Source organism: Streptomyces sp. NPDC002403 (assembly GCF_053593015.1).
Map to the genome: position 1 here is coordinate 1 of NZ_JBSFBQ010000021.1, position 57,391 is coordinate 57,391.

Sequence of the window (57,391 nt, forward strand, 5' to 3'; positions counted from 1 at the left end):
AACCCCCACCACCCCAACCTCCCCACCTACCCCTTCCAACACCAACGCCACTGGCTCAACCCCACCCACAAACCCACCACCGGCACACACCCCCTCGTCACCACCACCGTCCATCTCTCGACCGGCCACACCGTCCACACGGGGAAGCTCGGTGCACGCGAGCACCCGTGGCTCGCCGATCACACGGTCGACGGCACGCCGCTCGTTCCGGCAACGGCCCTGCTCGACCTCGCCATGCGTGCCTGCCGGACCGTGGAGGAACTGACCCACGAAGCACCGCTCGTCGTCGACGACACGGCCGAGGCCGAGGTCGAAGTGACGGTCGACGGCGACAATGTCGCCATCCACGCCCGGCACGGCGAGGACTGGACCCGGCACGCCACCGGCAGGCTCTCCGACCGGGCCGTCGAGGTCACGCCGCAGATCTGGCCGCCCGACGCACCCGAGCTCGACGTCCAGGACGCCTACCCGAAGCTGGCCGAACGCGGCCTCGACTACGGCCCGTCCTTCCAGGGGCTGCGCCGCGCGTGGCGGCGCGACGGTGACCGGTTCGCCGAGGTCGAGCTGCCGGTACCGAACGACGGATACGACATCCACCCGGCTCTGTTCGACGCCGCACTGCACGTACTCGCCCTCACCGACGACGCGACCACCGGCCAGGTCGTCGTGCCGTTCGCGTGGCGGGGCGTCCGGCTGTTCCGGCCGGCCGGTACGACGCTGCGGGTGCACATCGACCCGGCCAACCGGATCACCATCTCCAACTCTGACGGCGAACCGGTGCTGGTGGTCGAGGAGTTGGTGACCAGGCCGGCCGTGTTCGCCACCGACCACCTCCGCTCGCTGCATCGGCTCGACTGGGCCGAGCTCCCGGTCCGCCGGGTCGGCGGCTCGCCGGAGGACGTGCTCACCGTGTCCGGCAACACCCGGGAGACGACCGCCGGGGTACTGGCGACGGTTCAGGAGTGGATTGCCGCCGACCACGACCGGACGCTCACCGTGGTCACGAGCCGGGCGGTGGCCGCCCTGCCCGGCGAGGACGTCCCCAACCTGTGGCAGGCACCGGTCTGGGGGCTGGTCCGCACCGCGCGCACCGAGCACCCCGGCCGGTTCGTACTCGTGGACACCGACGGGACGCCCGCGTCGGAGGAGATCCTGACCGCCGCGATCGCCACCGGCGAGGCGGAGGTCGCGCTGCGAGAGGGACGTGTCCTGCGCCCCAGGGTCGTCCGTACGGCACCCGAGCGGGGAGAGGTCGACTTCGGTTCCGGACCGGTGCTCGTCACCGGCGCCGGCGGGGTGCTCGGGCAGCGACTGGCCCGGCACATGGTGGCCGACCACGGCGTGCGTGACCTGCTTCTCGTCGGGCGACGGGAAATGCCCCACGCGCTGCTCACCGAGCTGACCGCGTCCGGTGCGCGGGTCAGGACGGCGGCGTGCGACATCGCCGACCGCGCTGCCGTCGCCGCGCTGCTCGACGAGCACCGGCCGACCGCGGTCGTCCACGCGGCGGCCGTACTGGACGATGCCACGGTGACCGAGCTGAGCCCGGAGCGGCTCGACGCGGTGTGGCGGCCCAAGGTGGACGGAGCGATGCACCTGCACGAGCTCGCGGGCGACCTGTCCGCCTTCATCCTCTTCTCGTCCGTCGCCGGCACGATCGGCAACGCCGGCCAGGCCAACTACGCCGCGGCCAACACCTTCCTCGACGCCCTCGCCGGCCACCGCCGGGCCACCGGCCGCCCGGCCACTGCGCTGGTGTGGGGGCTGTGGTCCGGTGACGGTCTCGGCGCGACCCTCTCCGAAACGGACCGCGCCAGGATGGCCCGCCTCGGCATCGTGCCGATGTCCGCCGAGACCGGTCTCACCCTGTTCGACGCGGCGGTCGGATCCGGCGCCGCCGTCCTGGTCCCGGCCACGCTGAACGCCGGCGCCGAGGCGCCCCCGCCCGTGCTCGGCGAGGTCGTACGGACCAGGGCACGGCAGTCGAGGCCCCTGTCGTGGACGCACACCCTCACCGGCCGGGATCCCGAGGAGCGACAGGCGCTCTCGCTGGCCCTGGTGCGCAGGACCATCACCGAGGTGCTCGGCATCCACGGCACCATCGATGCGGAACGCGGGCTGATGGACCTCGGTTTCGACTCGCTCACCGCGCTGGAGCTGCGGGAGCGGCTCGTCTCGGCCACCGGGATGCAACTGGCGTCGACGCTGGTGTTCGACCATCCCACCCCCGCCGCGCTGGCCCGCCATCTCAGCAGTGAGCCGGAACGCCCCGACCCTCTCGCGGCACACAACGGTGTGTTCCGCGCGCTGGAACAGCTCGTCGTCGACGCGGCGGGTGAGACACGTACGGCCGTGGCCAAACGCCTCCGCGGTGTCCTGGACGCACTCCGCGAGCCGGACACCACCGACCTCGCGACCGCGGCCGACGAGGAGATCTTCGAGCTCCTCGACAGGGAGCTGCGACCGTAGCGCTCCTTAAGCGACCGCTAAGCACCGCTGACCACCATGACGGGGAACCCGCCTGAGGAAGGACGCACATGGAGACCCACGACATCCGCGTTGTCGCGGTCGGGACGGCTCTGCCCGGCCCTCCGGTCGACAACGCGACGCTGGTGCGACGGTTCGGCATGCCGGCGGTGTGGGAGCAGTGGATCGACGCCTTCGTCGGCACCGACACCCGGCACTTCGCCAGGAACCTGGAGACCGGTGAGGTGCGGTACTCGCTGACCGACCTGTGCGAGACGGCGGGGCGGCGGGCGCTGACCGCCGCGGGTCTCACCGGCGCGGACATCGACCTGGTCGTGCTCGGCACCGCCACCCCCGACCTGCTCATGCCGTCCACCGCCTGTCTGGTCGCCGACCGGCTCGGCATCGACGGGGTCCCGGCGTACCAGATGCAGTCCGGCTGCACGGGAGCGCTGCAGGCACTCGACGTCGCCGCGCAGGCACTCGCCGCCGGCCGGTATCGCACCGCGCTCGTCCTCGGCGCCGATACCAGCGCCCACCACCTCGACCTCGATCTGAATCTCGCCGACGCCCCGCCCGAGGTGCAGGTGAACGCCATGCTGTTCGGCGACGGCGCGGGCGCCGCCGTGCTCGACACACGGCCGGGCGAAGGCACACCCGTGCTGCGGCACGTGTCGTGCAAGCTCGTCGGACTCGGACGCGAACCCGGTCAGGTCATTCCCTGGTACGGCCCGGCGGAACGGATTCCCGACGAGCTCCCGGTCAGCGAGGACTTCAAAGGCGTCGAGGAGTCGGCCGGGCCGATGGCCGAGCGGGCGCTCGCCGATCTGCTCGACCAACTGGAGTGGAAGCGGACCGAGATCGACTACCTCCTGCCCCCGCAGCTGTCCGGCCGGATGACCAAACGGGTGGTCGACGCCCTGGACATGGACGGGGCCGAGGTCGTCAGCCGGGTCACCGAGATCGGCAACACCGCCAACGCCCTTCCGTTCTTCCAACTCGAACGGCTGCTGCCGCTGCTCGAACCAGGTGACCGCGCGGTCGGGCTCAGCGTCGAGGCAAGCAAGTGGATCGAAGCATCTTACGCAGTCGAGATGCCGGGCAGTGACCTGCAGGACGACCTGGAAGGCATCTGAAATGCAACCCGTCACGCAGCTGGCGCAGATCTGGCTGAAGGTGTTCGGCACCGAGCCGGGACCGGACGACAACCTGGCCGACCTCGGCATGCGGTCGGTCAAACTCGTCGAGCTGATCCTGCATGTGCAGGAGGAGTTGGGGGTGGCCCTTCCGCTGGAGACCTTCCTGGGGCCGACGACACTGCGCGAGGTCGCCGCGGAGATCGCCGCACAGGAAGGGACGCGTACATGACGGAGACAGTCACGGCACCGGCCGGGCCGTATCTGTCCGCTCTGGACGATGACGACCTGTTCCTGATGCTGACCATCCGGCACTTCGAGTGGAAGCTGCTCGACCTGTTCGCCCAGGGCAGCCTGAACGGCACCACCCACACGTGCCTCGGCCAGGAGTACGTCCCCGTGGCGATGCGAGGGCTGTTCGACGAGCGCGACCACGTGTTCAGCAACCACCGCGGCCACGGCCACTACCTGGCACGGCACGAGGACCCGCGCGGCCTGCTCGCCGAGATCATGGGCCGTGAGGGCGCGGTGTGCTCGGGTGTCGGCGGCAGCCAGCACATCCTGCGTGACCGGTACCTCTCCACCGGCGTGCAGGGACAGAGCCTGCCCGTCGCCGCCGGCGTCGCGCTGAGGCTCAAGCGCACCGAGCCGGGCGCGCTGGCGTGCGCGTACATCGGTGACGGGACCTGGGGCGAGGGCGCCGTCTACGAGGCGCTGAACATGGCGCGGCTGTGGGAGCTGCCCCTGTTGGTCGTGGTCGAGCACAACGGGATCGCGCAGTCGACCCCGACATCCGTGCAACTGGCCGGCAGTATCGGTGCGCGAGCCGCGGCGTTCGGCGCCGACCACGTGCGCAGCGAGTCCACCGACGTCAATGTGCTCCGCGAGGAGCTGACTGCGGCCGTCGACCGGGTGCGGCAGCGAAACCGGCCGCTGGTGGTGGAGTTGATCACCCACCGCGTCGGGCCGCACAGCAAGGGCGACGACGCGCGGCCGGACGCGGAACGCCGCGCCGCCGTGGACAACGACTGGTACCAGCGCTACCCGGTGGGCCATGCCGAGCAGTTCCAGCGGCTCGACGACGCCGCCCGCGAGCTGGTCGACGCCGTGGCGGACGAGGTCACCGCGCTGCCGCCGAGCAGGTGGATACCGTGAGAGTCGCCGAGAACCTCAATCACGCCCTGCACGACCTGTTCACAGCGAACCAGGACCTCATGCTGCTCGGCGAGGACGTAGTCGACCCGTACGGTGGCGCGTTCAAGGTCACCAAGGGACTGTCCACCAAGTGGCCCGACCGCGTGCTGGCCACGCCGCTGAGCGAGGGCGGCATCGTCGGCGTCGGTGCCGGGCTGGCCCTCGCCGGCGCACCCGCGATCGTGGAGATCATGTTCGGCGACTTCGTCGCGCTCGCGTTCGACCAGATCGCCAACTTCGCCAGCAAGTCGGTGTCCATGTACGGGAGCAGGCGCCCGATGCCACTGACCGTGCGCTGCCCGACCGGCGGCGGCCGGGGGTACGGTCCGACGCACAGCCAGAGCTTGCAGAAGCACTTCATCGGCCTGCCCGGGCTCACGCTGTACGAGCTGACGCCGCTGCACGACAACCGCCGTCTGTTCGAGCGCGTCATCGACGCGGCGGAGCCCGCGATCGTGTTCGAGGACAAGGTGCTCTACACCCAGCGCATGTTCACCGACTCCACAGTGGACGACCTGTTCTCCTACGACCTGCTCACCCCGGATGTGGCCAGGGTGTTCGTCGAGGACCAGGACACCTACGACTGCGTGGTGATCGCGCCGGGCGGTGTGATGCACCGCGCGCTGTCCGCGGCCAGGTCGTTGCTGCTCGACGAGGAGATCACGTGCATGATCCTGGTGCCGGCCAAGCTGCACCCGTTCGACGTCGAACCCCTGCTGCCGGTGCTGCGCGGCACCCGTGCGGTCGTGGTCGCTGAGGAGAGCACGGCCGACGGCACGTGGGGTGCCGAGGTCGCGCACCGGCTGCACCGTCGGCTGTGGAAGAGCCTGAGCGGCCCCGTCGGCCTCGCGCACTCCGCCGACAGCATCATCCCCACCGCGCCGCACCTGGAGGCCGAGGTCCTCCTTCAGGACACGGGGATCCGCCGCGCCGTCCTGGAGGCCGTCCGTGGCTGAGATCCGCGTACCCAAGCTGAACAACAACGACGACTCCTACGTCCTGCTCGAATGGCTCGTCGGCGACGAGCAGCCGATCGGCGCGGACGACGACGTGGCCACCATCGAGACGTCCAAGGCCGCCGAGGACCTGGTCAGTGTCGCGGGTGGCGTGCTGCACCACCTCGTTCCCGCGGGCGCCGAATGCCGGCCCGGTGACCTGATCGGCAGGGTGGTCCCGGCCGGGACGCCACGCGCCGAGCGTGCCGCGCCGACGGAGGCGGCGGAGGCGAGCCCGAACGGAGGCCCGGTGATCACCGCCCCGGCCCGGCAATTGCTGGCGGAGCTGGGCATCGACCCCGAACTGACCCGCACGCTCGGAGTGAAGGTCGTCCGGCGCAGCGACGTCGAGCGGCTGACCGCGCAGTCCGCACCGGACCGGAACACCCTGGTACTGCCGGCGGGACAGCAGGCCGTCGCACGGACGGTGACCCGCTCGCACCAGACCATTCCCTCCGCGTACACGGTGATCCGGGTCGAGGTCGGTGGTGTGGTCGACAAGGCGCGGGCGTTGACCGGCGAGTGGCGCAAGCTCGTCGGGGTGCCCGAGTTCCTCATCATGGCCGTCGCCGGCCTGCGCGAGCGCTTCCCGCTGTGCTTCGCCTCTCTCGTCGACGAGCGCACGGTGTCGGTCGCCGACGGTGCGCACGTCGGGGTGACCATCGACATCGGCAAGGGCCTGTACGTGCCCGTCGTGCGCGACGCACACACCATGGGGCTCAAGGAGATCGCCGCCTCGGTCGGCGACTTCAGGAACAAGGCGTTGCGTGGTTCGTTCCGCGAGCAGGACCTCACCGGCGGGACGATCGCGGTGACGCTGCACAACGACGAGGACGTCACCGTCGCCGTACCGATCGTGTTCCCGGGCCAGGTCTGCGCGCTGGCGCTCGGCGGCATCCGGCCCGAACTCGTACCCGGCGCGGACAGCGGTGCCGACACCGGTGGCGCGCGGATCGCGCTGGTCGCACACGTCGGGCTGGCCTACGACCACCGGGTGCTGAACGGGCGCGACGCGGTGCTGTTCCTCCGCGCGGTCAAGGAATCTCTGGAGAAGATGGGAAGTGAGGCATGACCGAGACAAGGACGACCGGCCCGGTGACGATCGCCGGTGCGGGACCGGTCGGCCTGATGCTCGCCTGCGAGTTGGCCCTCGCGGGAGTGCCGACCACGGTGCTCGAACGCAGGGTCGAACGCGGCCGCTCATCGGGCGGCATGGTGCTGCACCCCCGGTCGCTCGAGGCGCTGCGGGCACGCGGGCTGGCCGACCGGTTCGTCGACGACAGCACACCGCTCTGGCCGAGAACCCACTTCGGGCTGTTCTACCTGGACCTGACCGAGCTGCCGGAGGACCATTACTTCATAGTGCCCCAGGCGGTCACCGAGGCACGCCTCGCCGATCGCGCGGCAGAACTCGGCGTCGAGGTCCGCAGGGGTGCCGAGGTCGTCGGCGTCGAGCAGGACGACGACGGCGTCACCGTGCGCCTGGCGGACGGCACGGACATCAGGTCTGCCTACCTCGTCGCCTGCGACGGCCCGGCCGGCCGGGTGGCCGACGCCGCCGGGTTCGAGTTCGAGGTGCTCGCGCCGTCGTACTACGGCGTGCTCGCGGACGTACCGGTGTTCGAGGGCAAGAACGACCAGTTCGACGTCGGTCTCTTCCAGCAGGGCCAGTTCGGCGTGCTGCCGCTCAAGCCGGGCGAGATCAGGGTGATGACCGTCGAGTTCACCGGTGAACCGCAGGGCGAGGACGTGCCGGTGACCGTCGAAGAGGTACGCGCCAGCGTCGAACGGATCACCGGGAAGGCACCGGACCTCCAGGATCCCGTGTGGATGACCCGCTACGGCTACCCCACCCGGCTGGCGCGGCACTACCGGCACCGCAGGGTGCTCGTCGCGGGCGACGCGGCGCACGCACACCCGCCGTCGGCGGGGGACGGGCTCAACACCGGCATCCAGGACGCGGTGAACCTCGGCTGGAAGCTGGCCGCGGTGGTCGCCGGCCGCGCCCCGGAGTCCCTGCTGGACACCTACCACGAGGAGCGGCACCCGGTCGGCCGACTGGCCTGCCGCCGGGCCCAGGCGCAGGTCGCCCTGATGCACCCGCTCGACCAGGTCGAGCCGCTGCGTGAGGTGATGTCCGACGTGCTGCGGCTCCCGGACGTCACACGCCACCTGGTCCGGATGCTGACGGACATCCGGTACCCGATCCCGGGGGACCACCCGTTGACCGGCACCCGGATTCCCGAGGTGACGGTCGAGACCGCGGACGGGCCGAGGCCGGTCTCCGGACTGATGCACTCCGGTCGCGGCGTGGTGCTGAACATGACCGGCGCACCGGTGACCGTGCCGACCGACCGGGTCGACGTGGTGGACGCCGCACCGAACGAGGAACTCGCCGCCCCCACGGTGCTCATCCGGCCGGACGGCCATGTCGCCTGGGCCGGCGCACCCGAAGGATTGCGGCTCGCCGTCAAGACCTGGTTCGGCTGACATACAAGGATATGGGCGCTTCCGTCACGGGAGCGCCCATATCATCATGTCCGGCCAGGACTTGTCCGGGCGATCACGGCGGAAGCCGGCCGGGGCAGTCGGGCATCATGCCCCGGGGCACGGGAGGCGCCCCGGTCACCCTGTTCGTCACCCGCTTTGCTCTGCCGTACTGCCTTGCGGCTAGTTTGTGTGCAGGACAGATACGCAGGCCCGTGGCGGCAGAGGTGCACGGGGGACGGGAGGTCGGGAAGAGTGTCGCTGCGCGGAGGTGACCCAGCCGAGATCGGCGGATATCCGCTCGAGGCGCGGCTCGGCTCGGGTGGCATGGGCACGGTCTTTCTGGCCCGTACGAGCTCCGGGCGGCCCGTCGCGATCAAACTGATCCACCAGCAGTTCGCGGGGGACGACGAGTTCCGCATCCGTTTCCGGCAGGAGGTGGCGGCGGCGAGACGGGTGAGCGGAGCGTTCACCGCCGCCGTGGTCGACGCCGCCCCCGAGGCCGAGCAGCCGTGGATGGCGACGACCTACATCGAGGGGCACACGCTCGCCCAGCACATCGCGGCGAAAGGCCCGCTGAACGGAGGGGAGCTGAGGAGGCTCGCCATCGGGCTGGCGGAGGCGCTGCGCGACATCCACCGGGCGGGGGTCGTCCACCGTGACCTGAAGCCCTCGAACGTCGTGCTCTCGCCCGAGGGCCCGCGCGTCATCGACTTCGGTATTTCGCGTGCCGTGGACCAGCAGACGCTGACGATGACAGGGCGGGTCATCGGTACGCCGCCCTTCATGTCGCCGGAGCAGTTGCAGGCGCCGCGTGGTGTGGGGCCGCGGTCCGATGTCTTCTCGCTGGGGACGCTGCTGGTGTACGCGGCGACGGGCCATGGGCCCTTCGACGCGGACAGCCCTTACATGACGGCATATCAGGTGGTGCACGAGGAGCCGTCGCTGGGTGCCGTGCCGGCGGCGCTGCGCGCCGTCGTCGAGTCGTGCCTGGACAAGGAGCCCGAGGGACGGCCCTCGGCGGACGAACTCCTCGTGCTGCTGCGGGACCTGCCGGCCGACCTCGGCGGGACCGACGCGAACGGGTTCGGCGCGGGCCGCACCCGCGACATGATCACCCAGCATCACTTCGCGACGCCGGCCGCTCCGGCGCAGGCTGCCCCGGCCGGTTCCGGCACAGAGGGCACCGGCACCCCCGTGGGCCGCCGTCTGCGTCGCCGGTGGCGGCCCGTGCTCGCGGCCGCGGTCGCGGTCGCGGCGATCGGTGGGGGAGTCGCCGTGCTGGAGGCGGGCGGCTTCGGGGGGAACAGCGGCGGCAAGGGCAACAACGTGACGGCGCCGGGTGCCGCGCTTCCGGACGGCTTCAAGCCGTGGCGCAGGACTGTGCTGGGCGGTCAGGAGGACATCCCCGACGAACTGCGTTGCGTCGCGCGCGGCGACGCGCTGTTCTGCGGGGGCGGCGGTGTGGTCGCGACCCGTATCAGGGCCTCGGACGGCTCGCGGGTGTGGACGGCGAAGAGCCCGGGCGTCCCCGTCCAGGGCATGCACCTGGTGGGCGCAACCGACGACACGGTGCTCGGATACCGCTTCGCCGCCCAGAACTCCCCGCAGGACCCTCCCAGTGAGGTGGTGGCCATCGACGCGAACGACGGCCGGGAGTTGTGGTCCGTGCCGTCCGGCGCCCAGTCGAAGGCCGTCACGGGCCGGACCCAGGACGCCCTGGTGGTCGGCTCCGCCGTGGTCACGGTCGACGCCTCCAACTCCCGCTTCGAGGCCCGGGACGCGCACAGCGGTACGATCGCCTGGACGACCCGGTTCCCCGCCGGCACGCAGTGCGCTCCCGTCCCGGTGGGCCCGCAGCTCTTCGCGATGTGCGCGACGAACGCGGAGGTGGACGCCTCGGAGGTGCGCCACTCCACCCTGTACCCGGTCGACCGCGCCTCGGGGACACTGGGCAGGCCCATCGCGGTCGACGGCCCCGCCGTACCGATGGGCGTCGCCGACGGCAGGCTCGTACTCCTTCAGGGGCACATGGAGGGACCGGCGCTGGCCGGCTACGACGGCGTGGCGCGGGTCCACCCGGCCTCGCGGAAGGTCACGTACTCCCGGCTGGCCAAGACATACCCGGGCACGCCCGGGATGGCGGACGGCACCCTCTACGTGAGCACGCAGACCGGTCTCGTCACGGCGCTCGACCCCGCGACCGGCCGGGAGAAGTGGTCCCGGCAGACCGGCGTGGAGGGCGCGTCGGGTCCCGAGGCGGGAGCCGGCGCGCTGTACTTCAGCTCGGCCACCGGCCGGGTGGTCGCGCTGTCGCCCTACGACGGCAAGCCTCTGTGGACAACAGATCCGCAGGCCGACGGTCTGACGGGCGAGCAGGGCGCCAGCCCGCGCGTGACCGTCGTGGGGGGTGCGCTGATCGTGGCCGCGGCCAAGAACACTCTCTTCGCCTTCGACACGCAGAAGCCGCCGAAGGCGGGCTGATCCTGACGGAACCGCGCGAGGTGCGCGCTCGCACGCGCTCACCCAAGGGCTTGTCGGGGAGAGGGGCGGGACGGAACTCCGACTGCGGAGCGGAACAGCCAGGTCCGCCGACGGGCCCCAGGATCACGTCCGGGTACGGAACGTACGATCGCTGGGCGAGCGGGCCTGGGAGGGCACAGTGGAACATTTCGAAGGCTTCGACGCAGCCGCGTTCTGGGACGACTCGGCGTACGCGCTGAAGGAGTACGTGGAGGAGGGCCCGCCCACGCGGGAACTGATCGCGTCGGTGGAGGAGGAGCTCGGCGGATACCGGCTGCCCGACTCCTACATCGCGCTGATGACCGCGCACAACGGCGGCATTCCGGACCGGGACCACTTCCCCATGGCCGAGCCGACCTCCTGGGCCGACGACCACATCGTGATCAGCGGCATCAGAGGCATCGGCCGGACAAAGCCGCAGTCGCTCGGCGGTGAGTTCGGCAGCCGGTTCTGGATCGACATGTGGGAGTACCCCGACATCGGGGTCTACTTCGCCGACACGCCATCGGCGGGCCACGACATGCTCGCCCTCGACTACCGCGCGTGCGGCAGGGACGGCGAGCCGGCCGTGGTCCACGTCGACCAGGAGGACGACTTCGCGATCACCCCGGTCGCCGTGAACTTCGAGGCTTTCGTCACGGGACTGGTCGACGAGTCCGTCTACGACACCTCGGAGGAGGACCGGCTCGACGCCCTGGCCGCCGTGCGCGACGGCAGCTTCTCCCCGGTGCTGCTGCGTGCTTTCCGCGAGGTCGCCGGCGTGCTGCCCGACGCGGACCGGCGCATGCGGATCCTCGCGGAGGCCGTCGTGCACGACAAGGGGTTCTTCGCCCTGCACGCCGACGCGCGCTCCACGCTGATGTACGACTACCTGTTCTGGCTGTTCACCAGCTTCAACCGGGTCGGATCCTTCGACCGGTACGTACGGACGCCTCCGCAGTACGAGCGCTCCTACGCGCTGCCGGACTACGAGCTCATGATCGTCTTCAGTCTCGTGGCCGAGCCCTACGAATTCAGCACCGGTGGCTACGCCCCCGGATTCGTCGAGGACTGGTGGAAGGCCCGGGTCGGCTCGGGGCGCATCCGCGAGACCGCCGACGGCTATCGCATGACGGATGCCGCGGTCACCGCCCTGCTCGACGAACTCGCCGCCGTGGCCGGCGACCGGTAGCCGACCACGGCGGGCGACGGAATCAGTTCCCTTCGAAGACGGATCGGGTGCTGGTGACGACGGCGCACTTGCCGGCCGCCCAGCGCAGTGCCATCGCGCGTGGTCCTCGGCGGAGAAGTCGGCCACCGCGTCGGCCACCACGAACGCCTGGATGTCCTGCATCCAGGCGTCGCACGCGGTCATGAGGAACTGCTCGACCTGCTCCGCACCCTGGACAAGCACCTCGACAACGACGTGCGCGACCTGCTGGAGGGCCGATGAGCCGGAACACGTGCGGCGGCCGGATCGGTGCTGGTCAACCGCACCATCGACAAGGTCGCGCCGCGGACCCTCGTGGTCACCGGCATCGTGCTGATCCTCGCGGGTACGGTTCCGTTCACCCAGCTCGGCCACGAGGTCCCGGACGTCGTGATCGTCCTGGCCCTCGCGGTCCGTGGCGTCGGGATGGCCATGGTGGGTGCGCCCGTGATGAACATCGTCTACAGCCGCATCGAACCCGAATACCTCCCGCGCGCGTCCGGGGCGCTCAACCTGCTGAACACCGTGGGCGGTTCGGTCGGCACCGCTGCCCTCGCCGTGATCCTGCAGAACCGGCTGTCCGCCCGCGGCCCGGACGTCGCCGGGGCGTTCGGCGACACCTTCTGGTGGGTGCTCGGCTTCTGTCTGCTGGCCGCCGCCGGAGCCACGAGGCTGCCCCGGACCCGGGCCGCGAAGTCATGACGTGAGCGCCGTCCGCCGTCCGCCGACCGGTGGCCATGCCAGAACACGGCTCTGATAGGTTCCGGACCTTGATCCGCCGGGATCGGTCGGTCCCGGCAGTGGTACTGGGGGAGGGGGCTCCGTGGACCGGGTGCCGTCATGGTTGCGCAAGCCGCTGTTCATAGGCGTGCCGCTCGTGCTGGTGGTCACCGGGGCGGTGTTCCTCTCCGGTGCCGACCGGTCGGGGGACGGTGGCCATTCGGCGGCGAACCGGGCGCAGTTGAAGCGTGCCTGCGCGGGACTGCTGCCGTATGAGGAGCTGCGGGGCCTCGTGCCCGACGACGTGGCGGGCGTGGTGAGTCAGTACGGCACCGTGCTCGATCCCGGTGAGGAGAGCCGCTCCCTGGTGAACTGCTCCGTCGCCTGGCCGGGGCACGGGTCGGTGCGGGTCCGGGCCGTCGCGCTCGTCTCCCGGATACCGATGACGGTGCGGGCCGAGGACATCCTGCCCGGCGGTGACGACGAGGGGTACGAGGCGCCCGGAGTCACCGGCCGGGTGGACAAGCGCGGGCGGACATGGGTGGTGGCCGAGTGCCCCGGTGGGCTGAAGGGGCGGTTCCGTGAGGTGTCCGGGATGTATGTGACGGCAGATGTCGATCTGCCCGTGCCCGGCAAGGGCGAGCCGGCCGAGTACCTCGCCGACTTCCGTACCGCCGTCCAGGTCGCCAACGGGATCACCGCCGCTCAGAAGTGCGGTGGCTCGCCGCTGAGGATGCCCACCAGGGTCGTCGATACGTACGAGACCCATGTCACCACGGACGCGGACGGGGGCAACATGAAGGTCGAGAGGATCGACATGCCGGGCCTGGGTGTGAAGAAGTGCCGGGGGCTCGGCGAGCGCGCGGGCTTTCCCGGCAGGTGGACCGTCGCGGGCGATCTGCAGGACTCACGGCTGCTGAACGTCTGTGACGCCACCGTCCTGGACCGCAAGGACGCGATGGACACCGATCCGACACCGCCCGACGGCGCGGTCGTCGATGTCTCGGCGGCGAGTTGGGCCGGGCCGCTCGGTGAGTCCGCCGACGGCCAGTACTACCGCACCGGCGACAGCTTCGGCTTCCGCGAAGGGGAGCGTACGAAGGTCATCCCCGACTCGAAGCCGCACGAACTCGCCCTGTGGGCACGGTCGGAGTGCGCCGCGGGCGCGACGTACCACCGGGTCACCGTCCGCACGGAGACCGGTGACATCAGCTCGCGCACGCTCGGCGAGGCGGAGCGGACCAGGTTCTCCGAGAACGCCCGCAAGCTGATGGACAGCTACCTCGGCGACCCCGATGGCTGGCCCGGACAGCAGCGGTGCCACAGCACCGAGATCCTCGGAGAGGTGGAGGGATGGCGGTGAGGCGGATCGTTCTGCGGGCGGTCGCCGCCGTGGCCGCCGTGGCCGTCGCCGTCGCGGGGTATCTCCTGGTGCACGGCGACTTCCAGCGCTGGAGCGACGATTCGGCGCTCGACGGAGCCTGCGACGGCCTGCTCGACCGGAACGTGGTGCGCGGCGTCCTCGGGCCGGGAGCCGTCGAGGTCGAGGACGGGATACGCGGTCCGGGCCTGGTGGGCTGCGAGGTGCGCGTCCAGGACGGCGGCACCGCCGAGATCCGTGTCCTCGACACCTCCCGCGTCGGACGGAACCAGGACTCCCTTCCCCTGGGTTCGTCGAGTGTGCTCGCGGTTCCGGTCGGCCACGGATGGACAGGACTCTTCGGAGCGGTCCCCGGCCGTTTCGAAGCGAGCGACCTCTTCGAGGCCGACGAGGACCAGAAGGCGGCCACGAGCCTGGTCCTCGCATGCACCGGGGGAAACAGCGCCGACAGCCTGTCCGTCACCGTCCGGACCACCCTCGACAAGTCCCTGGACAACCCGGCCGTACGACCGGAGTTCGCCAGGATCGCCACCTCCACCGCGGCCAGGGTCTCGAAGGCCCGGCACTGCGGGGCCAGGCTCGGAAAGCCCGTCAGCAGCCTCGGCCTGCCGGTGCACGAGGACGAGTACGAGCCGCTCGGCACGGCCGACGGAACCTGCGCCGGCATTCCCGCCGCACGCGGCGTGACGATCGCCACCGAGACCGCCCGCGGGGGAGCGCCCCACGAGACGTGCCGGCTCGGCGACGCCGACCGCGGGACACGCTACGTACTCGAAGCGGACTACGGTCCCTATGCGCAGGAGCGGTTGCGCGGCTACGAGGAGGATCCCTACGACGACGCACCGAACAGCGACACACCCGCGCACCACCGCGACCGCGACGGCCGGATGAGCTGGACGGCGGCCGAGTGCGAGGGCGGCCGGGCCCTGTTCACCCTGCACCCTTCGAACGGGAAGGGAGAGAATCGCAGGCCCCCGAGCAGTGACGCGGACCTCGCGTACGAACGTGCCGCACTGAAGGTTTTCGCCGAGCGCTCGGTGAAGGCCCGTGGTGGCTGCTCCGCTCCGGTCAGCCCGTGAGGCCGTCCCGGGGGCGAGGCCGTCGCCCCGGTCACCGGGCTCAGAGCCCGGTGACCCTGGCGCTCGCCGACAGCTCGTAGACCAGGGTGACGGTGCGGAAACCGCCGGGCGGGAGCGGCACGTCCCATCGGGCGATGCCCTCGGCGTCGACCGCGTCGGGCGCCGGGGAGCACGCGTCCTCGCGCAGGCGTGCCTCCACCGCCGAGACCTCGGAGACAGGCATCCGCTCCCGCAGGACGACGATCCGGTCGCCGTGTTCCCCGGGAGCGGAGAACCGGGACAGGTGCAGCCGGACCGTGCGGGTGATCACGGTCCGCTGGGTGAGGGCGGCGGTGTCGCGGGACTCCACGGCCTGCCGGACCACCCGGTGGTCGTCGCAGCTGCCGAAGGCCAGCTCGGCAGGGGTGCCGGGAGCGGTGAAGTCCAGCGTGCCCCGGCCGCTGAATCCGCTGCCCCGGACCAGGTCCACGGGGCCGGCGAGCAGCGCGTGGCCGGACAGGTTGTCGAACCGCACCACCTGGGTGACCAGCGGCGACAACTCCGGTGAGCAGGCGTACTCACTGAGCGCGGCCGTGGTGAACGCGGAGAGCCGCACCCGGTGGGCGCGGCCGTCACCGGGCACCGAGACCGGCGCGGGCGATCTCAGGACCCGTGCCTCGCCGCCGTCGTCCACCCCCGGCAGGCCGAGCACCGGGGCCGGGCCGAGGGCTCCGATCTCCTCCTCGCGCAGCTCGACGTCGACCGTGCGGCGCTCAGCCGCGGAGCGGTCCTTGAGCGTCAGCCGGTCCTCGCCCAGCCGCGGCGGATCGCTGGCCAGTGCCGAGCGGGCCGTCGACAGGGTCAGCCGTACGTCCGACCAGTCCTCACCGGTGCGCTGCCAGACCATCGCGTCGGTCTCCAGCGTCAGCGAGTCCCCGTCGAGCACGGCCCGGTAGGCGGGCCGCCACAGCGCACACGGGGTGAGGTGGCTCAGGCGCAGCCCGACCGGCCCGGCGGCGGCGGCCTCCACGGTCAGCTCGACATGGCCGGTCAGCTCGGCGGGTTCCTCCTCGGCGAGCTCCAGGGCCCGCTGGGCCGCGCCGAGTTCGGCGGAGAGGTCGGCCAGCCGGGCCTCCACGGTGCGGAGTTGCTCGCCGTGCGTGTCGCGCTCGGCGTCGACCCGGTCCAGTTCCCGGGCCCAGCGGCCCCGTTCGGTCTCACCGGCACCGGCGCCCTCACCGATCTCCCGCAGCAGATCGGTGGCGAGGCGGCCGAGCAGGCCCAGGCGGGCCCCCAGCCGGTCACGCCGTTGCTCCAGGACCGGCTGCTCCTCCTTGAGGGCGTGTACGCGCCGGCGCAGGGCGGAGTCGTCGTCGGCGGTCCGCTGCGGGGCGCGCGGCTTCCAGCTGCGGACCATCCGCACGTCGAGAACGGTCGCGGGGTGATCGGTGGTCAGCTCGGCACGGAGGGTCCGGTCGACGGCCAGCGCGCTGACCGGTCCGAGGCGGAGCCGCTGGACCCCGGCCTTGAGGTCGAGCACGGCGGCGCGCTCGACGTGGGCGCGATCCTCCAGGCATGTGACGGCGGTGACGGGGAGGGCGATCGGCTCGGGGGCCTTGGACATGGCGTGTGTCAGCTCCTGCGGTTGCCGCCGACCAGGGCCTTGCCGGTCGGGATGCGGATCTCGTAGCCGCCGTCGAGGGCGGCAGTGGCTCCTGCGGGCAGGTCCAGTCGCCAGACGCGGGTGCCCGGCGCATGCCGATCGGGCCCGGCGCCCTCCTCCGGCGTCGTCCAGTCGGCCCGTTCCTCGATCCGGACGTCCGGATCGGAGGTGACCGGCACCCGCTCCAGGACCTCCACGACGACGGGCCTCGCGAACCCATTGGCCAGCTCCACATGGACGCGGTGGTCGAGCACCGTGGTGTTGTTGCGCAGGCCCGAGGTCGACTCGTGCAGATTCGTGCGGCGGGTGACCCGGATGCCCTCGGCCGGCCCGAGCCCCACCCGGCGCACACCGCCGGGGGCGAGCGTGGGCAGTGCGGCGGTCAGCAGGTAGTCGTCGTCGACGGTGACCTCCACCGGGCCGGCCAGCAGCGCCTGGCCGGTGGCGTTGGAGAGCACCAGCGTCGCGTACACGGTCTGCTCCACGGACGGCACACAGAGGTACTCGGTACGCAGTCCGACCGGGATCTCGCCGACGGTGACGGTGTGCCAGGTGCCGTCCGACGGAATGTCGGCGCGGGCGGTGGCATCGAAGCGGTGGTCGAAGGAACCCGCCGACTCGCGGGGCCGCACGGCATGTCCGGGCAACGGCAGCGCGGCCACCGCCTCGGCGCGGCGACGGTACTCGGTCGCCACCGGGTCGAAGGCGGAGCCGGGAAACAGCCGCCCCCTGCGACCGCCCTGCTCGTCGGGGCCGCACAGGACGAGGGCGGCATAGTCGAGCTCGGCGCCGCCCGGCTGCGGCGGACCGGTCACCGGTGCCGGAGGAGGAGGAGGAGGAGGAGGAGCGGCCCGGCCGGGAGCCGCGGGCGCCATGGGGGCGGGGGCGCCCGCGAAGGGCATCCCGCCACCGAAGGCCCCCGGCGGCGCACCGTATCCGCCGCCGGGCACCGGCTCGGCGGCCGGCGCGGAACCGTAGCCGCGCGGTGCCGGCGACGAGGGAGGCGGTGGTGGCGGAAGCGGGCCGGACGCGGCGCCGGCTCCGACAGCGAGGGGCGCGGAGGCCGGGGCCGGGGCAGGGCCTGCCGAGTCGTACCCGGAGAACAGACCGACGAGCCCGGCCGGGGGCTCGCGCCAGCCGGAGGGCGCTGGGGCGGGCTGACCGCGTCCGATCCGGATCGAGCGGAGCCTCGGCAGGTCGGTGCGACGCCGGAGATCCGCGGTGGCCAGGGCGATGCGTACGCCGGTCCAGTCCTCGCCGGTCCGCTGGGCGACCGAGGCGCGCAGCACCAGGCGGCCGCTGTCGTCGCCCTGACGGTGGGTGAGGCGGTAGGACGGCACCCAGACGGCGCCGGGCACCCCGTATTCCAGTTCCACCTCCACTTCGGCTTCACCGGCGCCGTCCAGGGACAGGACCGCGCAGACCATGGCCTCCACATGCGCCGAAGGGGCGTCGGTGGAGGCGCGGTCGAGCCGGTCGGCGGCGACGGTGAGCTCGTGCTCGGCGTCGCGCAGCGCCTCCTCCAGCTCGATGAGGCGCTCGTGCAGTCCCGCCAGTCGCTCCTCGACGAAGTCGGCGAGGTCCAGCCATGCGTCGACCGGGGTGCGGCGCTGCGGGTCGTCGCGCCTGCGGGCCGGTGGGACGGGATGGAGAGCCCTGATCTCCTCGATCAGGCTCAGCTGCCGGTCCCGGCGTCCCTGCGCCGCCGCGCACGCGTCGCGCAGCCGTTCGAACTCGTGCCGCAACCCGTCGGGCGTGCCCGCGCCGAGCGGCTCGGCCCCGACCTCCACCCGGGCCTCGCCGACGCGCACCCCGGGCGCGCCCAGGACACGGGCCCGCAGCGAGTCCGGGTCCAGCGAACGCGGCAGTCCCGTCACCCGCACCCGGCCGTCGGGGGACACCCTGCCCCGGGCCAGGCGCCGGCAGAGGGCGCCCTGCGCGTACACCACGACCGAATCGAGGGTCGATCCCCACCTCTGTACCGGCTCAGCCGCCATGTCCTCCGCCCCCGTCGTGTCCATGCTGAGCGAAGCCTACGCCCGGGCGGACCGTGGCAATGCGGTGCCTCGGTACGGCGGTTGTCGCGCCCGGCGGTGTGGTTGGGTACGTCGCATGGGTCTCAGGAGAGTGTTCCCAGGGTGCGTGCGGACGAACTCTCGCGGCGGGAACGCCGCGCGGTTCACCGGTTTCCCTCCGGGATGCGGGGCATGAGCGTCAGCCGCGGCACACCGCCCGATTCCGGCCGTGTCCCGGCACCGCGGGCGGCGCCCCCGATCGACCCCGAGCTGGGCGTCGCGCTGGCCGGCCTGGGCCAGGAGGCGAGGGAGCCGGTCACGCCGGCCGGGCTCGAGGACCGCCGGCGACGGGACGCGGCGGGCCGTCCCAGGCCGACGGCCGAGGACCTTCGCGCGGACGGGCTGTTCGAGGTGGCGGAGCTCCGTGTGCCGGGGCCGTCCGGCGGACCGGACGTCACGCTCGTGAGCGCACGGCCGTCCGGGCTCGTCGGGCCGCTGCCCCTGCTGTACTACATGCACGGCGGCGCGATGATCATGGGCAACGCGTGGTCCGTGCTGCCGCGGATCCTCCGCGAATGGGCCCTCCCGCTGGGAATGGCCGTCATCTCGGTCGAGTACCGGCTGGCGCCGGGGGCGCGCTATCCGGAACCGCTTGAGGACTGCTACGCCGGACTCGTCAGGGCAGCCGGGCACGCGGCCGGACTGGACATCGACGCGGACCGCATCGTCATCGGAGGCAAGAGCGCCGGCGGTGGGCTCGCCGCGGCCCTCGCCCTGCTGGCCCGCGACCGCGGCGGCCCCCGGGCCCTGGGACAGCTCCTGCTGAGCCCGATGCTCGACGACCGCGGCAGCACCTTCTCCAGCCACCAGATGACGGGCCTGGACACCTGGGACCTCACCTCGAACACCACCGCCTGGCAGGCACTGCTGGGTGACCGCCACGGCGCCGCGGACCTTCCGCCCTACGCGGCTCCGGCCCGCGCCACGGACCTTTCCGGACTGCCCCCGGCCTATGTCGAGGTCGGGTCGGCCGAGATGTTCCGGGACGAGGGGGTGGCCTATGCCGATGCCATCTGGCGGGCGGGCGGCCGGGCCGAACTGCATGTGTGGCCCGGCGCCTGCCACGGCTTCGACGGCCTGGCACCCCGGGCGGCCCTCAGCCGGGACGCACGCGAGGCCCGCACCCGCTGGCTCCGGCGCCTCCTCGCACAGTCCGGCACGGAGAGCCGGCCCGGACAGCACGCGTAAGGGACCGCTCCCGCCCCGGCGCGACAATGCCCGATTCGTCCGCCGACCCTACGGTGGAGGGATGGCGGTGATCAACGGTTGGAGGCCCGGAGAGCCGGCCCGGGTCCGCGCGGCGGACGGGGCGGGCGCTGCCGTGCTGTTCGTGCTGTCGGTCGTGGCCGCCTCGATCGAACCGCACAAGCACGAGTTCCTGCTGCGCTGGCCCGCGGTGCTGGTGGCCGCCGTCGGCTGCGGCGCGCTCGTCCGGCGGCGCCATCACCCGTTCGGCGTACTGGCCGTCACCGTCGCCTGCGGGGTGGCCTTCCAACTGCTCGGGGTCCGGGACAGCCCACTGGTGGTGAGCCCGGTCCTGGTCGCCGTCTACAACGTGGCCGTGCGGACCGACCGGCGTACCGCCTGGACCTCGGCGGTCGTCTCGGCCTCCGTCCTGGCGAGCACCGCCGCCATGTTCACCCCGCAGACCTGGCTGGAACCGGACACGGTCGCGATGGTGGCCTGGACGGCGCTGCCGGCCGCGATCGGGGACGGGGTGCGCTCACGCCGTGCCTATGTGGTGGCCGTGGAGGAACGGGCGGAGCACGCGGAGCACACCCGCGAGCAGGAGGCACGCCAGCGAGTGGCGGCCGAACGCGTCCGGATCGCACGCGAACTGCACGACATCGTCGCGCACCACATCGCCCTGATCAACGCGCAGGCGGGCGTCGCCGTCCATCTGGTGGACCAGCGGCCGGAACAGATCCTCACCGCGCTGGAGGACATCCGGGACACCAGCCGCTCCGCACTGGACGAGTTGCGGGTCACCGTGGGCCTGCTCCGCCAGTCCGACGACCCGGTGGCGCCCCGCGACCCGATGCCGGGCCTGGCACAGGTGCCGGCCCTGCTGACGTCGTTCGAACGTGCCGGGCTGGCCGTGAGCCACACCCGGTGCGGCGACACCGAACCGCTGGACCCGGCGGTCGATCTGGCCGCGTACCGCATCGTGCAGGAGTCCCTGACCAACGTGCGCAAGCACGCCGGCGCCGATCACGCCCGGCTGTGCCTGCACTACCACCAGGAGCGGCTCACGATCACCGTCGAGGACGACGGGTCCGCCGGACCCCACCGCTCCGACCCCGGGGCCGGTCACGGGCTGATCGGCATGCGTGAGCGGGCTGCCACGATCGGCGGCAGCCTGTACGCGGGACCACGACCCGAGGGCGGATTCACCGTGACGGCCGAACTTCCGCTGCGCCCCGGCCGCCCCGGCCCGGCACGGGATCGGAGAGACGGACATGACGATTCGTGTACTGCTTGCCGATGATCAGGCCCTGCTGCGGGGCACCTTCAGAATGCTGTTCGACGCCACGGACGACATGGAGACGGTGGCCGAGGCCTCCGACGGCCGCGAGGCCGTCGAGCTGGCCGGCACACAGCACCCGGACGTCGTCCTGATGGACATCCGCATGCCGGAGATGGACGGCCTGGAGGCGACCCGGCTCATCAGCGAGTCCGAGGACCTCGCGGGCGTGAAGGTGCTCATCCTGACCACCTTCGAGGACGACGAGCACGTCGCCGAGGCCCTGCGTGCGGGTGCCAGCGGCTTCCTCGGCAAGGGGGCGAGGCCCGAGGAGCTCCTCGACGCCGTCCGCACGGTCGCGGGCGGCGAGGCGTTGCTGTCCCCGACGGCGACGCGAGCGCTGATCACCCGGTTCCTGGCCCAGCCGGACCCGTGCCCGGTCGCCGTGCACGAGCGGCTGGAGTGCCTGACGCCGCGGGAGCGCGACGTCACGATCCTCGCCGCGCTGGGCCTGTCCAACGAGCAGATCGCCGATCGCCTGTTCGTCAGCCCGCTGACCGCGAAGACCCACGTCAACCGGGCGATGACCAAGCTGGCGGCCCGGGACCGCGCCCAGCTCGTGGTCGTCGCCTATCAGTGCGGGCTGGTCACCGCGACAGGGGAGCCGAGCACCCCCGAGCTGCCCGCGTGACGGTCGGTGCGGGGTTCCGGAGCCGGTCGCGGCAGTAGTCCGGCGTACCGGATACCGCATCCGTGGTAGTCGGGAATCACTGTGCGGGGACGATGTGCCGGGGGGTGTCGACGGGCGATGGTGGGACCACGAACGGAGGTTTCGCCATGACCGAAGCCCACTGCCCGACCCAGACGTCCGGCGAGAAGACTGTTCCCGCACACCTGATCCTGCTGCGCGACGCCCTTGCCCACGGGCAGGGCCGGAACACCCGGGCCTGCCCGGCCGGCCGCAGCCACACGTCCCCCCGCCGAGGGACGGACCGGACCGCCCCGGCGACGCAGATCACCCTGGCCCAGTGGGTCAGCAGGACCACCTCGTGCATCAGGTGAGCCGCGCGACGGGTCGGCGGACCCGGCGGGGCTCTCCACAGGACCGGGCACGACCCGCCCAGGCAGGCCAGGGGCGGGCCGTGCCCGGCTCAGCCGGCGGTGAGGACGCACCAGTCGCGCGAGCCGATGTCGGCGGGCGTGCCGTCGAGGACCCGGGCGGTGCGCGTCGCCGGTTCGAGGGCGACGGTCGCGAGGCTCGCCCAGCGCTGGCCGAGCGGCTTGTCCGGATCGGGCAGGCAGGTCACCGGCGGCTCGCCGTCCCCCGTCACGAGCCGGCCCACGAGCTCGTCGGGCGTGGCCGGCGGCCGCGTGTTCGCGAGACGCGCGCGCACGAAGTCGTAGCGCTCGCCCGAGTCGGGCTGGTAGAGCCAGGTCTTCTCCTCGGCTGCCGGGGTCGGCGTCAGGAAGTGGTTGGTGCGCACCAGCGTGTCGTGTTCGGGCCGGATCGGGAACACCCCGACCGGGCTCAGGTCCAGGAGGACCGCGTCCGTCCCGTCGAACAGGGCGAACGAGCCGGACGACATGAGGGGCGCGCCGCGGACGATCTCCACTGCCTCGGCGACGCTGCCCGCCTCTTCGAGGACGATCGCGGCGAGCACATGCACGGGGATGCCGCCGATGCCGTCGCGGACGTGGCCGAGGATGTTGAAGTGCAGGGCGAGTCCGGCACTGTTGACGCCGATCTTGCCGAGGATGCCGTCCTCGGTGATGCCGACGAAGCCGTGCCGGCCGCCGCGCACCTCCAACGTGTGCCACATGGCGCTGAGTTCGACGTGCCAGTCCCAGGTCTGGACACCGAAGGTGCGTGCTGCCGAACCGTCGGAACCGGCGACGCGGTGCACGATCGTGGTGCATTCGCCGGGCGGCACGGTGGCGCTGCGGGCCAGGATCTCGGTGCGCGCGTTGAGGGCGCCGATGCGCCACGGCTCGGTGCCGGAGCCGTGGGCGATGCCCTCGATCTCGGCGCGTGCTCCCGGGCGGAATCGCCCGAGGACGTCGAGGGCGCGCTCGGCGTCCTCGCGTACCCGGGCCGGGGAGATGGCCCCGAGGGCGAAGAGCCGGTCGTACGCTTCGATCGCGGCGGGGATGCCGTCGCGCAGCTGCTCGCCGCGGGCGATGCCGCGGGCGTGCGGGTCGGCGCCGGCCACCTCGACGTGGCGGCGGTGTTCGGGGCGGGGGATCGACGTCGCGGTCACGAGCGTCCTTTCGCGGTGTTCGGGTGGAGCTGTACGGCACCGCCGACGATCGTCGCGAGGACGGCGTTGCCGGGCTGTGCTTCGGGGGCGAGGTCGAGCGGGTTGGCCGCGAACACGGTGAGGTCGGCGAGGCAGCCGGGCGCGATCCGTCCGAGTTCGTCGGACGCGCCGGCGGCGTACGCGGCCGCGGTGGTCATACCGGCGTACGCCTCACGCGCGGTGACTGCCTGACCGGGCTGCACGGGCGCCGCGTCGGACTCCTCGACCGGGCGGCGCAACTGGCAGTCGGCCAGGCCGATCCGCGGGTCCCCGGGGCCGATGGGCCAGTCGGAACCCAGCGCCACGACGGCGCCGTGGTCCAGGAGATCGCGGGTGCGCCAGCCGTGGGCGACGCGGTCGGGTCCGATGCGTCGCGACCAGTTGTCGGTGCCGTCGGCGCGGGTGTGCCGGGTCGCGTGCACGGGCTGGAGGCTTGCCACGACGTCGAGTTCGGCGAACCTGCCCAGCAGGTCGTCCGGGATGGACTCGATGTGTTCGATGCGGTGCGGGGCGCGGCCGGCCGGGCCGACCTCCTCGATGACGTCGAGGGCGAAGCGGACGGCCTGGTCACCGATGGCGTGGGTGGCGGTCGGGATGCCGCGCTCGGCGAAGAAGCGCATCGCCGCGCGGTACGCGTCGACATCACGCCACAGCGGCTCGCGGTTCTCGCCGTGGATGTCCGGGCGGTCGAACCACGCGGTGCCGTTGTCCGCCGTGCCGTCGAGCATGAACTTCGCGCCCTCGACGTGCCAGCGCCGTCCGCGCCGGCCCTGGAGACCGGCGACGTGCTGCCAGACCTCCGGCGGGGAGTCGGCCGGAACCAGCGGGGAGCAGCGGATCCGCAGGGGCAGGTCCCCGTGCTCCTCGATGTGCCGGTACACCTCCTCGGACGGGTCGGAGAAGTCGAGCGCGTGCAGACCGGTGAGCCCGCTGCCGGCGAGCCGGTGGAGCTGGTGGCGTACGTACTCGGCGGCCTTCTCCACGGGCACTTCGGGATAGCGGTCGAAGACCAGGTCCATCGCCTGGAGTTCGACGACGAAGCCGGTCGGGCGGCCGTCCGGGCCGACCTCGATCGACGAGGCGTCGGTGAACGTCTCGTCGCCGGTCAGGCCGACGAGTTCCACGACACGGGGGCTCACGACGAGCGCGTGCGCGTCGCGGGTCATCAGCGAGATCGGCCGGCCCGGGAAGTGCTCCGCGAACACCAGACCGGCCGGGTCGCCGTCGAACACGTTCACATCGAGGTCGTAGCCGGTGATCCATTCGTCCGTCGCCCGCCCGTCCGCCGCCTCGGACAGGCGGACGAACACCTGCTCCAGGGTCGCCGCTCCGGACAGGTCCACGCCGCTGCCGATGGAGATCGACCCCCACACGGGGTGGGCGTGGACATCGGTGAGGCCGGGCAGGACCGCGGCGCCCGGGAACTCGTGGACGGCCGTGCCGGGCCCCCGCAGCGCTTCGAGGTCCGAGGCGTCGCCGACGGCCAGCACCCGGCCGTCCGCGATCGCGACCGCGTTCGCGGACGGCGCGACGGGCTCTCCGGCGAGATGTTCGATGTGACGGGCGAGCACTATGACGTCGGCGTGCACAGGGTTTCCTTCGGGTGGTGCGGGGTTCGGTCTCTTGCTGCGTTCGACGCGCCGGTGTCAGGCGCGCGGGATGCTGCGCAGGGCGCGGGCCATCGCCCAGTACACGGAGGCGGCGGTGATCATGCCGGACGGAATCGCCAGGTCGATGTCGCCGAGCGCCCCGGCGATCGGGCCGGTCCAGAAGCTGGTGTTCACCCACAGCGCGGAGGTGAGGCCGCCGGCGACGACGGCGGCGAAGCCGGCCCAGTGGATGCCGCGGTGGTACCAGAACGGGCCGCCGCGCCGCTGTTCGAGAAGGTCGGGCCCGTTGTAGCGGTTGCGCCGCAGGACCAGGTCGGTCACGGCCACCGCCATGGCCGGTCCGGTCACGACGACCACGAGCTGGAGCATGGTGTTGACGCTGGTCAGGAAGTCGAAGACGAGGATCGCGTACAGCGTCATGATCGTGCCGAGCACCCCGATGATCAGCACCGCCGGGATGCGCGCCAGCCGGACGCCGACCGACTGGATGGACAGGCTGGCGCTGTAGGCCGTCATGCCGTTGTTCGTCATGGTGTTGACGACGACCGCGATGACGAAGACGGGGATGAACCAGCCCGGCAGGATGCTCTCCAGCGCGGCTTCCGGGTCGCTCATGTCGAGGCTGGTGGCCGCGAGCGCGCCGACCATGGTGAACACGGTGCTCGGCAGGTACGCCCCGAGCGCGGTCCATCCCGCGATGGCGACCGGGCTGCTCTCGCGGGGCAGATAGCGGGCGAGGTCCGGGCTGTTGCTGTACGAGAGTGGGGTGGAGGCGATGATGGTGAACCCCGTGCCGAGTGCCACGGCGAGCGCGGCTCCCTTGAGCGGCTCGGCGGGAGCGTAGGACCAGTCGGTCTCGGCGAGCACGTACCCCGTGACGACGACGAACACCACGGTCAGGAGAACGCTCAGAGCGGTGTAGAGGCGGACGATCGTCGCGTAGCCGAAGATCGCGATCAGCAGCGTCCCGCCGGCGATGAGGCAGATGACGGTCGCGTCCACGGCCGAGTTGTCCGGCAGGCCGAACCGGCCCGCCAGGCCGATGCCGGCGACCGAGGCGGCCGACCAGTTCAGGGCCAGGTAGGCAGCGGCTATGAGCCAGCCGGTCAGGACGAGCACGATCTTGTTGCCCACGATGCCGTACATCGCGCGCGAGATGACCGACCCGCTGGTGCCGGCTGCCGGGCCGCTCGCCGCGACGATGCCCGTACAGATCCACAGCAGGTTTCCGGTGAGGATCACGCCGAGTGCCTGCGGGAGCGTGAGGCCCATGAGGATCAGCGTGGCGCCGACGACGAAGCTCAGATAGCTCACGTTCGGGGCCGCCCAGACCGCGAACAGCTGGCGCGGCCGGCCGCCGCGCTCGTCCGCGGGGACCAGGTCGATCCCCCTCGTCTCCACATGTCCGGCGCGCTCTGAGCCGTGTTCGTCGAGGGGGCTCGCGGAGGAGCTGGGGTTCGTCGTCGTCATCGGGGCCTCTCGGGTCCGCCGGCCGTTGGGCCCCTATTGGGCAAATGGCCAACTGCTTGTTGGGCACACATCCAATAGCGTGTCCCCCATGACGTCAAGAGCTCAGCCGATACGAACCCGCAAGCTGCCCGGCGAGCGCCGCGCGGAAATCGTGCGGACCGCGGCGCGCATCGCGCTGGAGGAGGGCCTGGAGCGCATCACGCTCCGGCGCGTCGCCGACGGGCTGGGTGTCCGTCCCGGGCTCATCGGCCACTACTTCCCGGCCGCGGACGACCTCGTGAGCGAGGCGTTCTCCCACGCCGCGACGGAGGAACGCCAATCACTGCTGCCGTGCGAGGAGCGCGGGCTCCCGGCGGACGCGCGGCTCGCGCGATTCCTCGTGCGCCTCACCGACGGCGAGTACCGCGACCTCAGCCGGCTGTGGCTCAACGCGCGGCACGTCAGCAGATTCAAGCCGGGGCTGCGCTCGGCGGTGCGCGCACAGGAGTCCGAGACGCGTACCGCCCTCACGGACCTCATCGAGGAGGGGCGCCTCGCCGGGGTCTTCACGACCGGCGACGCGCCCGGAGCGGCCCTGCACATCCTGGTCACCGTCGACGGTCTCGGGGTGTACGCCAACGACGACGCACAGGTGGAGCATCCGGCGCTCGACGACATGGCCGTCGCAACGGCCGAACGGCTGCTCGGCCTCGCCGGGGGCGGCCTCCGGCGTGCGAGCGGCTGGGCGGACCGATGATCCGCCCCGGAACGGAACCAGGTGATGAACACCGTATGCGCCCCGTTCGCGCAGCAGGCTCTCCATGGTGACCGGGGACGGCCGGCGGCGTTCGGCAACCCGCCTGGGGCGCGCTCTCTCCCCGCGTGGCGCGCAACTACGGCCTCGGCGTCGTCTTCGTCACGCCGCCGGCCCTGCTGATGGCCGATCTGGCCGCGCCCTCGCCCGCAGGGGCCTTCGTCCTGGACCGGGCGCTGGGCAGTGTCATCGGGATCGTCATCGCCCTGGGCTGTGCGCTCGTGGTGGTCCACGGCCATGCGGCGGTCCGGGCGGAACGCGCGCCGGCCACGTGCACGGTGGCCGCCGAGCAGGCGCAGCGGGCACTGGACGACCGCCTGGAGCAGACGTTTCCCCTCGTCCGGACGCAGCTGGCCGCGGCCGTGGTGGAGTTGCGCGAGGCCGATGACGCCGCGGCGGGCGAACTCTGGCCGGCGGAGATCGATCCCACCGAACCCGCCGCCGCCGAGCAGCGGGCCCACCTGCTCCTGGAGCGGTTCGCCCGGTGGCGGTGACCGGGCCGCGGGGCGCGGCGCCGCCGGTACGCGCCCCGCTCAGGCCGCGGGGCCGATGGTGACCTTGAGGTGCTTCATGATCGGCTGGTCGCTCTGGGTGCTGTAGTCGTCCAGCGCGCACAGCACGTTCATCTCCGGCATGTAGCCGGCCGCACAGCCGCGGGGGATGTCGTAGGGGATCGCCAGATAGCCGTTGAGGGAGCGCCGGCTGCCGTCCTTGGCGGTGCTGACGATGTCCACGGGGCCGAGGTCGGCGATCCCGCGCTCACGCATGTCGGCCCGGTTCATGAAGACCAGCGTGCGCAGGTTCTTGACGCCGCGGTAGCGGTCGTCGTCCGAGTAGATGGTGGTGTTCCACTGGTCGTGGGAGCGCATGGTGCCCAGCGCCAGCGTGCCGGGGGCCGGGACGACGTCGGGCAGGGCGGCGGTGGAGAACTCGGCGCGCCCGGAAGGGGTGAGGAAGACCAGTTCACGCGCGGGCTGCTTGATGCGGAAGCCCAGCGGCAGCCGCACCCGGCGGTTGAAGTCCTCGAAACCGTCGAGGACCCGGGCCATGGTGTCGCGGATCCGGTCGTAGTCCTCGACGTACCACTGCCAGGGTGTGCCGCTGCCGGGCAGGGCGGCACGGGCCATGCCCGCGACGATGGCCGGCTCGGACAGCAGGTGCGGCGAGGCGGGGCGCTTCATGCCTACGGACAGGTGGACCATGCTCATCGAGTCCTCGACGGACGTGCTCTGCACGCCCTTGCGCTGATGGTCCTTCTCGGTACGACCGAGGCACGGCAGGATGAGGGCCCGGCGGCCGTGGACGAGGTGGCTGCGATTGAGCTTGGTGCTCACCTGGACCGTGAGTTCACAGGTGCGCAGCGCCGCGTACGTGGCCGGGGTGTCGGGCGCCGCGAGGGCGAAGTTGCCGCCCATGCAGACGAACACCTTCACGTCACCGCGCCGCATCGCCCTGATCGTGTTGACGGTGTCCAGGCCGTGCGCACGGGGCGGCTCGATCCCGCAGACCTCGGCCAGGCGGTCCAGGAACACCCCGCCGGGCCGGTGGTCGATGCCGCAGGTGCGGTTGCCCTGGACGTTGCTGTGTCCCCGCACAGGGGAGGGGCCCGCCCCTTCCCGGCCCAGATTGCCGCGGAGCAGCAGCAGGTTGACGATCTCCCGGACGGTGTCCACGCCGTGCTCGTGCTGGGTGAGCCCCAGGCACCAGCTGACGATGGAGCGGTCGGCCTCGCCGTACACCCGTGCCGCCTTGAGGACATCGGCGCGGCCGAGCCCGGACTGGGTCTCGATCTCCTCCCACGACGTGGCCTCGCACAGTGCGCGGTACTCCTCGAAGCCCGCGGTATGACGGTCGATGAACTCCTGGTCCAGCGCCCTGGGGTCGGATCCGGACTGCTCCAGGATCGCCTTGGCCATGCCGCGCAGCAGCGCCATGTCGCCGCCGATGCGCGGCTGCAGGTTGAGGGTGCTGGTCCGGGTCGTCCTGAAGAGCGCCATGTCCGTGAAGTCGTGGGGGACGATGGTGCGGGTGGCCGCCGCCTCGACGAGCGGGTTGATGTGCACGATCTGTGCGCCGCGACGGTGGGCCTCGGCGAGGGCGGTGAGCATCCGGGGCGCGTTGGAAGCGGCGTTGACCCCCAGGATGAACAGCGCGTCGGCCGACTCCCAGTCCTTGAGGTCGACGGTCCCCTTGCTGGTGCCCAGGGACGCCTGAAGGGCGCGGCCACTGGCCTCGTGACACATGTTGGAGCAGTCCGGCAGATTGTTGGTGCCCAGCTCGCGGGCCATCAACTGGTAGAGGAAGGTCGCCTCGTTGCCGAGCCGGCCCGAGGTGTAGAACGATGCCTGGTCCGGGTCGTCGAGCTCGCGCAGAGCACGGCCGACCACCTCGAACGCGTCCTTCCAGCTGATCGGGACGTAGTGGTCCGACTCGGGGTCGTAGACCATCGGTTCGGTCAGCCGGCCCTGGTTCTCCAGGTCGTAGTCGCTCCACCCGGACAGCTCGGTCACCGAGTGGGCGGCGAAGAACTCGCGCCCGACCCGCTTGCGGGTCATCTCCCAGGTGACGTGCTTGATCCCGTTCTCGCAGATGTCCAGATGCAGGCCCTTGGTGTCGTCCGGCCACGCGCATCCGGGGCAGTCGAACCCGCCGTTCTCGTGGTTCATCCGCATGATCGCCCGTGGACCGTCGACCGGAGCACCCTCGCGCACCAGGAACCGGCTCACGCTTCTGGCCGCGCCCCAGCCCGCGGCGGGGTGGTGGTAGGGGTGGAAGTCCGGATCGCCCTCGGGGGCGGGACCGACCGAGTGTTCCAGGTGCTGCTGCTCGTCGTGGTCGGTGCTCAAGGCATTCAACCCTTCCGCCGTTCGGGCGCGAGGTGGGGGCGATCCCGAGGGGGACGTGATTCCGAGGTGGAAACGATCCCTCCGGGCACGCTAACCGCGCCCGCTCCGGGCTGCACCCCGGTGCGGGCCCGGCTAGCGTGGACGTACCCGTCCCGGCCGGGCACGGTGATCAACCGAGCCGTCGAGGCGGTCACCCGTGATGTCCAGCAAGCACTGGCCGACGCTCTCCGCGGTGCCCCGGCTCGTCGCCGCGGTGGTCGCCGGCGCGCTGATCGGCGTGGTCACCGCCGTACCGGCCAACGGGCCGCTGGGTGTCCTCGCCGGAATCGCCGCGGCGGAGACGCTCTTCGTGGTGACGGGGTGGATCGTGCTGTGGCCCATGGACGCGGCCACCACCCATCTCAACGTCCGGCGCGAGGAGTTCCGGCCCGTCGTCGAGGAGCTCGTCGTCGTCGCGGCCTCCCTGTGCGGACTGGGCGGCATCGTGGTGCTGCTCCTGGTCGGCCATTCGGACCTGAGCCACGCGGCCGCCGCGACGGCTCTGTGCGGTGTGTTCATGGCCTGGGCGTCGCTCCATCTGATGTACGCCACCCGCTACGCGTACCTCTACTACGAGGCGTCCGGGGGCGGGATCGACTTCAACTCCCACGACCCGCCGAGGTACGTCGACTTCCTCTACTTCAGCTACAACCTGGGGATGACCTACCAGGTCTCCGACACCGGAGTCTCCAGCTCCGCCATCCGTGCGGTCGTCCTGCGGCACTGCCTGCTGTCCTATGTGTTCGGCGCCAGCATCCTGGCCACCACGATCAACCTCGTCGCCGGAATCGTCACGAGCTGAACCGGGACTCACCCGATGCGGCCATGTCCCTTCCCGTCCGAGGGCGGATGCCGGACAGCGCTTAGACTCCGCGAATGGCGAAGTACTTCGATGTGCACCCCGAGAATCCTCAGCGGCGCACCATCAGCAGCGTGGCCGACAGCATCCGTTCCGGGGCGCTCGTCGCGTACCCGACGGACTCCTGCTACGCGCTGGGGTGCCGGCTGGGCAGCCGCGACGGCATCGGCCGGATCCGGTCGATCCGCAACCTCGACGACCGTCACCACTTCACACTCGTCTGCGAGAACTTCGCCCAGCTCGGGCAGTTCGTGCATGTCGACAACGACGTATTCCGGGCGATCAAGGCGGCGACGCCCGGCAGTTACACCTTCATCCTGCCCGCCACGAAGGAGGTGCCGCGCCAGCTGCTGCACCCGAAGAAGAAAACGGTCGGAGTCCGCATCCCCGACCACGTGGTCACCCAGGCGCTCCTCGCCGAACTCGGCGAACCGCTGCTCTCCAGCACCCTGCTCCTGCCCGACGAGGACGAGCCGATGACCCAGGGCTGGGAGATCAAGGAACGGCTCGACCACGTGGTGGACGCCGTCGTCGACTCGGGCGACTGCGGCACCGAGCCGACCACGGTCATCGACTTCTCCGGCGGTGAACCCGAGATCGTCCGCCGGGGAGCCGGGGACGTCACACGGTTCGAGTAGCGGCCTCGGCCGGTGCCGGCGTGTTCGCGCGGAGGCAGGCGGCGTACGTGGCGTTCCCCGGGTACTGCGGCCTGTGCCCGGCGGTGACCTGGGCCGGCTGTCCGCGCCGCTCGGCGCACCGGCTGCCGGGCGTGCGACCTCACCGCATCCCTCCTGTGCGCGGGCGGGCGCATACTGGGAGGAGCCGCACGATTGGAGGACGCCATGATCGTCCTCGGAGTCATTCTGCTGGTCATCGGCCTGGTGGCCGGAATCTCGATCCTGTGGACCATAGGCGTCGTGCTCGTCGTGATCGGTGCCGTGCTGTGGATCCTGGGCGCTCTCGGGCACGCGGTGGGCGGCCGGCGCCACTACTGGTAGCGCTGTCGCACCCGATGTCCGGGGCACGGATCACAGCCCCGGGTAGCCCTCCGGTCGGGTCCGCAGCCGGGCCGGGCGGAACGGGACCGCGTACCGCTTCTCCAGGACGGCGCTCGCACACCGACCGGGCGCCGTGGGCCCGGACGGGCACCCGGTCCCGACCCCCTCAACCGCACCGCTCTTTTCGGTATACCATTTCTCGCCGGGGTACCGGACGAGGAGGGGTGCGTTGTCGCGGGAAAGGCGGACGGAGGCGTCGTCGGGGTCCGTACGGCGGGAGTCGCGAGCGGCGGCGGGTGCCCGGCAGGCGCTGGCCTCGCTGCGGAGCAGCCCGGGTTTCCGTCTTCTGTGGATCTCCAACCTGTTCTTCTACGGTGGTGCGTGGACGCAGACGCTGGTCCTTGGCTGGCTCGTGTTCGACACGACCCGGTCCGAGTTCCTGCTCGCGGTATTCACCGCCGTACGGCTCGCCCCCATGCTCCTGGGCCCCTTCGCCGGGGTGCTCTCCGACCGGTACGACCGGGTGCGGCTGCTCATGTCCGCCTGCGTGTGGGCCCTGGGCGCCGTCGTCGTCGTGGCGGTCATGGCGTCGTCGGGCCCCGTGTCGTACGGGGCGCTGGTCGCCGGGGGACTGGCGATCGGTCTGGCGCAGTCCCCGTCGCAGCCGGCACGCGGCTCGCTGGTGCTCGATCTGGTCGGGCGGGAGAACCTCAGCAACGCCAATGCGCTGAACGCGCTGGCGATGAACATGACGCAGGTCATCGGTCCTGCGGTCGGCGGGGCGATGATCAGCGCCTTCGGGGCGCCCGCGGCCCTCTGGATCTCGACGACCTGGTACGCGGTGTCGTTCGTGGCGCTCCGGCCCCTGCGCGGCGTCGTACGAACCGCACCGGGCCGGCCGGAGCCGGTGCTGCGGATGCTCACGAGCGGATTCCGTACGGTACTGACCAGCCGGCTCACCTCGGCCGTGCTGCTCGTGACCCTCGCGGCGAACGTCCTGCTGTGGCCCGTCTACCAGGCATTCATGCCAGTGTTCGCGAAGGAGGCCCTCGGTCTCGACGCCGCGGGCCTGGGCTGGCTCCTGACCTGCGGGGGGCTGGGCGGCCTCGCCGGTTCGCTCGGCATCGCCATGCTCGGCGACTTCAGGTTCAAGGGCGGGCTGTTCGTGCTCGGCACGGCGGCCTGGGGCGCTCTGTGGTCGCTGTTCGCGCTGTCCCGGACGGTACCGCTCTCCTTCGCGCTGATGGCCTGCATCGGATTGATGAGCGCTTCGTTCGGCGTGCTGCAGACCACCTTGCTGCTGATGACGACCGCGCCGGAGGTGCAGGGGCGCGCCCTCGGTCTCCAGGAACTCGCCATCGGCGTGATGCCCTTCGCCTCGCTGGGGCTCGGCGCGGCGGCCCAGCAGCTGGGGGTCGGCCCCACCGCGTTCCTCAGCGCACTCCTGCTGGTCGTGATTCTGCTGACGCTCGCGGCCCGCGTGCCCCAGCTGCTCCGGTACAGCGGCGTACACGCCCAGTAGCTGGGCCGAACCGGCCGGCAGGCGTGGAAACGGCGTACGGGTACGGCCGCGGCGGAGCATCCCCGCCGCGGCCGCGTCCGTCGTCATCGGCCGGGCGTCAGACCCGGAGCTCACCGTCCTGGACCACCACGCGTCCCCCCGCGACCACCAGCTGCCGGCGCGGCGAGCGGACCAGGGCGTCCTGGACGTTCTCGGCGTCCACCAGCACGATGTCCGCCCGCGCGCCCGCGACGATGTCGTGGACCTCGCGGTGCACGAAGCCCGCCGCGCGTGTGGAGGCCAGCTCCACCGCGTGGGCGAGCTCCTCATCGGTGCGCAGACCGTGGAGCCGGGCGAAGTTGAGCGCGACGCGCAGCAGGTCGCCGTCACCGTACGGCGACCACAGGTCCCGGATCCCGTCGGTGCCGAGACCGATCGGAACACCGTGGTCCCGCATCCCGCGCCAGGGCAGCGGTGCGGTGCGGACCGGGGCCACGGTCGCCCAGGAGACGCCGGCCTCCTCGCAGGCCTCGATCAGTTTCCGCTGCCGGTTCTCCGGCAGCTCGCCCAGGGCGAAGCCGTGCGAGACCGTCACCTTGCCGTTCAGGCCCGTGCGCAGCGTGCGGTCGATGATGAGCTCGATCTGGAAGGCGCCGAGATCCCCACCGTCGTGCAGATGGATGTCGAGCCCGACGCCGCGCCGCTCCGCGATGCCGAAGAGGCCGTCGAGCTGCGCCACGGGGTCGCGGTCGATCGAAGCCGGGTCGAGCCCGCCGATGGCGCTCGCGCCCGCCGCGGCCGCCCGATCGAGGAGTTCCAGCACCCCGGGGCGGCGCATGACGCCGTCCTGCGGAAACGCGACGATCTCCACCTCGACCGCGCCGCCGAACGAGGCGACCGCCTCACGGACGACCTCGATCCCGCGCAGACCGACACCGAGGTCGACATCCACGTGGCTGCGGACCGCCGTGGTGCCGTGCCGGAGGAACTCGCCCAGCACGGCGGTGGCCGACGACGGGCTCGGGATGCCGAGCCCGTCACGCTCCGCGCGTTCGTGGGAGATGCGTCCCTGCGTCGTGGCCTCACCGCCGTAGGAGACCCACGGCTGCCCCCACCAGCTCTTGTCGAGGTGGGCGTGCGCGTTGATGAAGCCGGGCAGGGCGAGGAGACCGCCGCCGTCGAGGTGATCGCCGTCACCGGCCGACGTTCCGGCGGGCGCTACGGAGAGGATCTCGGCGCCGGACATCACGATGTCCACGGGAGCCGCACCCCAGGGGCGGACGTTCGTCAGTGTCACATGAGCCATGAACGAATGGTATACCAAACGTTCTTACGTCGGTCGGTCAGGTGGCGGGAGCGACACCGCGCCGGCGTGCGAAGGCGAGCGGCAGCGTGGCGAGGGAGAGCACCGCCGTGGCCAGGAGCGCCGCGGAGAACGAGGTCCCCGTCGCCAGGTAGCCGACGAGAAGCGCCCCCAGTCCCGTTCCGGCATCGAACCCGATGTTCCACACGGCGCTCGCGACACCGCTGGACCGCTGGTCGACGGCGGCGAAGGCGTCCACCAGGGTCAGGTTCTGGAGCCCGCCGTAGCTCACGCCGACCAGCGCCGTCCCGGCCAGCAGCGGAACCGTGCCTGTCGCCTCCGGAGAGGTCACCGCCCAGGCGGTCAGGGCGAGCCCGAGCGCCGTGACGAGCACCAGTGGCCAGCGGAACGGCCGGGTGCCGTACCGGTCGGCCAGCGAACCGAACCGCCAGCGCGAGACGGCCGCCGTACCCGTCAGGAGCAGCAGCGCGGCCAGGGTCGCGGTGGGGTCGCTGCTCATCTGCGGAGCGAAGGTGATCAGGGCGCCCCCGGCCGTCGTGACCCCGAGCAGGAGCAGCATCGGTGGGAGGAGCGGAAGGAGGCGGGCGCGCCCGCCCGCGACGGCGTCCCGGGGCGGCGGGCCCTCGACGGCTCCTGCCGGGTGTCCGCCCAGCCGGCGGGCGAGTCGCAGCGCGGGCGGTACGCCGAGCAGCGGCAGCGCGCCGACCGCGAACACGAACCCGAACCCGAGGTTCTCCGCCGCCCAGGGCGCGGTCGAGACCAGGACGAACTGGGGCCCCGCGATCGCCAGGCCGTACGCCCCGACCGCCTTCCCGCGCCGCGCCGGCTCGACGAGTTCGGCGACGGCGGTGGCGCCGCAGACCGTGAGCACCCCGAACCCGAGTCCGCGCACTGCGGAGAGCGCGAGCACGGCGCCGAGGTCCGTCGTCAGCAGATGAGGGAGCGCGGGGGCGCCGAGCAGAATCACCCCGCAGACCAGGGTGGTCCGCCAGCCGAGGCGGCGGATCGCCATCGGGACCAGGGTCTGGGCGAGCACGGTGCAGAGCATCAGGACCGCGTTGACCGAACCGGCGCCGGCGGCGTCGGCCCCGCCGCGTACCGCCCTAGAGCGGCGCGGTGGGCAGCAGTGCCGCGAACCCCGAGAATCCCGTGGCCGTCAGGAGCAGTAGCGCGGGCATGCCCGGTTCGCTCCAGACCGTCTGCCGCACGGCGCTGTCCGCCGGAGCGTTCGTCACTGGCTCGTGCCTCCGTGTCGCCGTCGACGGACCGGCTGTCGCGGCCGGTCGGCATGCGAAGGTGGGCCGCAGCGTGCCGCCCACCGCGAGACGAATGGTATACCGAATAAGGTCAGGCTGTTAGTCTGGAAAAATGGGCACAGAGAGTGACAGGGATACGGTGAACGAGTCGCAGACAATCACGGCGGAAGACCGTGAATTCCTCCGGCGTTGCGTCGTTCTCGCACGCGAGGCGCTCACGGCCGGTGACGAGCCGTTCGGATCGCTCCTCGTGGACGAGCACGGCACGGTCCGGTTCGAGGACCGCAACAGGGTCAAGGACGGGGACGCGACCCGCCACCCGGAGTTCGAGATTGCGCGCTGGGCGGCCGCGAACCTGTCCCCGCGGGAGCGGAGCGCGAGCGTCGTGTACACCTCCGGGGAGCACTGCCCGATGTGCAGTGCGGCCCACGCCTGGGTCGGCCTGGGCCGCATCGTGTACGCGTCGAGCAGCGAGCAACTCGTGGCATGGCGCAGGAGTTGGGGCTTCGACGCGGGGCCGGTCGCGGCCCTTCCCGTCAATGCCGTCGCCCCGGACGTCCCGGTGGCAGGCCCCGACCCGGCGCTCGCCGACGAGGTCCGCGCCCTGCACGCCCGGATGCTGGGCGCGGCCATCGGTGGTTAGAGCCTGTCCGGCGGATCGGGGCGGGACGGACTCCAGGGTCTTTCGTCGGCTCAGGCCTGCCGGTCGTCGCGCGCCGCGTTCTTCTCCTTGATGCGCACCGCTTCCTTGCGGACCTCCGCCTGGGTGGCGCGTTCCTGCTGGAGCCACTCGGGGGCTTCCTTCTTCAGAGCATCGATCTGCTCCGTCGTGAGGGCCTCGGTGACTCCGCCGCGGGCGAGGCCGGAGATCGAGACACCCAGCTTCGCGGCGACCACCGGCCGGGGGTGCGGGCCATTGCGTCGCAGTTCCTGCAGCCACTCGGGCGGATCGGTCTGCAGTGCGTTGAGCTCGGAGCGCGAGACGACACCCTCCCGGAATTCGGCGGGGGTGGCCTCGAGGTACACACCCAGCTTCTTCGCCGCGGTCGCGGGCTTCATTGTCTGGGCGGTCTTGTGCGACGTCATGAGGACAAGGGTATCGAGCATGTGCGCTACCTCTGACCAGGGCCGGTAACCTGGCGGAGTGACAAGCTCGGAAGAAACCCCTTCGTTCCGGCTCGCGTATGTCCCGGGGGTGACACCCGGAAAGTGGGTGCGGATCTGGAACGAGCGGCTGCCCGACGTCCCGCTGACCCTCGTGGGGGTGTCGGCCGCCGAGGCGTCCGACGCGCTGCGGGGGCGTGACGCCGACGCCGGACTGGTGCGGTTGCCGATCGACCGGACGGCCCTCAGCGCCATTCCCCTCTACACCGAGACGACCGTGGTCGTGGTCCCGAAGGACCACGTCATGGCGACGGTCGACGAGGTCTCCGTCGCCGACCTGGCCGATGACATCGTGCTGCACCCCCTCGACGACACCCTCGACTGGGAGCAGCGCCCGGGACGGCCGGCCGTGGAGCGCCCCGCCACCACGGCGGACGCCGTCGAACTGGTGGCGGCGGGGGTGGGGCTGCTCGTCGTACCGCAGTCGCTCGCCCGTCTCCATCACCGCAAGGACCTCACCTACCGGCCGGTTCCGGACGCCCCCGAGTCGCGGGTCGCGCTGTCCTGGCTGGAGGACGAGACCACCGATCTGGTGGAGGAGTTCATCGGGATCGTCCGCGGGCGGACCGTCAACAGCACGAGGGGCCGTCCCAGGCCCCCGGTGCAGCCGAAGGACAAGCGGACAGAATCGGACGGTGCGCGGCGCAAGCCCGCGGCGGGCAGGGCGACCGGCCGGGCAGGCGGCAAGCCGACCGGCAAAGCGGGCGGCAAATCGGCCGGGAAGGGCGCGCGGGGCGGCTCCGGCGCCCCCAAGCGGGGCAAGCCCCGGCGTCGGCCGTAGGGAGTCTGCGCAAGCACCCGGCCTCCAGTCGCATGCTCGGGGGATGACGAAGCCGGCGCACGGGGCCGCGATCGACGGGCAGCAGGCGGACGGTGTGCCGGGGAGCGCCGACGGGCCCTCCCCGGCACACCGTCCGCACGCGCCGTCTCAGCGCCCGCGCCGCACCTTCGGCTCCGGTACGAGACGCACGACGCCGTTGAGCAGATGGTCGATCAGGTCGTGCGAGGGCTTGTCCGTGAGGTTGGTGAGCAGCCGGGCCAGGGTGTTCAGCAGAAACGGCGACCCCATGACGTAACGGTTGAGGACGGGCTGGAAGCCGGACCGGCTGAAGACGAGGTCGGCGGCCGTGTTGCCGAGGCGGTAGTAGCGCCCCCAACGGCGGTTCATCTCGACGGGGTAGCCGCGCAGCACCTGCTCGCGCCGGGGCCCCCGGGGAAGGGCGAGGGCCAGCGTGGCCGTCTCGGCGGCGACCTCACCGGCCTCCATGGCCTGGCCGATGCCCTCGCCGTTCCAGGGGCTGATCATGCCTCCGGAGTCCCCGACGAGCAGGAGTCCGCGGGTGTAGAGCGGATGGCGGTTGAAGCCGAGCGGAAGGGCCGCGCTGCGCACCGGGCCCTCGGCGTTCTCCTCATGCAGTCCCCAGGCCTCGGGGGTACGGGCCAGCCACTCGTCCAGGGTGGCGCGCAGGTCGGCCTTCCCGTGCCGCCGGTGAGGCAGCGCACCGAGGCCGACATTGACGCGGCCGTCACCCATGGGGAAGATCCAGCCGTAGCCGGGCAGGAAGTGATCGCTGCCGGGGAACCGGAGGTCGGCCCACAGCTCCAGGTACTCCTCCCGGGAGCGCTCGGGGCTGCGGTAGTACCGGCGGGCGGCCGTCGCGATCTGCCTGTTCCTGTCCCGCTGGAGACCCATGGCGAGGGCGAGACGGGCGGAGGCGCCGTCCGCGGCGATCACGATCGGCGCGTGGAAGGCCAGGGGCTCCTTCTCCGCGGTCGTGGCGGTGACACCGGTGATGCGGCCGGCCCGGTCGGTCAGGGGCTCGGTCACCTTCACACCGCTGCGCAGCCGCGCTCCGGCGGCGACGGCGTGCCGGGCGAGGATGTCGTCGAAATCGTGCCGGCTGCGTGAGAGGCCGAAGTCCGGATAGCGGCCCAGAGCGGGCCAGTCGATGTGCACCTGATGGTTCCCGGCCACCCAGCGCATGCCGCGTGAACGGGTCCACCCCGGAGCCTGGATGTCGACGCCCATCCTGATGAGCTGGTGCACCGCACGCGGAGTCAGGCCGTCCCCGCACACCTTCTCCCGGGGGAAGCGGGACTTCTCCAGCAGCAGGACATCGACACCCGCCCTGGCGAGGTGGAAGGCCGCGGCCGATCCCGCGGGCCCCGCCCCCACCACGATCACCTGGGCCTCCTCGTCCGGGCCGTGGTCGGACGATACGTCCGACAAAGACCGGTCCGGTGTCGTTTCCCGCATGTGGAACCCCTTCCTGCAACCGGTGCCGTACCGGGGACGGCAGCCATCCGCTTCATCATCGATCAAGGACGGCCGACGCGGGACCCGGTCCGGAAATCCGGCCCCTTCGGGGTGGAAGCCCAAGATGCGAACCTGCTGAAACCGTGACAATTTACCCTTGCTGGCCAGCTGCTCGGGTGAAAGGGACCGTCTGATGGAGCGTCGTACGGCGAGTCGAGGACCCTTACGCGATCCCGGCCTCCCCGAGGTGACCCCGGTGCCGCCGCACCGGCCGACGTCGCGTCACCAGGCGCCGCGGGGCCGCCGGCCGCCCGGATTCCGCGGTGTCCGTCCGCCCGCGTGCCGCACGAGTTCCGTCGCCCCTTCCCGCCAGCACCGTTCTGCCGCCGCAAGGAGTGCCGCATGAGCACCATGGACGTCCCCTCGGAAGCCGAGTCGGAGATCCCCGCACCGCAGCCGCAGGCCGCCAAGGCCGCGGCGCCGGCGATGACCTGGGTGACCCTGGCGCTGATGACCACCGCCTCGGTGGCCAGCCTGCGCTCCGCCCCGACGATGGCCGTGTACGGACTGGCGTGCGTCTTTCTCTACGTCGTCCCGGCGATCGTGTTCCTGATGCCGACGGCGCTGGTCTCCGCCGAGCTGGCGTCAGGGTGGAACGGCGGCGTCTACCGATGGGTGAGCGAGGGGCTGTCGAAGCCGCTCGGATTCCTCGCCGTGTGGTGCCAGTTCGCGATGACGATCTTCTACTACCCGAGCCTGCTCGCGTACGTCGCCGGCACCATCGCCTATGTCATCGATCCGAGACTCGCCGGCAGCGGTCTGTACACCGCGATCGTGATCATGGTCCTGTACTGGACCGGTGTGTGGGTCTCGGCCCGGGGCACGAAGGCCGTCGCGGGCCTCTCGTCCTGGGGCCTGATCATCGGGACGCTGGTGCCGGGCACCGTCCTCGTGGTCCTCGGGCTCGTCTTCCTGGGCCAGGGCAACGGCTCCGCAGCTCCGATGACGGGCGGTCATCTGCTTCCGCAGTGGACGGGGCTCGCCAGCCTCGTGCTGATCGTCAACAACTTCCTCAGCTACTCCGGCATGGAGATGAACGCCGTCCACGTCTCGTCGCTGAAGAACCCGGCCAGGGAGTACCCGCGGTCGATGTTCCTCGCCATGGGACTGGTGCTGCTGATCTTCATCCTTCCGGCGCTGGCCATCAGCTGGGTCGTCCCGGCCGACCAACTGAGCCTCACCGCGGGTGTGATGCAGGCGTTCGACGCGTTCTTCTCGCACTTCCACGTCGGCTGGCTCACCCCGGTCGTGGCCGTCGCCCTCGTCGCGGCGGCGCTCGGCGGCATGCTCACCTGGCTGGCCGGGCCTTCCAAGGGCCTGCTGCTGATCTCCCGGGAGGAGGGCTATCTGCCACCGTTCCTGCAGAAGCTCAACAAGAACGGCATCCAGCAGAACATCCTCGTCACCCAGGGTGTCGTGACCACCGCCATCGCCCTCATGTACGCGCTGATCCCCAATGTCTCCAGCGCCTACTGGATCTTCTCCGTGATCACCACACAGGTGTATCTCATCGTCTACCTGCTGATGTTCGCCGCCGCGATCCGGCTCCGCAGGACCCAGCCCGACCACCCGCGCGGCTACCGCGCACCCGCCCTCGTACCCCTGTGCGTCCTCGGACTGCTCGCCTCGCTCGCCGCCCTGGCCATCGGCTTCGTCCCGTCCTCGCAGTTCGGCGGCGGCAGCGTCTGGTCGTACATCGCGCTGGTCGGCGGCGGGCTCCTCGTCCTCGGTCTGCTCGTGCCGTACCTCTTCCTCCGGCTGCGCAGGCCCAGCTGGCGCATTCCGGCCGCGGAGCCCGCGGCCGGGGCGACGGCGGGTGGTGACACATGAGCCCGACGCGCATGGCCTCCGAGCACCGCTGGATCTACCTCGGGGCGATCGTGCTCCTGCTCGCACTCGTCGTCATCGGCGTCGTCCAGTACACGAGCGTCAAGGCCACCGACGAGTCCCACAGAAAGGCCACAGAGCTCAGCGGCCAACTGGTGGAGGCCGGATACCCGGCACCCGATACCGGCACCGTCCAGCGACTGCTCGGCACCGACGGCGGCATCGTGTGCGATTCCCCCGACGACGCGCTCAGGACCGCCCTGTGGAAGCTCCAGCTGTCCAACGGCTCGGGCGGGCCCGGCCGGCGGCCCGTCATCGCCGACACCAGGGCGGTCGGAGCCGAGCGGATCGTCCTCCAGGTCTACTGCCCGGACCAGGCCGAAGCGTTCGACAGGACCGTGGACCGGCTCAGGACCGACAGCACGGTCCGGCGCTGAACCCGAACGCCCCACCCGGGCCCCGCAGGACGACGCCCGAAGGACCACGAGAACCGGACCGCCCGGTCCGGACCCGACGACCGGGAGACAACCATGAGCGAGCACGAACTGGCCGACCGGATCGCCGCCCTGATGCCCCGCGCCAAGGCGGATCTCACCGAACTGGTCTCGATCCCCTCCGTCGCCGATCCCCGCCAGTACCCGCCCGAGGAATGCCGGAAGGCGGCCCAGTGGGTGGCCGACGCCTTCACCGAGGCGGGCCTCCACGACGTGCACCTCGCCGAGACGCCCGACGGCAGCACCGCGGTGCTCGGCCACCGCCCGCCGCCGCCCGGAGCGCCGACCGTGCTGCTCTACTGCCACTACGACGTCCAGCCGCCGCTCGACGACGCCGCCTGGACCTCGCCTCCCTTCACACTCACCGAACGCGACGGCCGCTGGTACGGACGCGGCACCGCGGACTGCAAGGGCAACATCGTCATGCACCTCACCGCACTGCGGGCCCTCGGGGACGACCTGCCCGTCGGACTGCGCTTCGTCGCCGAGGGCTCGGAGGAACAGGGCACCGGCGGCATGGAGGCGTACGTCGAGCAGCACCGCGAGCAGTTCCTGGCCGACGCCCTGCTGATCTGCGACACGGGCAACGCCGCCGTGGGACAGCCGACCGTGACCACCTCCCTGCGGGGCCTCGCCAGTCTGGTGGTGACCGTGTCCACGCTTCGGGGAGAGGTGCACTCCGGGATGTTCGGCGGGCCGGCCCCGGACGCCCTCGCCGCCCTCGTCGAACTCCTGTCCACCCTGCGCGACGAGGACGGCGGAACACGCGTCGACGGTCTCGACGCCTCCGGGACCTGGTCCGGGGCGCCGTACGACGAGGAGCAGTTCCGGCGCGACGCCGATGTGCTGGACGGAGTGTCGCTCACCGGTTCCGGCACGGTCTCCGACCGGCTCTGGGCCCGCCCCGCCGTCACCGTCCTCGGCATCGACTGCCCGCCGGTCGTCGGTTCCTCCGCCGCGATCCAGGGCACCGCACGGGCCCGGGTCAGCCTGCGTGTCCCCCCGGGAACGGACGCGGACGCCGCGCTGGTGGCACTGACTGCCCATCTGGAGAAGGCCGCGCCCTGGGGCGCACACGTCTCGGTCGAACCGGAAGGGACCGGGGCGCCGTTCCGGGCCGCCACCGACGGACCGGCCTACGCGACCCTGGGCCGCGCCATGGCGGACGTCTACGGAAAGCCGATGGCCGCCCTGGGCCAGGGCGGTTCCATCCCGCTGTGCAACGTCTTCACCAGCGCGTACCCCCGGGCCGAGATCGTCCTGATGGGAGTGGAGGAACCGCAGTGCCTCATCCACGCCCCCAACGAGAGCGTCGACCCCACCGAGATCCAGCACATGGCCCATGTCGAGGCTCTCTTCCTGAGCCGGTACGCCGTCGCCCGGCGGAGCTGAGCGCGCCCGCGACGGCCTTGGGAGCCTCCGTCACGACTCCAGATAGCGCAGGACCGCGAGCACCCGTCTGCTGTAGCCGGTGGCGCGCGGCAGATCGAGCTTCTCGAAAACCGAGTTGAGGTTCTTCTCGACCGAACTGAGCGAGATGTGCAGCTGCTGGGCGATGGCCGCGTTGCTGCGGCCCTGCGCCAGCTCCTGCAGGACGCTGCGCTCGCGGGGAGTCAGCCCGGCCAACGGGTCGACGTGCGTGGTCCGGACCACCAACTGCCGTACGACCTCCGCGTCGATGGACGCCCCGCCCGCGTGGATCCGCTCCAGCGATTCCAGGAACTCGTCGACCTGCGCGACCCGGTCCTTGAGCAGATAGCCGACCCGCTCGGCGCTCTGCGACAGCAGCCGGACCGCGTAGTTGCGCTCCACGTGCTGGGAGAGCACCAGCACACCGACCAGGGGCCAGCGCTCGCGGATCTCCAGCGCGGCCCGCAGCCCCTCGTCGGTGTGGGTGGGAGGCATCCGGATGTCGACGACGACGAGGTCCGGCGGGTCCGCCTCGACCGCCCGGACGAGGGCGGTGCCGTCGCCCACCGAGGCGAGGACCTCGTGCCCCTCCTCCGTGAGCAGCAGGGCCAGGCCCTCCCTGAGCAGGGTCGAGTCCTCGGCGAGCATTACGCGCACGGCAACTCCGCGGTGATCGTGGTGGGGCCCCCGCAGGGGCTGTGGATGTGCAGCCGGCCGTCCAGCGCCTCGACCCGGCTGCGCAGCCCGGACAGTCCGCCGCCCAACGGGTCCGCGCCACCGGTGCCGTTGTCCCGCACGGACACGGACACCCGGCCCCCGTCGCCCGCGACGGCCACCCGGATGAGGGTGGCCCCGGAGTGCTTGGCCGCGTTGGTCACGGCCTCGCAGACCACGAAGTAGGCGGCGGTCTCCACCGGGCGGGGCAGCGGCAGCGGCAGCGCGAACTCCATGTGCAGGGGTATGCCGCAGCGTTGGGCCACCCCGCCGAGAGCCTCTTCGAGGCCCAGGTCGTCGAGGGCCGACGGGTAGACGCGCCAGGCCACTTCGCGCAGTTCGGTGAGGACCTCCCGGGAGGCCTGGTGGGCCTGCCGCAGCAGTGCCTCGGCCTGTTCGGGCGTCCGGTTGCGACGGGCCCGGCCCAGCAGCATGGCCAGCGCCACCAGCCGTTGCTGCACACCGTCGTGGAGGTCGCGTTCGATGCGTCTGCGTTCCGCGTCGACCGCCCGGAGCACCCCGGCCCGGCTGTCGGCCAGTTCGGCGATCCGCCGCTCCAGCAACTCCCGTTCCGAGGGCCCGAAATGATCACGTGCCAGCCGGGTGTCGAGTGCGTTCAGCGAGAAGAGCCCCTGGAGGTCGAGGAAGAGCAGGAGACCGCCGAGTGCCGCCTGGGGCAGCAGACGCAGCCAGTCGGCGGGGTCGTGGGCGATGCCGGCGGCCAGCAGCCCGGCCAGTACGGCCCCGTACCCCAGCAGCGCGACCACCCCGGCGAAGAGGATCCCCGCGCCGGTGCGGGCGGCCAGATAGCGCAGGACGTCCCGGTCGCAGGCATGGTGCGGGGGGAACACGTCACCGTGGAAGACACTGCGCCGGACCCGTTCCAGACCGGTGAGTCGGCGCGCCCCGGCGCTCAGCAGGGCCAGGGCACGCGGCCGGGTACGCGGCCACAGCGCGAACGGCAGCGACAGCGCGCCCACCACGGCGAAGTACAGCAGTCCGGCCAGGGCGGTGAAGCAGCCGAGCAGCGCGCCCGCGGCTCTCCGGGGCCATGGGTACGGGTGCGCCACGGCGTCTCCCGTCTCCTCGTGCCACGGGCCGATCCGCCCCGGAACATGACCGGTCGCACCGTCCGCGAAGTCCCCCTCCACGCCTGCCGACCCTAGCCGCGCGGCATGACCACGGCAAGATCGTTCCGGCCGGGCGGAGGGGACCGCCGGAGCGGGGGCCCAGGACGCGGGGCTCACGGGACACGGCGGTGCTGTGCCCGGCCACGGGGCCGCAACCGCATCGCCACGTAACCGGCGAACGCCACCAGGACCAGGACGAGAACGGCCTTGGACAGCACTCCGACATAGGTCTCCACCAGATCCCACCGGTCCCCGAGCCAGTAACCGGCCATCACCAGCACCGAGTTCCACACCAGGCTGCCCGCGGCGGTCAGTGCCACGAAGAGCGGCAGCGACATGCGTTCCACGCCCGCGGGCACGGAGATGAGACTGCGGAAGATCGGCACCATGCGGCCGAGGAGAACGGCCTTGGTGCCGTGCCGGGCGAACCACTGTTCCGTACGCTCCAGATCGGAAGCCCTCACCAGCGGGAGCCGCGCCCAGATCGCATGCATGCGGTCGCGGCCGAAGATCATGCCGATCCAGTACAGAACCACCGCGCCCACCACCGAACCCAGCGTGGTCCAGAAGAGCGCGGAGGCCAGGCCGATGACACCCTGCCCCGCCGCGAACCCGGTCAGCGGGAGAATCACCTCGCTGGGCAGCGGCGGAAAGAGATTCTCCAGGGCGATGGCGAGGCCCGCTCCCGGACCTCCCATGCTGTCGACGAGGCCGGCTGCCCAGCCCGCCACACCGCCCGCGGGTTCCTGGGGGAGACCCAGAACGACGAAATCCATGAACCGACTCCCGGCCGTTGTGATGAGACACGGGAAGTCCGCCGCGCCCCACCGGAAACGTTAGGAACCGGCGACCGGCGCCGGTACGGGGATTGCCGCCGGACCGGATGCTGTTCTCCGCACCGGCCACCCTGCGGTTTCCCGTAACTCCGGTGCCCCGCCGACGAGGCGGCCCGGGCCCTCACCTCTGGGCGAAGACGATCCAGACCTGGCCCGGAGCGAAGGTCATCCGCGTGCCGTCCCGGGTGGTGAAGGAGGTCGTGGAGCCGGCCGCGGGCCGCGACCAGCGGACGTCGTACTCCTTGCCGTCACGCAGCACCAGGGCGGAGCCGGAGCCCACGGTCTCGGTGTACGGGGAAACGCTGCCCCACCGGTCCTGGAACGGCGAGGGGCGCACCGTCACGTACTGCACCACCACATCGGCCGCGCCGAGCCGGGCTCCCCCGGCCGTGAGGGCCGGGGCGCCGTCCATGGACACGAGCCACCGGCCCCGTTCGGCGGACCAGGTGAACGCGAAGTTCGCCGCCGGGTAGCGGACCGTACGGGTGGCGACGGACCTGCCGCCCGGCACGGCGCCGGCGAAACGCAGCCCGATGTCCTCGGCCGCGTTCACCCCGGTGGTGGTGTGCGAGGCCCTGCCGGGGCGCAGATAGAGGTTGTGCGGGGCCGCGTGGTCGCTGCCGCGGAAGAAGGCGCCGGGGTCCTTCGCGGGGGACAAGGGGTCCAGCGGGGCCGCCGCGATGGCCGGGAGAAGCTTGGACTGGGCCCCGGAGAAGGCGAATGTCGGCCGGTCGAACTGACGGAGCAGCTCCAGGTCCGACTCCCGGGCGCTGCGCACCGGGCCGACCACCGACGGCAGCCGGGAGGAGTAGGCGGCGAGTATGCGGCTGAGACCGGCCTCGACCTGCTCCACGTAGACGATGTCCGCCTTGTCGAGCCCGGTCTGCGGGCGGGCCGGGCCGACGTTGTCGACCTTCACGGCGAGCACATGGGCGCGTGCTCCGGCGGACGTGGGCGGCACGGCGCTGCCGGGCGGGGAGGCCGTGCCCCCGCAGCCGGCCACCGCCCCCATGAGCAGCGCGAGCGCGAGCGCCGGCACAGCGGCCGGTCTCCTCGTCCGGGATGCGTGCATGGCGGCAGTCCCTTCCGCATCGGCCGACGCGACACCTCCGGCCGCTGCCCGCCCGCCGCGACGGCTTCCTGCCCCATCATCACGCAGAAGGGGGCTCCGGGCGCTCCGAGGAGCGGGGCGGGAGATCCTGAGCCCCGGACAGCGGACGGGCCGCGCTCAGTACGGCAGCGGCCGGCCGGACGGGGTCCTCAGGTCGAGCGGCGGCGGCCGGGACGGCAGCTGCGGTCGTCGGACGATCCTGATGCGGCCCACTGCCACCACCCCCTGTCGGTCATCCGTCATATGCCCGGCGGGCGACCCGTTCATGCGGCTCCCGGGCGAATCGACCGGGGCACGGAGGTGCACAGGGCCGGAACATCCCATCTCGCGTACGGCCGAAGGGATATGACGGATGGTCGGCCGCCCCGGTGGAGCCGTGGAACGGGAGGGAACGGGAAGGCGCCATCTTGCCGTCGCACAGGGGACAGCGCGCACACGCGCTCGCTATCCTCCCGGCCATGAGCCATGAGTGTGGCACGGGCGGAGCCCCCGGCGGGGCTCGGCGGAGTTCCGGGTGACCGAGTTCCGGGTGACCGAGGGCATGGGCCCCGCGCCGGAGGCCCGGACCGCGGAGGCATGGCGGGCCTTCGGCACCCGGTTGCGTCAGTGGCGCAGGCGCGCCGGGCTCACCCAGGCCCAGGTGGGTGCCCGCGTCGGATACGACCACACCGCCATCAGCAAACTGGAGCACGGCACTCGCCGGACACCGCTGCCGCTGGCCCGCAGGCTGGACGAACTGATGTCGGCGGACGGTGCCCTCCTCGCCGCGTGCGAGCAGGCGGAGGCCGCGGGCGCGGGCGGTCCGGGGGAGGAGAGCGCGACCGCGCGCCCCGCACAGCAGGCCCCCCTGCCCGGCGAGCCCGCCGGGGGCGATCTGCTCGCGATGCTGCCGCCCGACACCGTCCTGCCCGGCCGTCTGCCCAGCTACGGGCTGATGTGCCCGGTGCACGGCCGGGACGGCTGCACCGTCCCCGTACTCGCCGATGTCGTCGCCCTGCACACGGACTTCTGCGCCCTCGGCCCGGCCACCGTGTCGTGCCCGCCGCTGGACATCGACACGGTCCACGCCCTGACAGCACTGCTCGCCGTCTGCCTGCGGGCCGACGAGGAGCGTGCCTGGCCCGGAGCGACCGCCGTGGTCGAGCGCACCCTGCACGCGATGCTCCGCTGGATGGCCCTGCCCGCGGCTCCCTACCAACGTCAACTCGCCCCGCTGGCCGCCGAGTACGCGCAGTCCGCCGGCTGCCTGCGACTGCTGTGGGGCCGCAACGCGACGGCGATGGCCTGGCTCGACCGCTCGCTGGTCTGGGCCCAGCTGGCCGGACACGTCGGAACGGAGGTGGCCGCCCTCAGCGACATGAGCACGCTGGCCCGGCTGGAGCGCGACGGCCCGTCCGCCCTCGCCTACGGGGGCGCGATCCGGCAGGCCGCCGCCGGCCGGTACTGGGCGGGCGCGATGAGCGATCTGTACCTGGCACGCGGACACGCGGTCCGGGGCGACGCGCGGCAGACCCTGGGCCACATCGACCGTGCCTGGTCGCAGCTGGACCGGGTCGGCGAGCAGGACGAGACGGAGGCGCCCTGGCTGTCCGTCGCCTCCGTGCGCCTGCGGGTGGAGTCCGGTGCGGCCGGGGCGCTGCGGGACCTCGCCGCGGCGACCGGGGACCGCCGGCTGGCGCTGCGCGCGGTCGGGGCGGCCCGCACCGCACTCGGGATGCTCCCTCCCGGGATGCATTCGGCACGGATGCTGTTCCTGGTGCGGATGGCGGACGCCCATGCCTGCGCCCAGGATCCCCAGGCGGCGATCGCCGTCGCCGGGCCGGTCCTGGACACCACCGAGGTCACCGCGTCGACCCTGCTCGGACAGGAACTGCGGGGCCTGCACAGCCGGTTGTCGGCCCGGCACGACAACCGGCCGGAGACCGACGAGTTCACCCGCCGGCTTGCGGCCGTCATCCGCTGAGCTGCCGGAGGCGGGACGTGTGTGCACACGCCCCGCCCCGGATGACGCACTTGCGGAGGATCAGCCGGCGTTCAGCGTCACGTCGTCGAGGACGAAGCTGGTCTGCAGATAGGCGTCCTCACTGCTGGTGAATCCGAGCGTGACCGTCTGGCCGGCGAACTCGCCGACGTCGAAGGTCTTCTGGACATAGGCACTCGTGGCGTCCGTGTTGGAGTACGTCGCGAGCGTCTTGGTGCCCAGCTTCACGGTGAACGTGTCGTACGCGGTCGGGTCGCCCGCCGACTCGTCCGTGTCGGTGCGCAGATAGAACGACAGCTTGTACGTCGAGCAGCCCGACGGAACCGTCAGCGACTGCGAGACCGTGTCCGAGTGGGTGGATCCCCAGCCACCGAGCCAGGCCGTGTAGGAGCCCGTGTGGGCCGGCTTCTCCGACGTCCGGTTGTTGATCACACCGTCCGTCTGGGTCCACGGGGTGACGCCGTTCTCGAAGCCGCCGTTGACGACGGCCTGCCGGGCCTGGCAGGTGCCGCCGCCACCGACGACGAGCGAGTACGTGGTGGAGTGGGTGGCCGTGCCGGTCCCGGTCACCGTGATGGTGTACGTGCCCGCCGCTGCCTGGGCCCCGGCGGTGACGGTCATCGTCGAGGAGGAGCCCGACTGCACGGACGCCGGGGCGAACGAGACGGTGACCCCGCTCGGTGCGCCGGACGCCGTCAGCTTCACGGTCTGCGCGGAGCCGGCGGTCGTCGCGGTGGACACGCTCGCGGTGACCGAGCCGCCGGGCTGGACGTTGCCCGAGACCGGCTTCACCGAGACGGAGAAGTCGTCGGCCGGCGCGGTGGTGCCGACCGAGGTCTTCCAGATGGTGTACGCGACACCGTCGGCGCTGCGGTCGAGCGCGGCCGCGTTGATGTTGGCCGTGGTGTCGCAGGACGAGTGGTAGCAGGGGTCGTAGGAACGGCCCGCCGTGCCGCCCCACTTGGCGGCCTGCGCCGACGTCTTGGTGTCGCTGGCGCCCGTCGCGTAGCCGGAGGTGGGGATGCCGCCCTGCTGGAAGGAGTAGTCGTCGGACCGGCCCTGGCCCTCCACGTTCTCCTCCGGCGCGAGGTTCAGCGAGTCCCAGTACTCCTTCATCGGTGCCGAGGCGGCCGAGTTGACGTTGTTGATGAAGTAGCCCGCGTTGGTCGAGGCCACCATGTCGAAGTTGTAGTACGCCTTGATGGCACTGCGCTCGGCGGAGCCGAGCTGGCCGACGTAGTACTGGGACCCCTGCAGGCCCTGCTCCTCGCCGTTCCACCAGGCGAAGCGGACATGCTTGGTCATGGTCGGGTTCCGCTGGGCCAGCGTGAGGGCGTTCTCCAGCAGGGTGGCCGAACCGGAACCGTTGTCATTGATGCCGGGACCGGCCGCGACGCCGTCCAGGTGGGCACCGAACATGATCGTCTGGTCGGACGGGCCGCCCGGCCAGTCGGCGATCAGGTTGTTGCCCCGGTAGGTGCAGCTGGTGCAGGTCTGCTCGCTGACGGTGTAGCCGGCGGCCTGCAGCTTGCTCTTCACATAGGCGACGGAGGCCGTGTAACCGGCACTGCCGGCCCGGCGGTTGCCGCCGTTCTGGGTGGCGATGGTGTTCAGCTGCGTGAGGTGCGCCTGCACATTGGCGACGCTGATGTCCGGTGCGCCGCCGCCCGGATTGCCGCCCCCGTTGTCGACGGTCAGGGTGTACTGCGCGGTATGGCTCTGGGTGCCGTCACCCTTCACCGTGAAGGTGTACGAGCCGGGCGCGGTGCTCGCGGACGCCGACACGGTCATCGTCGAGGAGGCTCCGGCCTGCACCGACGAGGGGCTGAAGGCCGCGGTGACACCGCTCGGCAGACCACTCGCCGTCAGGCCGACGGTCTGCGCGCTCCCGGAGCTGACCGCGGTCCGCACCGTCGCCGTCACCGAACTGCCCGGCTTCACGGAGCCCGACGCCGGGTCCAGGGACATCGTGAAGTCGTTGTTGCCGCTGGGCGTGCAGGTCGGGTCGCCGCTCTGCGCGGGGACGCTGATGGCGTCCCAGGCGGCCTTGGCCCGGTCGAAGAGCGTACAGCCCGGGTCGAGGTTCTTCGCCGCGGTCAGCGTGGCCGTGCGGTAGCGCTTGTACGTCATCCCGCTCGTCTTCAGCAGCATGCCGCCGTAGAAGACCTTGCCCGCGCTCTGGATGCCGACACCGGTGACCGAGGAGCTGTTGCAGGTGGGGCTGGTGGGCTTGCCGCCGCCGGGGTTCGAGCCCTCGGCCAGCAGATAGAACCAGTGGTTGAGCGGGCCGGCCGCCGCGTGCTCCTCGGTGTTGGGTATCGAGGAGCTGTAGCAGTTCGGGTCGCCGATCTGCCCCGGGTTGTACATGATCCGGATCGGCCCGTTGCCGACCAGGTTGATCTTCTCGCCGACGGTGTAGTCGGGGTCGTCGTACGGGGCCGGCTCATTGGTGTACGCCTCGGTCAGGGCACCCATGATGTCGCCGGTGGCCTCACCGAGACCGGACTCGTTGTTGGCGCCGCCGGGCGTGTACTGGTCGATGCCGTGGCCGAACTCGTGGCCCACCACGTCGATCGCGCCGATCCACTGGTTGGCGTTGTTGTGGCCGATGGAGACCGAGGAACCGTCCCAGTAGGCGTTGACGTCGTTCAGCCCGACCTTGACCGGCCAGCTGCCGCCGTTGCCGTTGTGTCCGTTGCGGCCGAGCCAGTCCTTGAGCATGTTCCACTCGTGCTGCGCCGCCCACATGACATCGACGCAGCCGGTCTCCTTGCTGGAGGCGTTGCCGGTGCCCCAGGAGTCGCTGGACTTGGTGAAGACACTGCCCGTGCTGTAGTCGGCGCAGCTCAGACCGGACCGGTTCGGGTCGCGCAGCGAGTAGCTGCTGCCCGAGGCGGTGGTGTCGATGGCCAGCGGCGACGGGCCGTTCCACTGGCTGTTCCCGGTGCCCGCCTTGACATCGTCGTAGCTGTCGAGCACCTTGCCGGTGCCCGCGTCGACGAAGACATGCAGCCGGCTGGGGGCCTTGGCGGAACGCCCGGTGAGCACCGTCTCCCACGCCAGCCGGGAGGATTTCTCCGTGGCGCGGACGACGAGCCGGTGAGACTCCACCCGCTGTACCGTGCGCAGCTTCTTGCGGGCGGTGGTCTCGGCCGCCCGGGCGGAAACGCTGGGCGTGGTCGGTACGTTGATCCGCCGGGACACCGCGGACTGGGTGCCGCGGACCCGGCCCTCGGAGTCGGCCACCACGACGGCGTCCCCGCCGACGACCGGCAGGCCGCGGTAGGTGCGCTGGTAGGCGACGGAGTACATGCCCTTGACCCAAGGGGTCACCATCTGTCGCTCGTACCGCTCCTCGGGTCCCTTCGCCAGGGTGTCGAGACCACTGGCGGCGGCCCGGTCGGCCGCCGAAACGGCGGCCGAGAGCGCGCTCGGGGCGGGCGGGGACGGTTCGGCGGATGCCGACTGCCCGCCGGTGAGAACCAGCATTCCGGCGAGGACGGCCAGGGTGGTCCCGGCCGTCATCGGTCTGCGTTTCATCGAGGCTCCTTGATTCGGGGGGCCTCGATCACGGGCAGCCGCGTACCCTGACGCACTTGCCCCGGCCGTCGTCGGCCGCCCGCGCCCCCGGTGTCCGTGATCGAGCGACCGAACACTCACACGTCGTCATGGACTCGTCAACGAAGTGCGGGGGCTGCGCGGGGACTTGGCAAGTTTGGTCAAGCCGCGGTGGTGGGATCGCACAACGGAACGGATGTGAGGGTCGGTCACCCCAGTCCGGAGATCGTGAACACGGTGCGCGCGTGCCTGCGGTCGATGTGGTCGGCCAGCTGTCGCAGTGCGGTCACTCCGCACCGCAGTGTCCCGCGTTCCATGCAGCCGCGGGTGTCCTCGTCGAGCCGGTGCCACAGTGCCGGGTTCGCGAGGAACACCGCCGGGTCGACCTCGACCCGGCGGCCGTCGGCGTCGCGGAGCACCATGCGCTGGGCCACGCCGTCCGACCAGCGCACCGAGACGAGCCGGTCGGTGCGCACGGTCCGCTCGCGCAACAGGCCGCGGGAGGACAGCCATCCGGCACCCGCGCGGATCCGTGGCGGCACCAGGACGGCACACAGCAGGGCGGCCAGCCCCGTCCACAGCAGGACGCGCGGCCAGCCGAGACGGCCGGCCGCCGTGTCGACGGCCAGCAGCAGCCCGAGCAGCACCACGGAGCAGTGGATCGCGAACCGCAGATCGGTGGTCCAGCCCTGATCGTGAGCGGCCGTACCCGGGGCGGACGGGCGCAGGCCGGTGTGGCGGCCGGGGGTGCTGCGGGTGATGTGACGTCGCATGACGGTGACGCTATGTGCGACCGCCGGTCCCGGCGACGCCCGTTGACGAAGTGCTGACGCCGGGGTGGAGGGTTCTGACGATTGCTTGACGTGCGGCTCGTGGACCGGTGCGGGGTTGCGCGGGACGGTTCGCTGCCGCTAGCCTGCAGGGATGACAGAAGTTGATCATGAAGCAGATCTCACAATCAACGTACCAGTAGAGAAGATTGATTGCAAGTCTGCTTCGCCGGTGGAGCTCTCCCGCCCCGACGGAGCCCACCGCGCGATACGGACGGAAAGGCTCGGATCATGACCACGCAGACCCTGGCGGCAACGGCGGCGGGCACCTGGCGGCTCGGCGACCTCACCGTCAACCGCATCGGATTCGGTGCCATGCGCCTGACGCAGAAGGGCGCGGTGTTCGACGACGGAGCGGCCCCGAGCGACCGCGACCGGGCCATCGCCGTGCTGCGCCGCGCGGTGGAGCTCGGCGTCGACCACATCGACACGGCGGCCTTCTACTTCTCGTCGCTGCGCTCCGCGAACGAGCTGATCAACCGGGCGCTGGGGCCCTACCCCGACGGCCTGGTCATCGCCACCAAGGTCGGCCCCAGGCGCGACGCGTCCGGTGACTGGCAGCCCTGGTCCCGGCCCGAACAGCTGCGGGGCCAGGTCGAGGAGAATCTCCGTCAGCTGGGCCGTGACCACCTGGACGTGGTGAACCTGCGCACCAACGGGCCCGCCCCGATCGCCGAGCACTTCGGCGTGCTCGCCGAGCTGCGTGAGCAGGGGCTCATCCGTCACCTCGGCCTCTCCAACGTCCGGCCGGCACAGCTCACCGAGGCGCGGGCGATCGCCCCCGTCGTCTGCGTGCAGAACCGGTTCGCGGTCGACGCGGCCCTTCCCGGCTCTGCGGAGATGCTCCGCATCTGCGCAGAGGAGGGAATCGCCTTCGTGCCCTTCTTCGCCATCGCGGGGGAGGGGCGCGAGGCGGGAGCCGGCGGGTCGGAACGGCCGGAGATCCTCGCGGTGGCCCGCGCCCACGGAGTCTCGCCCGTCCAGGTCCGGCTGGCGTGGACGCTGCATCAGGGTCCCCATGTGCTGGCCATCCCGGGCACCGGGAATCCGGCCCATCTGGAGGCCAATGTGGCCGCCGGAGCGCTCCGGCTCACGCCGGAGGAACTGTCCCTGCTGGACCAGGGCACTCTCGCCCGGACCGGCCCGGGCTCGCGGGGTCCGGCCTGATCCGAACGAAAGACCCCAGGGCCCCGTCCGCCGATCAGCCGTCGGCCGGCTGACGGATCAGTCCTCCTCGTCGCCCTCCTCGTCCTGCGCCTGCTGGGCCGGCTGATCCGGCTGATCCGGTGCGGACGAGGGGGCGGTCGACTGCGGCCCGGTGGAGGCGGTCGGGCCGGAGCCCGGGGTGTCGGAAGAGCCGGAGTCCGGCGAGAACAAGGTCATCCCCAGGTACACGGCCGCGATGAAGGCGGCCGTACCGGCGATGGCGCTCGCCACCCTGGGCCGGCGCCTGATCGCCTCCCGGGCGCCGGTCCGCCGCCGGACGGGTGCGGACCGGTCCGCCGGACGACGTCTGCGGCCACCGGACTGCGGCAGCCGGTACGTCGTCATGCCCCCGCCCTGCGCGGCGGAGTCCGGCGCCGGGGCGGAGCCGTACGGGGCGGCGGCCGCCGGGGTGCGCGGTATGCCCGTCCCCGCCGGAGGGGGCGCGGGAGCGCGTGGCACACCGTTCGCCGGGGGCGGCGCCGGCGCGTACAGCGGCAGGGGCTCCGGCTGCCCGCGCCAGGCATCGCTCTGGAACCACTCGGCGACCTGCTGGGCGCCGGGCCGGTCCTCGGGCTGCTTCGCGAGCAGCCCCAGCAGATAGGAGTCGAAGGCCGGGGACAGGTCGACGCCCCGCTGCCTGAGCGGCACGGGAGCCGTATCGACATGTTGATAGAGCGTGGCGGTCGCCGTGTCCGAGCGGAACGGCGGATCCCCCAGCAGGAGTTGGTAGATGACGCAGCCGAGGGAGTAGATGTCGGAGGCGGCGCCGGCGGTACGGCCCAGAGCGCGCTCCGGGGCGAGATAGAGACTGGTGCCGACGATCTGGCCGGTGGTGGTCAGCGCGGCGGACGGGTCGTCGACGAACTGGGCGATGCCGAAGTCGCCGATCTTGACGGACCCCTCGGCATCCATCATCAGGTTCCCGGGCTTGATGTCGCGGTGCACGATGCCCTGGCGGTGGGCGGCGGCGAGCCCCGCGGCTGCCTGCCCGGCGATCCGGGCGACCTGCTCGGCGCCCAGCCGCTCCTCGGCCGCGAGGAGAGCGCCCAGACTCCTGCCCTCGACCAGCTCCATCACGAGATAGAAGCGGTCCTCCCAGGCCCCGAAGTCGAACACGGCCACCAGATGAGGGTGGCTCAGGCGGGCCGCGGTCTGCGCCTCCAGCCGGAACCGGGCGGTGGCCGACTCGTCCGCGTGGCCGCCCAGCAGCAGCTTCACGGCGACCGCTCTGCCGAGCACTTCGTCCGCGGCACGCCACACCTCACCCATGCCGCCGCGGCCGATGGGGGAAATCAACCGGTACCGACCAGCTACCAGCACTGTGCACCAATCTCGAATTGTGGGCCGCTTCTGCTGCCACGGGCGGCGACCCGACCGGGATCGGGGCGAGGTGGGGGGCGCGCGGCAAGATCAGGATATCGGGCCGCCGGACCTCGCGGTCCCGGGCTCCGGCGGACGGCCGCCGACCGCGTACCCGGTCCCCGGGATCGAGCCGGTCGGCGGCTTCCCGACGGCCGCCACCGGAACGTTCAGGAAGACGGATCTCGCCTGGCGGGCGCGGGCCGGCATCCCGGCTCCGGGAGCAGCCAGTCGTACGCGGTCTGCGCGGTGAACTCGCCCTGCCCGCCCGGAAAGAGAAGTCCGGCCGCCCGGAACGCCGGATCGCCGGCCGTCGCGGGCACATAGGGAATCGCGATGCAGCGCATGCCCGCCGCATGCGCCGCCGCCGCGCCCGGGGCGGAGTCCTCCAGCACCACACAGCGGGCGGGCGCCACCCCCAGCCGCCGGGCCGCCTCCAGGAACACATCCGGTTCCGGCTTGCCGTGCGCCACCTCCTCGGCGGAGACGTACGTGGTCAGGTACGCGTCGAGCCCGGTGCCCGCCAGCACCGCCGCGATCGCCGCCCGCGACGAACCCGAGGCCACCGCCATGGCGACGCCCGCCTGGTGCAGCCGCTCCACGAACTTCCGCATCTGGGGGAAGACCTCGGTCGACGTCCTGGCCAGCTCCAGGTACAGGACGTCCTGACCCGCCACCAGCTCATCGACGGGCGCCGCGATCCCGTACTTGTCGCGCAGCGCCGCCAGCGTCTCGTGGACGCCGATGCCGATGAACCCGAGGTGTTCGGCCCAGGTGAAACCGGGCACGCCGTGCTCCGCCAGCAGACGGCGCGCCGCCTCGTAGTAGTTGGGCTCGCTGTCCACCAGCGTGGCGTCGAGATCGAAGACGACGGACGGTACGGGGAGATGCGGAGAACTCATGACGCCAAGCATGCCAAGCCGGTGCTCACTTCCGGCCGCCCGCTGCCGTACGGCCCACCGATTCGACCAGCGGCAGCAGCCGGTGCGGCACCCGTTCCCGCAGCGCCACCTCGGTGCGTGTCCTGACCACCCCGGGCAGCTGGATCAGCCGCTGGATCACATCCTCCAGGTGCCCGTTGTCACGGGCCACCACCCGTGCCAGCAGATC

46 protein-coding genes and 4 pseudogenes (1 of these 50 cut by a window edge) are annotated in these 57,391 nt (G+C 71.9%); 29 read left to right on the top strand and 21 right to left on the bottom strand.

Features of this window, described 5'->3' with window-relative positions:
- The 9 genes from ACWCPY_RS22690 to ACWCPY_RS22730 form a co-directional block, all read left to right on the top strand.
- Positions 1-2,469 (top strand): type I polyketide synthase (locus tag ACWCPY_RS22690; protein WP_451267643.1); only part of this gene is annotated, 2,469 nt, incomplete at its 5' end.
- 68 nt (positions 2,470-2,537) lie between these two features.
- A complete protein-coding gene (locus ACWCPY_RS22695) occupies positions 2,538-3,602 on the top strand; it encodes a 3-oxoacyl-ACP synthase III family protein (RefSeq protein WP_451267645.1) in 1,065 nt (354 codons plus the stop codon).
- Between the two features lies 1 nt (position 3,603).
- Positions 3,604-3,834 carry an acyl carrier protein gene (locus ACWCPY_RS22700; protein ID WP_451267647.1) on the top strand — a complete coding sequence of 77 codons (231 nt, stop codon included), beginning with the start codon at positions 3,604-3,606 and terminating at the stop codon, positions 3,832-3,834.
- Positions 3,831-4,757 carry a thiamine pyrophosphate-dependent dehydrogenase E1 component subunit alpha gene (locus ACWCPY_RS22705; RefSeq protein WP_451267649.1) on the top strand — a complete coding sequence of 309 codons (927 nt, stop codon included), beginning with the start codon at positions 3,831-3,833 and terminating at the stop codon, positions 4,755-4,757. The genes ACWCPY_RS22700 and ACWCPY_RS22705 overlap by 4 nt, the downstream gene beginning before the upstream one ends.
- Positions 4,754-5,752 (top strand): alpha-ketoacid dehydrogenase subunit beta, encoded by a 999-nt coding sequence (locus ACWCPY_RS22710; protein WP_451267651.1) that lies wholly within the window; start codon positions 4,754-4,756, stop codon positions 5,750-5,752. Before ACWCPY_RS22705 ends, ACWCPY_RS22710 begins: the two co-directional genes overlap by 4 nt.
- Positions 5,745-6,863, top strand: coding sequence for a 2-oxo acid dehydrogenase subunit E2 (locus ACWCPY_RS22715; RefSeq protein ID WP_451267653.1), 1,119 nt, complete (start codon positions 5,745-5,747; stop codon positions 6,861-6,863). The genes ACWCPY_RS22710 and ACWCPY_RS22715 overlap by 8 nt, the downstream gene beginning before the upstream one ends.
- Positions 6,860-8,281, top strand: a complete 1,422-nt coding sequence (locus tag ACWCPY_RS22720) for an FAD-dependent monooxygenase (RefSeq protein WP_451267654.1) — start codon at positions 6,860-6,862, stop codon at positions 8,279-8,281. The genes ACWCPY_RS22715 and ACWCPY_RS22720 overlap by 4 nt, the downstream gene beginning before the upstream one ends.
- A gap of 252 nt (positions 8,282-8,533) precedes the next feature.
- Positions 8,534-10,762: a serine/threonine-protein kinase gene (locus ACWCPY_RS22725; protein WP_451267655.1), complete on the top strand. Its 2,229-nt coding sequence runs from the start codon at positions 8,534-8,536 to the stop codon at positions 10,760-10,762.
- A gap of 178 nt (positions 10,763-10,940) precedes the next feature.
- Positions 10,941-11,972 carry an SMI1/KNR4 family protein gene (locus ACWCPY_RS22730; RefSeq protein WP_451267657.1) on the top strand — a complete coding sequence of 344 codons (1,032 nt, stop codon included), beginning with the start codon at positions 10,941-10,943 and terminating at the stop codon, positions 11,970-11,972.
- Positions 11,973-11,994: 22 nt separating this feature from the next.
- Here the strand turns inward: ACWCPY_RS22730 and ACWCPY_RS22735 are convergent.
- A pseudogene (locus tag ACWCPY_RS22735) lies at positions 11,995-12,161 on the bottom strand (isochorismatase family protein); the annotation flags it as partial.
- A gap of 75 nt (positions 12,162-12,236) precedes the next feature.
- Between ACWCPY_RS22735 and ACWCPY_RS22740 the strand changes: the two are divergent.
- The 3 genes and pseudogenes from ACWCPY_RS22740 to ACWCPY_RS22750 all read left to right on the top strand — a co-directional run.
- Positions 12,237-12,692 (top strand): annotated as a pseudogene (locus ACWCPY_RS22740) (MFS transporter); the annotation flags it as partial.
- Between the two features lie 121 nt (positions 12,693-12,813).
- Positions 12,814-14,073: a hypothetical protein gene (locus ACWCPY_RS22745; protein ID WP_451267658.1), complete on the top strand. Its 1,260-nt coding sequence runs from the start codon at positions 12,814-12,816 to the stop codon at positions 14,071-14,073.
- Positions 14,070-15,170, top strand: coding sequence for a hypothetical protein (locus ACWCPY_RS22750; protein ID WP_451267660.1), 1,101 nt, complete (start codon positions 14,070-14,072; stop codon positions 15,168-15,170). Before ACWCPY_RS22745 ends, ACWCPY_RS22750 begins: the two co-directional genes overlap by 4 nt.
- Before the next feature lie 40 nt (positions 15,171-15,210).
- On the opposite strand, the gene ACWCPY_RS22755 is transcribed toward ACWCPY_RS22750, so the two are convergent.
- Complete coding sequence (locus tag ACWCPY_RS22755; RefSeq protein ID WP_451267662.1) at positions 15,211-16,773, bottom strand: mucoidy inhibitor MuiA family protein; 1,563 nt, start codon at positions 16,771-16,773, stop codon at positions 15,211-15,213.
- An 8-nt stretch (positions 16,774-16,781) separates the two neighbouring features.
- On the bottom strand, positions 16,782-18,809 hold the full coding sequence (locus tag ACWCPY_RS22760) for a DUF4139 domain-containing protein (protein ID WP_451267837.1): 2,028 nt from the start codon (positions 18,807-18,809) through the stop codon (positions 16,782-16,784).
- A 210-nt stretch (positions 18,810-19,019) separates the two neighbouring features.
- Here ACWCPY_RS22760 and ACWCPY_RS22765 point away from each other — a divergent pair, with 210 nt between their 5' ends.
- From ACWCPY_RS22765 to ACWCPY_RS22780, 4 genes are all read left to right on the top strand, one after another.
- Positions 19,020-20,075, top strand: a complete 1,056-nt coding sequence (locus ACWCPY_RS22765; protein WP_451267664.1) for an alpha/beta hydrolase — start codon at positions 19,020-19,022, stop codon at positions 20,073-20,075.
- Positions 20,076-20,136: 61 nt separating this feature from the next.
- Positions 20,137-21,375 (top strand): sensor histidine kinase, encoded by a 1,239-nt coding sequence (locus ACWCPY_RS22770; RefSeq protein WP_451267665.1) that lies wholly within the window; start codon positions 20,137-20,139, stop codon positions 21,373-21,375.
- Entirely contained in the window at positions 21,347-22,042 is a 696-nt protein-coding gene (locus tag ACWCPY_RS22775; RefSeq protein WP_451267667.1) for a response regulator, read from the top strand. The genes ACWCPY_RS22770 and ACWCPY_RS22775 overlap by 29 nt, the downstream gene beginning before the upstream one ends.
- A 146-nt stretch (positions 22,043-22,188) precedes the next feature.
- The gene (locus ACWCPY_RS22780) at positions 22,189-22,413 is read left to right on the top strand and encodes a hypothetical protein (protein WP_451267669.1); all 225 of its coding nucleotides are present in this window, start codon (positions 22,189-22,191) and stop codon (positions 22,411-22,413) included.
- An 89-nt stretch (positions 22,414-22,502) separates the two neighbouring features.
- Here ACWCPY_RS22780 and ACWCPY_RS22785 read toward each other — a convergent pair whose 3' ends face one another.
- The 3 genes from ACWCPY_RS22785 to ACWCPY_RS22795 are packed head-to-tail and all read right to left on the bottom strand — an operon-like array spanning position 22,503 to position 26,728.
- Positions 22,503-23,609: a C45 family autoproteolytic acyltransferase/hydolase gene (locus ACWCPY_RS22785; protein WP_451267671.1), complete on the bottom strand. Its 1,107-nt coding sequence runs from the start codon at positions 23,607-23,609 to the stop codon at positions 22,503-22,505.
- The gene (locus ACWCPY_RS22790; RefSeq protein ID WP_451267673.1) at positions 23,606-25,237 is read right to left on the bottom strand and encodes an amidohydrolase; all 1,632 of its coding nucleotides are present in this window, start codon (positions 25,235-25,237) and stop codon (positions 23,606-23,608) included. Before ACWCPY_RS22790 ends, ACWCPY_RS22785 begins: the two co-directional genes overlap by 4 nt.
- Positions 25,238-25,294: 57 nt before the next feature.
- Positions 25,295-26,728, bottom strand: a complete 1,434-nt coding sequence (locus ACWCPY_RS22795) for a purine-cytosine permease family protein (RefSeq protein WP_451267675.1) — start codon at positions 26,726-26,728, stop codon at positions 25,295-25,297.
- An 88-nt stretch (positions 26,729-26,816) separates the two neighbouring features.
- Between ACWCPY_RS22795 and ACWCPY_RS22800 the strand changes: the two genes are divergently transcribed.
- Entirely contained in the window at positions 26,817-27,464 is a 648-nt protein-coding gene (locus tag ACWCPY_RS22800) for a TetR/AcrR family transcriptional regulator (RefSeq protein ID WP_451267677.1), read from the top strand.
- A gap of 125 nt (positions 27,465-27,589) precedes the next feature.
- Positions 27,590-28,015, top strand: a pseudogene (locus tag ACWCPY_RS22805) (FUSC family protein); the annotation flags it as partial.
- A 39-nt stretch (positions 28,016-28,054) separates the two neighbouring features.
- On the opposite strand, the gene ACWCPY_RS22810 reads toward ACWCPY_RS22805, so the two are convergent.
- The gene (locus ACWCPY_RS22810) at positions 28,055-30,367 is read right to left on the bottom strand and encodes an FdhF/YdeP family oxidoreductase (protein ID WP_451267679.1); all 2,313 of its coding nucleotides are present in this window, start codon (positions 30,365-30,367) and stop codon (positions 28,055-28,057) included.
- Positions 30,368-30,566: 199 nt separating this feature from the next.
- On the opposite strand from ACWCPY_RS22810, the gene ACWCPY_RS22815 reads away from it, so the two are divergent.
- From ACWCPY_RS22815 to ACWCPY_RS22830, 4 genes are all read left to right on the top strand, one after another.
- Positions 30,567-31,208 carry a DUF1345 domain-containing protein gene (locus ACWCPY_RS22815; RefSeq protein ID WP_451267681.1) on the top strand — a complete coding sequence of 214 codons (642 nt, stop codon included), beginning with the start codon at positions 30,567-30,569 and terminating at the stop codon, positions 31,206-31,208.
- 74 nt (positions 31,209-31,282) lie between these two features.
- The gene (locus ACWCPY_RS22820; protein WP_403779861.1) at positions 31,283-31,903 is read left to right on the top strand and encodes an L-threonylcarbamoyladenylate synthase; all 621 of its coding nucleotides are present in this window, start codon (positions 31,283-31,285) and stop codon (positions 31,901-31,903) included.
- Positions 31,904-32,107: 204 nt separating this feature from the next.
- Positions 32,108-32,263, top strand: a complete 156-nt coding sequence (locus ACWCPY_RS22825) for a DUF6131 family protein (RefSeq protein WP_451267839.1) — start codon at positions 32,108-32,110, stop codon at positions 32,261-32,263.
- 229 nt (positions 32,264-32,492) lie between these two features.
- Positions 32,493-33,785: an MFS transporter gene (locus ACWCPY_RS22830; RefSeq protein WP_451267683.1), complete on the top strand. Its 1,293-nt coding sequence runs from the start codon at positions 32,493-32,495 to the stop codon at positions 33,783-33,785.
- A gap of 97 nt (positions 33,786-33,882) precedes the next feature.
- Here ACWCPY_RS22830 and ACWCPY_RS22835 read toward each other — a convergent pair whose 3' ends face one another.
- The 3 genes and pseudogenes from ACWCPY_RS22835 to ACWCPY_RS22845 form a co-directional block, all read right to left on the bottom strand.
- Entirely contained in the window at positions 33,883-35,070 is a 1,188-nt protein-coding gene (locus ACWCPY_RS22835) for an amidohydrolase (RefSeq protein ID WP_451267685.1), read from the bottom strand.
- A 37-nt stretch (positions 35,071-35,107) separates the two neighbouring features.
- Positions 35,108-36,166: pseudogene (locus ACWCPY_RS22840) on the bottom strand (MFS transporter); the annotation flags it as partial.
- A 25-nt stretch (positions 36,167-36,191) separates the two neighbouring features.
- Positions 36,192-36,323, bottom strand: a complete 132-nt coding sequence (locus tag ACWCPY_RS22845) for a hypothetical protein (RefSeq protein ID WP_451267687.1) — start codon at positions 36,321-36,323, stop codon at positions 36,192-36,194.
- 133 nt (positions 36,324-36,456) lie between these two features.
- Here ACWCPY_RS22845 and ACWCPY_RS22850 point away from each other — a divergent pair, with 133 nt between their 5' ends.
- The gene (locus ACWCPY_RS22850) at positions 36,457-36,987 is read left to right on the top strand and encodes a nucleoside deaminase (protein ID WP_451267689.1); all 531 of its coding nucleotides are present in this window, start codon (positions 36,457-36,459) and stop codon (positions 36,985-36,987) included.
- Between the two features lie 50 nt (positions 36,988-37,037).
- On the opposite strand, the gene ACWCPY_RS22855 is transcribed toward ACWCPY_RS22850, so the two are convergent.
- Entirely contained in the window at positions 37,038-37,430 is a 393-nt protein-coding gene (locus ACWCPY_RS22855) for a DUF5997 family protein (RefSeq protein WP_451267691.1), read from the bottom strand.
- 58 nt (positions 37,431-37,488) lie between these two features.
- On the opposite strand from ACWCPY_RS22855, the gene ACWCPY_RS22860 reads away from it, so the two are divergent.
- Complete coding sequence (locus ACWCPY_RS22860) at positions 37,489-38,289, top strand: LysR family substrate-binding domain-containing protein (RefSeq protein ID WP_451267693.1); 801 nt, start codon at positions 37,489-37,491, stop codon at positions 38,287-38,289.
- Between the two features lie 147 nt (positions 38,290-38,436).
- Here the strand turns inward: ACWCPY_RS22860 and ACWCPY_RS22865 are convergent, their stop codons facing one another.
- A complete protein-coding gene (locus ACWCPY_RS22865) occupies positions 38,437-39,765 on the bottom strand; it encodes a geranylgeranyl reductase family protein (RefSeq protein WP_451267695.1) in 1,329 nt (442 codons plus the stop codon).
- Between the two features lie 402 nt (positions 39,766-40,167).
- Between ACWCPY_RS22865 and ACWCPY_RS22870 the strand changes: the two genes are divergently transcribed.
- From ACWCPY_RS22870 to ACWCPY_RS22880, 3 genes are all read left to right on the top strand, one after another.
- Positions 40,168-41,655 carry an APC family permease gene (locus ACWCPY_RS22870; RefSeq protein WP_451267697.1) on the top strand — a complete coding sequence of 496 codons (1,488 nt, stop codon included), beginning with the start codon at positions 40,168-40,170 and terminating at the stop codon, positions 41,653-41,655.
- Entirely contained in the window at positions 41,652-42,089 is a 438-nt protein-coding gene (locus ACWCPY_RS22875) for a hypothetical protein (RefSeq protein ID WP_451267699.1), read from the top strand. The genes ACWCPY_RS22870 and ACWCPY_RS22875 overlap by 4 nt, the downstream gene beginning before the upstream one ends.
- 93 nt (positions 42,090-42,182) lie before the next feature.
- Entirely contained in the window at positions 42,183-43,538 is a 1,356-nt protein-coding gene (locus ACWCPY_RS22880; RefSeq protein WP_451267701.1) for a M20/M25/M40 family metallo-hydrolase, read from the top strand.
- A gap of 30 nt (positions 43,539-43,568) precedes the next feature.
- On the opposite strand, the gene ACWCPY_RS22885 is transcribed toward ACWCPY_RS22880, so the two are convergent.
- The 4 genes from ACWCPY_RS22885 to ACWCPY_RS22900 all read right to left on the bottom strand — a co-directional run bounded on the left by ACWCPY_RS22885 (position 43,569) and on the right by ACWCPY_RS22900 (position 47,308).
- Positions 43,569-44,204, bottom strand: coding sequence for a response regulator (locus ACWCPY_RS22885; RefSeq protein ID WP_451267841.1), 636 nt, complete (start codon positions 44,202-44,204; stop codon positions 43,569-43,571).
- The gene (locus ACWCPY_RS22890; protein ID WP_451267703.1) at positions 44,204-45,421 is read right to left on the bottom strand and encodes a sensor histidine kinase; all 1,218 of its coding nucleotides are present in this window, start codon (positions 45,419-45,421) and stop codon (positions 44,204-44,206) included. Before ACWCPY_RS22890 ends, ACWCPY_RS22885 begins: the two co-directional genes overlap by 1 nt.
- A gap of 92 nt (positions 45,422-45,513) precedes the next feature.
- Positions 45,514-46,176, bottom strand: a complete 663-nt coding sequence (locus ACWCPY_RS22895) for a DedA family protein (RefSeq protein ID WP_451267705.1) — start codon at positions 46,174-46,176, stop codon at positions 45,514-45,516.
- Positions 46,177-46,357: 181 nt separating this feature from the next.
- A complete protein-coding gene (locus ACWCPY_RS22900) occupies positions 46,358-47,308 on the bottom strand; it encodes a DUF3048 domain-containing protein (RefSeq protein WP_451267707.1) in 951 nt (316 codons plus the stop codon).
- Positions 47,309-47,861: 553 nt separating this feature from the next.
- Here ACWCPY_RS22900 and ACWCPY_RS22905 point away from each other — a divergent pair.
- Positions 47,862-49,310 (top strand): helix-turn-helix domain-containing protein, encoded by a 1,449-nt coding sequence (locus ACWCPY_RS22905; protein ID WP_451267709.1) that lies wholly within the window; start codon positions 47,862-47,864, stop codon positions 49,308-49,310.
- Between the two features lie 60 nt (positions 49,311-49,370).
- Here ACWCPY_RS22905 and ACWCPY_RS22910 read toward each other — a convergent pair whose 3' ends face one another.
- Both ACWCPY_RS22910 and ACWCPY_RS22915 read right to left on the bottom strand, forming a co-directional pair.
- The gene (locus ACWCPY_RS22910; protein ID WP_451267843.1) at positions 49,371-52,853 is read right to left on the bottom strand and encodes a M28 family peptidase; all 3,483 of its coding nucleotides are present in this window, start codon (positions 52,851-52,853) and stop codon (positions 49,371-49,373) included.
- Between the two features lie 242 nt (positions 52,854-53,095).
- Positions 53,096-53,659: a hypothetical protein gene (locus ACWCPY_RS22915; RefSeq protein ID WP_451267711.1), complete on the bottom strand. Its 564-nt coding sequence runs from the start codon at positions 53,657-53,659 to the stop codon at positions 53,096-53,098.
- 288 nt (positions 53,660-53,947) lie between these two features.
- Here ACWCPY_RS22915 and ACWCPY_RS22920 point away from each other — a divergent pair, with 288 nt between their 5' ends.
- The gene (locus tag ACWCPY_RS22920) at positions 53,948-54,883 is read left to right on the top strand and encodes an aldo/keto reductase (protein WP_451267713.1); all 936 of its coding nucleotides are present in this window, start codon (positions 53,948-53,950) and stop codon (positions 54,881-54,883) included.
- 57 nt (positions 54,884-54,940) lie between these two features.
- Here ACWCPY_RS22920 and ACWCPY_RS22925 read toward each other — a convergent pair whose 3' ends face one another.
- The 3 genes from ACWCPY_RS22925 to ACWCPY_RS22935 form a co-directional block, all read right to left on the bottom strand.
- Positions 54,941-56,191 carry a serine/threonine-protein kinase gene (locus ACWCPY_RS22925; RefSeq protein WP_451267715.1) on the bottom strand — a complete coding sequence of 417 codons (1,251 nt, stop codon included), beginning with the start codon at positions 56,189-56,191 and terminating at the stop codon, positions 54,941-54,943.
- Positions 56,192-56,451: 260 nt separating this feature from the next.
- A complete protein-coding gene (locus tag ACWCPY_RS22930; RefSeq protein ID WP_451267717.1) occupies positions 56,452-57,183 on the bottom strand; it encodes an HAD family hydrolase in 732 nt (243 codons plus the stop codon).
- A 25-nt stretch (positions 57,184-57,208) separates the two neighbouring features.
- Positions 57,209-57,391, bottom strand: partial view of an Lrp/AsnC family transcriptional regulator gene (locus ACWCPY_RS22935; RefSeq protein WP_451267719.1) — the end only. The gene runs 303 nt beyond the window's last position; 183 of the gene's 486 nt are visible here — the last part of the coding sequence; its start codon lies off the right edge, out of view; the stop codon is at positions 57,209-57,211.

What these genes read in the sequence shown, in the direction of transcription:
- ACWCPY_RS22695 (WP_451267645.1), top strand. Translation starts at nt 2,538, where the DNA reads ATGGAGACCCACGACATCCGCGTTGTCGCGGTCGGGACGGCTCTGCCC.
- ACWCPY_RS22700 (WP_451267647.1), top strand. Translation starts at nt 3,604, where the DNA reads ATGCAACCCGTCACGCAGCTGGCGCAGATCTGGCTGAAGGTGTTCGGC.
- ACWCPY_RS22705 (WP_451267649.1), top strand. Translation starts at nt 3,831, where the DNA reads ATGACGGAGACAGTCACGGCACCGGCCGGGCCGTATCTGTCCGCTCTG.
- ACWCPY_RS22720 (WP_451267654.1), top strand. Translation starts at nt 6,860, where the DNA reads ATGACCGAGACAAGGACGACCGGCCCGGTGACGATCGCCGGTGCGGGA.
- ACWCPY_RS22755 (WP_451267662.1), bottom strand. Translation starts at nt 16,773, where the DNA reads ATGTCCAAGGCCCCCGAGCCGATCGCCCTCCCCGTCACCGCCGTCACA.
- ACWCPY_RS22760 (WP_451267837.1), bottom strand. Translation starts at nt 18,809, where the DNA reads ATGGCGGCTGAGCCGGTACAGAGGTGGGGATCGACCCTCGATTCGGTC.
- ACWCPY_RS22765 (WP_451267664.1), top strand. Translation starts at nt 19,020, where the DNA reads ATGAGCGTCAGCCGCGGCACACCGCCCGATTCCGGCCGTGTCCCGGCA.
- ACWCPY_RS22770 (WP_451267665.1), top strand. Translation starts at nt 20,137, where the DNA reads ATGGCGGTGATCAACGGTTGGAGGCCCGGAGAGCCGGCCCGGGTCCGC.
- ACWCPY_RS22775 (WP_451267667.1), top strand. Translation starts at nt 21,347, where the DNA reads ATGACGATTCGTGTACTGCTTGCCGATGATCAGGCCCTGCTGCGGGGC.
- ACWCPY_RS22780 (WP_451267669.1), top strand. Translation starts at nt 22,189, where the DNA reads ATGACCGAAGCCCACTGCCCGACCCAGACGTCCGGCGAGAAGACTGTT.
- ACWCPY_RS22795 (WP_451267675.1), bottom strand. Translation starts at nt 26,728, where the DNA reads ATGACGACGACGAACCCCAGCTCCTCCGCGAGCCCCCTCGACGAACAC.
- ACWCPY_RS22800 (WP_451267677.1), top strand. Translation starts at nt 26,817, where the DNA reads ATGACGTCAAGAGCTCAGCCGATACGAACCCGCAAGCTGCCCGGCGAG.
- ACWCPY_RS22815 (WP_451267681.1), top strand. Translation starts at nt 30,567, where the DNA reads ATGTCCAGCAAGCACTGGCCGACGCTCTCCGCGGTGCCCCGGCTCGTC.
- ACWCPY_RS22820 (WP_403779861.1), top strand. Translation starts at nt 31,283, where the DNA reads ATGGCGAAGTACTTCGATGTGCACCCCGAGAATCCTCAGCGGCGCACC.
- ACWCPY_RS22825 (WP_451267839.1), top strand. Translation starts at nt 32,108, where the DNA reads ATGATCGTCCTCGGAGTCATTCTGCTGGTCATCGGCCTGGTGGCCGGA.
- ACWCPY_RS22835 (WP_451267685.1), bottom strand. Translation starts at nt 35,070, where the DNA reads ATGGCTCATGTGACACTGACGAACGTCCGCCCCTGGGGTGCGGCTCCC.
- ACWCPY_RS22850 (WP_451267689.1), top strand. Translation starts at nt 36,457, where the DNA reads ATGGGCACAGAGAGTGACAGGGATACGGTGAACGAGTCGCAGACAATC.
- ACWCPY_RS22855 (WP_451267691.1), bottom strand. Translation starts at nt 37,430, where the DNA reads ATGACGTCGCACAAGACCGCCCAGACAATGAAGCCCGCGACCGCGGCG.
- ACWCPY_RS22865 (WP_451267695.1), bottom strand. Translation starts at nt 39,765, where the DNA reads ATGCGGGAAACGACACCGGACCGGTCTTTGTCGGACGTATCGTCCGAC.
- ACWCPY_RS22870 (WP_451267697.1), top strand. Translation starts at nt 40,168, where the DNA reads ATGAGCACCATGGACGTCCCCTCGGAAGCCGAGTCGGAGATCCCCGCA.
- ACWCPY_RS22875 (WP_451267699.1), top strand. Translation starts at nt 41,652, where the DNA reads ATGAGCCCGACGCGCATGGCCTCCGAGCACCGCTGGATCTACCTCGGG.
- ACWCPY_RS22880 (WP_451267701.1), top strand. Translation starts at nt 42,183, where the DNA reads ATGAGCGAGCACGAACTGGCCGACCGGATCGCCGCCCTGATGCCCCGC.
- ACWCPY_RS22885 (WP_451267841.1), bottom strand. Translation starts at nt 44,204, where the DNA reads ATGCTCGCCGAGGACTCGACCCTGCTCAGGGAGGGCCTGGCCCTGCTG.
- ACWCPY_RS22895 (WP_451267705.1), bottom strand. Translation starts at nt 46,176, where the DNA reads ATGGATTTCGTCGTTCTGGGTCTCCCCCAGGAACCCGCGGGCGGTGTG.
- ACWCPY_RS22900 (WP_451267707.1), bottom strand. Translation starts at nt 47,308, where the DNA reads ATGCACGCATCCCGGACGAGGAGACCGGCCGCTGTGCCGGCGCTCGCG.
- ACWCPY_RS22910 (WP_451267843.1), bottom strand. Translation starts at nt 52,853, where the DNA reads ATGACGGCCGGGACCACCCTGGCCGTCCTCGCCGGAATGCTGGTTCTC.
- ACWCPY_RS22915 (WP_451267711.1), bottom strand. Translation starts at nt 53,659, where the DNA reads ATGCGACGTCACATCACCCGCAGCACCCCCGGCCGCCACACCGGCCTG.
- ACWCPY_RS22920 (WP_451267713.1), top strand. Translation starts at nt 53,948, where the DNA reads ATGACCACGCAGACCCTGGCGGCAACGGCGGCGGGCACCTGGCGGCTC.
- ACWCPY_RS22925 (WP_451267715.1), bottom strand. Translation starts at nt 56,191, where the DNA reads ATGGGTGAGGTGTGGCGTGCCGCGGACGAAGTGCTCGGCAGAGCGGTC.
- ACWCPY_RS22930 (WP_451267717.1), bottom strand. Translation starts at nt 57,183, where the DNA reads ATGAGTTCTCCGCATCTCCCCGTACCGTCCGTCGTCTTCGATCTCGAC.